Origin of the sequence: Vibrio xiamenensis, assembly GCF_900100015.1 — a bacterium.
Taxonomy (GTDB): Bacteria; Pseudomonadota; Gammaproteobacteria; order Enterobacterales; family Vibrionaceae; genus Vibrio; species Vibrio xiamenensis.
Map to the genome: position 1 here is coordinate 57672 of NZ_FNDD01000020.1, position 40492 is coordinate 98163.

The 40492-nt window shown below is 49.2% G+C and carries 42 protein-coding genes (1 of these 42 running past the window's edge); 29 read left to right on the plus strand and 13 right to left on the minus strand.

The genetic code is table 11. The features are described 5' to 3' along the window. The 6 genes from BLS03_RS15810 to BLS03_RS15835 form a co-directional block, all read left to right on the plus strand. A protein-coding gene (locus tag BLS03_RS15810; RefSeq protein ID WP_093276044.1) for an alpha/beta fold hydrolase crosses the window boundary here: on the plus strand, positions 1–776 show its 3' portion. 43 nt of this gene lie to the left of the window's left edge; the window shows 776 of its 819 coding nt (coding positions 44–819); its start codon lies beyond the left edge, outside the window; its stop codon occupies positions 774–776. A gap of 20 nt (positions 777–796) precedes the next feature. Next, the gene (locus tag BLS03_RS15815) at positions 797–1549 is read left to right on the plus strand and encodes a maleate cis-trans isomerase family protein (RefSeq protein WP_281241239.1); all 753 of its coding nucleotides are present in this window, start codon (positions 797–799) and stop codon (positions 1547–1549) included. A 33-nt stretch (positions 1550–1582) separates the two neighbouring features. Next, positions 1583–2212 carry an N-carbamoylsarcosine amidohydrolase gene (locus BLS03_RS15820; protein ID WP_093276048.1) on the plus strand — a complete coding sequence of 210 codons (630 nt, stop codon included), beginning with the start codon at positions 1583–1585 and terminating at the stop codon, positions 2210–2212. A 343-nt stretch (positions 2213–2555) separates the two neighbouring features. Then, the gene (locus BLS03_RS15825) at positions 2556–4022 is read left to right on the plus strand and encodes a leucyl aminopeptidase (RefSeq protein ID WP_093276050.1); all 1467 of its coding nucleotides are present in this window, start codon (positions 2556–2558) and stop codon (positions 4020–4022) included. Between the two features lie 126 nt (positions 4023–4148). Further along, a complete protein-coding gene (locus BLS03_RS15830; RefSeq protein ID WP_093276053.1) occupies positions 4149–5231 on the plus strand; it encodes a DmpA family aminopeptidase in 1083 nt (360 codons plus the stop codon). A 111-nt stretch (positions 5232–5342) separates the two neighbouring features. Then, complete coding sequence (locus BLS03_RS15835; protein ID WP_093276055.1) at positions 5343–6164, plus strand: M55 family metallopeptidase; 822 nt, start codon at positions 5343–5345, stop codon at positions 6162–6164. A gap of 128 nt (positions 6165–6292) precedes the next feature. Here the strand turns inward: BLS03_RS15835 and BLS03_RS15840 are convergent, their stop codons facing one another. The 6 genes from BLS03_RS15840 to BLS03_RS15865 form a co-directional block, all read right to left on the minus strand. Continuing rightward, positions 6293–7006, minus strand: coding sequence for an LTA synthase family protein (locus BLS03_RS15840; protein ID WP_093276056.1), 714 nt, complete (start codon positions 7004–7006; stop codon positions 6293–6295). A 47-nt stretch (positions 7007–7053) separates the two neighbouring features. Continuing rightward, positions 7054–8697: a phosphoethanolamine transferase gene (locus tag BLS03_RS15845; protein WP_218122016.1), complete on the minus strand. Its 1644-nt coding sequence runs from the start codon at positions 8695–8697 to the stop codon at positions 7054–7056. 71 nt (positions 8698–8768) lie between these two features. Further along, positions 8769–9197 (minus strand): PaaI family thioesterase, encoded by a 429-nt coding sequence (locus BLS03_RS15850; protein WP_093276059.1) that lies wholly within the window; start codon positions 9195–9197, stop codon positions 8769–8771. 4 nt (positions 9198–9201) lie between these two features. Further along, complete coding sequence (nqrM, locus tag BLS03_RS15855; RefSeq protein ID WP_093276061.1) at positions 9202–9423, minus strand: (Na+)-NQR maturation NqrM; 222 nt, start codon at positions 9421–9423, stop codon at positions 9202–9204. Positions 9424–9514: 91 nt separating this feature from the next. Next, positions 9515–10105, minus strand: coding sequence for a NifB/NifX family molybdenum-iron cluster-binding protein (locus tag BLS03_RS15860; protein WP_176765615.1), 591 nt, complete (start codon positions 10103–10105; stop codon positions 9515–9517). A 289-nt stretch (positions 10106–10394) separates the two neighbouring features. Beyond that, positions 10395–10676 (minus strand): DUF134 domain-containing protein, encoded by a 282-nt coding sequence (locus tag BLS03_RS15865; protein WP_093276066.1) that lies wholly within the window; start codon positions 10674–10676, stop codon positions 10395–10397. 232 nt (positions 10677–10908) lie between these two features. On the opposite strand from BLS03_RS15865, the gene BLS03_RS15870 reads away from it, so the two are divergent. The 4 genes from BLS03_RS15870 (at position 10909) to BLS03_RS15885 (ending at position 14098) form a co-directional block, all read left to right on the plus strand. Continuing rightward, the gene (locus BLS03_RS15870) at positions 10909–12015 is read left to right on the plus strand and encodes an adenosylhomocysteinase (RefSeq protein WP_093276069.1); all 1107 of its coding nucleotides are present in this window, start codon (positions 10909–10911) and stop codon (positions 12013–12015) included. A 221-nt stretch (positions 12016–12236) separates the two neighbouring features. Then, positions 12237–12950: an ion transporter gene (locus BLS03_RS15875; protein ID WP_245696718.1), complete on the plus strand. Its 714-nt coding sequence runs from the start codon at positions 12237–12239 to the stop codon at positions 12948–12950. Between the two features lie 69 nt (positions 12951–13019). Then, a complete protein-coding gene (locus tag BLS03_RS15880) occupies positions 13020–13613 on the plus strand; it encodes a hypothetical protein (RefSeq protein ID WP_093276073.1) in 594 nt (197 codons plus the stop codon). Beyond that, positions 13610–14098, plus strand: coding sequence for a GNAT family N-acetyltransferase (locus BLS03_RS15885; protein WP_093276075.1), 489 nt, complete (start codon positions 13610–13612; stop codon positions 14096–14098). The genes BLS03_RS15880 and BLS03_RS15885 overlap by 4 nt, the downstream gene beginning before the upstream one ends. A gap of 12 nt (positions 14099–14110) precedes the next feature. On the opposite strand, the gene BLS03_RS15890 is transcribed toward BLS03_RS15885, so the two are convergent. Next, positions 14111–14902, minus strand: coding sequence for a class II glutamine amidotransferase (locus tag BLS03_RS15890; protein ID WP_093276078.1), 792 nt, complete (start codon positions 14900–14902; stop codon positions 14111–14113). Between the two features lie 233 nt (positions 14903–15135). Here BLS03_RS15890 and BLS03_RS15895 point away from each other — a divergent pair, with 233 nt between their 5' ends. The 7 genes from BLS03_RS15895 (at position 15136) to BLS03_RS15925 (ending at position 22640) form a co-directional block, all read left to right on the plus strand. Further along, complete coding sequence (locus BLS03_RS15895; protein WP_093276081.1) at positions 15136–16659, plus strand: ABC transporter substrate-binding protein; 1524 nt, start codon at positions 15136–15138, stop codon at positions 16657–16659. Positions 16660–16664: 5 nt separating this feature from the next. Further along, positions 16665–17609 carry an ABC transporter permease gene (locus BLS03_RS15900; RefSeq protein ID WP_093276084.1) on the plus strand — a complete coding sequence of 315 codons (945 nt, stop codon included), beginning with the start codon at positions 16665–16667 and terminating at the stop codon, positions 17607–17609. Beyond that, positions 17602–18450 (plus strand): ABC transporter permease, encoded by an 849-nt coding sequence (locus tag BLS03_RS15905; RefSeq protein ID WP_093276087.1) that lies wholly within the window; start codon positions 17602–17604, stop codon positions 18448–18450. Before BLS03_RS15900 ends, BLS03_RS15905 begins: the two co-directional genes overlap by 8 nt. Beyond that, positions 18447–19859, plus strand: coding sequence for an ABC transporter ATP-binding protein (locus tag BLS03_RS15910; RefSeq protein ID WP_093276090.1), 1413 nt, complete (start codon positions 18447–18449; stop codon positions 19857–19859). The genes BLS03_RS15905 and BLS03_RS15910 overlap by 4 nt, the downstream gene beginning before the upstream one ends. Positions 19860–20043: 184 nt before the next feature. Then, on the plus strand, positions 20044–20499 hold the full coding sequence (locus BLS03_RS15915) for a MarR family transcriptional regulator (protein ID WP_093276092.1): 456 nt from the start codon (positions 20044–20046) through the stop codon (positions 20497–20499). Positions 20500–20531: 32 nt separating this feature from the next. Further along, positions 20532–21593 carry an HlyD family secretion protein gene (locus BLS03_RS15920; RefSeq protein ID WP_093276094.1) on the plus strand — a complete coding sequence of 354 codons (1062 nt, stop codon included), beginning with the start codon at positions 20532–20534 and terminating at the stop codon, positions 21591–21593. 12 nt (positions 21594–21605) lie between these two features. Next, entirely contained in the window at positions 21606–22640 is a 1035-nt protein-coding gene (locus tag BLS03_RS15925; protein ID WP_093276097.1) for a DUF2955 domain-containing protein, read from the plus strand. Positions 22641–22810: 170 nt separating this feature from the next. Here the strand turns inward: BLS03_RS15925 and BLS03_RS15930 are convergent, their stop codons facing one another. After that, on the minus strand, positions 22811–24187 hold the full coding sequence (locus BLS03_RS15930) for a nucleobase:cation symporter-2 family protein (RefSeq protein ID WP_093276099.1): 1377 nt from the start codon (positions 24185–24187) through the stop codon (positions 22811–22813). Positions 24188–24655: 468 nt separating this feature from the next. Here BLS03_RS15930 and BLS03_RS15935 point away from each other — a divergent pair, with 468 nt between their 5' ends. After that, entirely contained in the window at positions 24656–25207 is a 552-nt protein-coding gene (locus BLS03_RS15935) for a flavodoxin family protein (RefSeq protein WP_093276102.1), read from the plus strand. 134 nt (positions 25208–25341) lie between these two features. Here BLS03_RS15935 and puuE read toward each other — a convergent pair whose 3' ends face one another. The 4 genes from puuE to BLS03_RS25680 form a co-directional block, all read right to left on the minus strand. After that, positions 25342–26265 (minus strand): allantoinase PuuE, encoded by a 924-nt coding sequence (gene puuE, locus BLS03_RS15940; RefSeq protein WP_093276104.1) that lies wholly within the window; start codon positions 26263–26265, stop codon positions 25342–25344. Between the two features lie 107 nt (positions 26266–26372). After that, positions 26373–27104 carry an aspartate/glutamate racemase family protein gene (locus BLS03_RS15945; RefSeq protein WP_093276106.1) on the minus strand — a complete coding sequence of 244 codons (732 nt, stop codon included), beginning with the start codon at positions 27102–27104 and terminating at the stop codon, positions 26373–26375. A gap of 5 nt (positions 27105–27109) precedes the next feature. Beyond that, positions 27110–27775: a GntR family transcriptional regulator gene (locus BLS03_RS15950; RefSeq protein WP_093276108.1), complete on the minus strand. Its 666-nt coding sequence runs from the start codon at positions 27773–27775 to the stop codon at positions 27110–27112. 68 nt (positions 27776–27843) lie between these two features. Beyond that, positions 27844–27996 carry a hypothetical protein gene (locus BLS03_RS25680; protein WP_176765616.1) on the minus strand — a complete coding sequence of 51 codons (153 nt, stop codon included), beginning with the start codon at positions 27994–27996 and terminating at the stop codon, positions 27844–27846. A 58-nt stretch (positions 27997–28054) separates the two neighbouring features. Between BLS03_RS25680 and BLS03_RS15955 the strand changes: the two genes are divergently transcribed. The 11 genes from BLS03_RS15955 to BLS03_RS16005 all read left to right on the plus strand — a co-directional run bounded on the left by BLS03_RS15955 (position 28055) and on the right by BLS03_RS16005 (position 39880). Continuing rightward, entirely contained in the window at positions 28055–29497 is a 1443-nt protein-coding gene (locus BLS03_RS15955) for an NCS1 family nucleobase:cation symporter-1 (protein ID WP_093276110.1), read from the plus strand. Positions 29498–29761: 264 nt separating this feature from the next. Next, positions 29762–30547, plus strand: a complete 786-nt coding sequence (locus tag BLS03_RS15960) for a transporter substrate-binding domain-containing protein (RefSeq protein WP_093276146.1) — start codon at positions 29762–29764, stop codon at positions 30545–30547. Between the two features lie 15 nt (positions 30548–30562). Next, positions 30563–31231, plus strand: a complete 669-nt coding sequence (locus BLS03_RS15965; protein ID WP_093276112.1) for an amino acid ABC transporter permease — start codon at positions 30563–30565, stop codon at positions 31229–31231. Positions 31232–31242: 11 nt separating this feature from the next. Further along, a complete protein-coding gene (locus tag BLS03_RS15970) occupies positions 31243–31893 on the plus strand; it encodes an amino acid ABC transporter permease (RefSeq protein ID WP_093276114.1) in 651 nt (216 codons plus the stop codon). Then, positions 31880–32608 (plus strand): amino acid ABC transporter ATP-binding protein, encoded by a 729-nt coding sequence (locus BLS03_RS15975; protein WP_093276116.1) that lies wholly within the window; start codon positions 31880–31882, stop codon positions 32606–32608. Before BLS03_RS15970 ends, BLS03_RS15975 begins: the two co-directional genes overlap by 14 nt. 30 nt (positions 32609–32638) lie before the next feature. Then, positions 32639–33457 (plus strand): MurR/RpiR family transcriptional regulator, encoded by an 819-nt coding sequence (locus BLS03_RS15980; protein ID WP_093276118.1) that lies wholly within the window; start codon positions 32639–32641, stop codon positions 33455–33457. A gap of 61 nt (positions 33458–33518) precedes the next feature. Next, positions 33519–34514 (plus strand): bile acid:sodium symporter family protein, encoded by a 996-nt coding sequence (locus tag BLS03_RS15985; protein WP_093276120.1) that lies wholly within the window; start codon positions 33519–33521, stop codon positions 34512–34514. A 26-nt stretch (positions 34515–34540) separates the two neighbouring features. After that, complete coding sequence (locus BLS03_RS15990; RefSeq protein WP_093276123.1) at positions 34541–35755, plus strand: amidase; 1215 nt, start codon at positions 34541–34543, stop codon at positions 35753–35755. A 13-nt stretch (positions 35756–35768) separates the two neighbouring features. Continuing rightward, positions 35769–37391, plus strand: coding sequence for a gamma-glutamyltransferase family protein (locus BLS03_RS15995; protein ID WP_093276125.1), 1623 nt, complete (start codon positions 35769–35771; stop codon positions 37389–37391). Beyond that, positions 37384–38616: a pyridoxal-phosphate-dependent aminotransferase family protein gene (locus BLS03_RS16000; RefSeq protein WP_093276128.1), complete on the plus strand. Its 1233-nt coding sequence runs from the start codon at positions 37384–37386 to the stop codon at positions 38614–38616. The genes BLS03_RS15995 and BLS03_RS16000 overlap by 8 nt, the downstream gene beginning before the upstream one ends. Positions 38617–38635: 19 nt before the next feature. Beyond that, the gene (locus BLS03_RS16005) at positions 38636–39880 is read left to right on the plus strand and encodes an allantoate amidohydrolase (protein WP_176765617.1); all 1245 of its coding nucleotides are present in this window, start codon (positions 38636–38638) and stop codon (positions 39878–39880) included. Between the two features lie 92 nt (positions 39881–39972). Here BLS03_RS16005 and BLS03_RS16010 read toward each other — a convergent pair whose 3' ends face one another. Continuing rightward, positions 39973–40248: an EF-hand domain-containing protein gene (locus BLS03_RS16010; protein WP_093276133.1), complete on the minus strand. Its 276-nt coding sequence runs from the start codon at positions 40246–40248 to the stop codon at positions 39973–39975. Between the last annotated feature and the right edge of the window lie 244 nt (positions 40249–40492).

The following is a 40492-nucleotide window of genomic DNA, read 5'->3' on the forward strand; positions in this document are numbered from 1 at the left end:
TCCGCCAGCACTATTTGCGCTACGCCAAGCCACAAACGGGAAACAATCAGCAGCAGTTGCTGCTGATCCCTGGTATTACAAGCCCTGCGGTCACTTGGGGTTTTGTTGCCGAGCGCTTAGCTGAGCATTTTGATACCTATGTATTGGATGTGCGCGGGCGCGGTCTATCGCAAACCGGCCCAGAGCTTAACTACGATGCTGACAGCTGCGCCGATGACATTGTCGAACTTGCCAAAGCGCTCGAGCTTGAGGATTTTGTGATCCTTGGTCACTCAATGGGCGCACGCTTTATCACTCGCGCTTTGGCGCGCGGCTTAACCGGAGTGAGTCAAGCGGTATTGGTCGACCCGCCAGTGTCCGGGCCAAATCGCCGCGCTTATCCCAGCAAATTACCGTGGTATGTGGACTCGATTCGTCAATCGAATATCGGTATGAGCGCGGAAGATATGTTGGCGTTTTGTCCGACTTGGACGCTTGAGCAGCGCCAACTGAGAGCGCAGTGGCTACATACCTGTTACGAACCGGCAATTGTCAAAGCGTTTAATGATTTTCATGATGATGATTTCCATCAAGATTTGCCGAAAGTCACCGTACCGAGCGTGTTGATGGTGGCGGGCAAGGGCGGCGTGATTGAGCCAAGCGATGAAAGTGAAATTGCAGAGCTGATGCCAAACGTCACCTTATGCCATGTGGAAAACGCCGGGCATATGATCCCTTGGGATGACTTTGATGGCTTTTTTGCAGCGCTTAATGAAACGCAAGTGATTCCTCAATAATCGGTGAAGACGAGGACATTATGACCATTTATCGAATCGGCCAAATTGTGCCAAGTTCGAACACCACCATGGAAACCGAAATTCCAGCGATGTTGATGGCAAGACAAGCCCGGTATCCAAACGAACAATTTACCTTTCATTCCAGCCGCATGCGGATGAAAAAAGTGGTCAAAGAGGAGCTCGCGGCGATGGATGCCGAGTCCGATCGCTGTGCGCTAGAACTGAGTGATGCGCGAGTGGATGTGCTGGGTTACGCCTGTTTGGTGGCCATCATGGCGATGGGCACTGGTTATCATCGTCAATCTGAACAGCGGTTAACTGCGCACACTCAGCAAAACGGTGCGAATGCACCGGTATTAACCAGCGCCGGCGCGTTGGTGGACGCACTGAGTATCATGAAAGCCAAACGCATTGCGCTGGTGGCCCCTTACATGAAGCCACTGACGAATTTGGTGGTGGATTATATTGCCAGCGAAGGGTTTGACGTGATTGATCATATCGCGCTGGAAATTCCCGATAACCTTGAAGTTGGGCGCCATGATGTGAACAAATTGCCGGATATTGTCGCCGGGCTTAATTATCAAGATGCGGATGTGATTGTACTGTCGGCGTGTGTACAGATGCCATCACTTGGGGCGATTGCCAAGGTCGAAGCGCTAACAGGCAAACCCGTAGTGACCGCAGCAGTTGCCACTACTTATGCCATGCTCAAGGCGCTGGGCCTTGAGCCTGTTGTGCCTGGCGCTGGCGCTCTGCTATCGGGTGCCTATTAGTTTGCCCCGAGCGACTTGTAAAAGGAAAAAATCATGAGCGAAAATTTGCACGCTAACTACCAAGGAGTGTGGGATTCACGTATCGGTTTTGGCGACAAAGCGGCGCTAATTAGCATCGATTTTATGCAAGGCTACACCGATAAAGCCTCGTCGCTGTTTGCTCAAGGCGTGGTTGATGCGGTTGAAGCCTCGCCGCAACTACTTAAAGCTGCGCGTGAAACTGGCATTCCGGTGATTCATACCAATATTTTGTACCACGAGAGCTTCATCGATGGTGGCGTATGGCTTAAAAAAGCGCCGGTGATGAAAGCCATGGTGGCGGGTAATCCGTTTGCTGAGTTTTGCCCACAAGTGGCGCCGCAAAAGGGCGAATTGGTATTAACCAAGCAATACGCCAGTGCGTTTTTTGGTACTAGCCTTGCGAGCACACTACACACCCTCGGGGTGGATACGGTGATTATTATTGGCTGTTCAACCAGCGGCTGCATTCGCGCCTCGGCAGTTGACGCCATGCAACACGGCTTTCGCAGCATAGTGGTCCGCGAGTGCGTCGGCGATCGCCATCCCGAGCCGCACGAAGCCAACTTGTTTGATATCGACAGCAAGTATGGCGATGTGGTGAGTAAAGCGCAGGTCATCGATTACCTGCAAAGCCAAAACTGATGTATTTCTAGTTCTTTCCTGTGTTTTAGATTCCTTTGCTTAAGGGGCTCGCTAAATTCTAACCAATTTAGTGAGCTTTTTTTTATCTGCTATTCCCCAAGTCTAGCGACCTGTTCCGATACGGCATATGGCGAACTCATTGCACCTGAGGAGCGAGTGCATTATTCTCAACTTTCGGTGCATGACGAATTTCATTGCACATATTAATGTGCAGTTGGTCAAATAAGGTGGATGCATCAAGGAGACGGGGAGCACGGCGAATATCACGTCTTAGCCCTTGAATCCCAATTTTTCATTGACGCCTCAGCGCGTTAACTTTTCGAATGTTTAAGGATAACTAATCATGAAAGTCAGCTTTTCCGAACTCTCTCTTCCCCAAACCGGCAGCCTCGCTTTATGTGTCGGTGGGGACGGCTCGCTGTGCGCACTTGGCGCTCAACTTGATGCGCTCACTCAAGGTGCATTAACGCGTGCAATGAAAGTTGAGAAGTTCAGTGGTGAGGCACAAAGCTGGCTGAGCATCGTTGCACCAGCACACACTGACCTTGATCGTGTGATTTTGCTTGGTACCGGCGAAGCTTCAATTCTGGACATCGAAAATGCCGGTGGTGTACTGGCGCAGAAAGCAGAGAGCCTTGCACTCAGAGAGGTTTTTGTTGCACTTGCGGATAGCGAGCAGGCTGCCCATTTCGCATACGGCGCGCAGCTTGGTGGTTACCGCTTTGATAAATATCGAACGCTTGAAGCGCTTAAGGCTCGCTGCGTACTGGAAACCATGACCGTTGCAACTACTGATGCTGAAAAAGCGCTGCAAGCTTATATGCCGCTTGATGCTTCTGCTGTTGGGATTGCTCTGACTCGCGATTTGGTATGGGAGCCAGCCAATGTGTTGACCACCGAAGCGTTTGCCGAGCTTTGCCAAACTCTCACGCCATACGGCCTAGAAGTGGAAGTGATTGATAGCAAGCAGATGGCCGCGCTTGGTATGGGCGCAATGCTTGGTGTTGGCCAAGGCTCGATGTACGAAACCCTGATGGTGGTTATCAAGCACAATGGCGGCGCACAAGGACAATCTCCGATTGCATTCTTGGGTAAAGGTGTGGTGTTTGACAGTGGCGGTTTGTCACTCAAACCAAACTCCTCAATGAACACCATGAAAGAGGATATGGGCGGTGCCGGTACAGTGGCGGGACTGATGGTGACACTGGCTAAACGCCAAGCCAAAGTCAATGCGATTGGTGTGTTGGGTCTGGTTGAAAACATGCCAAGCGATAAAGCTCAGCGCCCAAGTGATGTGGTAACCACCATGTCTGGACAAACGGTTGAAGTGATGAACACCGATGCCGAAGGTCGTTTAGTGCTGTGTGACCTGCTGACCTACACGCAACGCACCTTTAAGCCGCGCGCAATGTTTGATTTAGCGACTTTAACCGGCGCGATCATTACCGCACTTGGTGACGAGATGTCGGGGATTTTCTCTAACCATGACGAACTCGCTGCGCAAGTGACTCGCGCGGGTGAGTTGGAAGGCGAGTTAGTGTGGAAGATGCCACTCGGTGATAGCTTTAAGCGTCTGCTTAAGAGCGAGATAGCAGATATGCGTAACAACGGCACCAAGCTAGGTGTGGGTGGCTCAAGTGTTGCCGCGCAGTTTTTGCACAACTTCATTGAAAACGACACGCCTTGGGTTCACCTTGATATTGCAGGTACCGCGTGGCGTTCAGACAATTTACCAACCAAGCCAAAAGGGGCCACCGGTTTTGGCCTGCGCTTACTTGACCGCTTAGTGAAAGAGCAGTTTGAAGACTGATTTAAGCTATGGTTTTTCAAGTTAAGGCTTTTTAAGCTTTAAGCTTTAAGCTAGGTTTTGCGAGCGCCTCTCGGCGCTCGCTTTGATTGTGTTAAGCCAAGTCATTAAGGATCGAACCCTTTCAGCATGGACTATTTTTACTCTCGACTTGAACCGCTGCTTCGCCGCTGGCGCGATGAAAAACGCATTGGGTTTCGTCATTTTTCCAGCGGGCCGAATAACCGCATTAGCGATGTAGCTGGCGTGACCGTTGGTCACTCGACCCTTAATAATCGCGACTGTCAGACAGGCGTAACCGCTATTCTCCCAACTCAAAATAATCTCTATCAGCAGCCACTGCCGTGCGGTGTGGCGGTTCTCAACGGTTTTGCCAAGCCAATCGGTTTAGTGCAAATCGAAGAACTGGGCGTGATTGAAACGCCGATCGTACTCACCAATACGCTGTGTGTCGGGCGTGGATTTAGCGGCGCGGCGCAATACATGATTGAGCAAAACCCAGAGATTGGCCGCGCGCTACCAACCGTAAATCCTGTGGTGCTGGAGTGTAACGACGGTTACCTCAATGACATTCAAGCCATGGCGGTGAGCGAAGACTTGGTGGTACAAACGTTAAAAAATACGCACGCAGAATTTAAGCGTGGCAGCGTTGGTGCCGGACGCGGTATGAGCTGCTTTGCCATGAAAGGTGGCATTGGCACCAGTTCGTGTTATGTGCCTGAATTGGACGCGACGCTTGGCGTGCTGGTATTGGCCAATTTCGGGGCTCTGCCGGCGCTGCTTTTAGAAGGCATTGCGCTTGGCGAGGAGATCGAACGGGCGATGCGCGAGCCAATGTCGCAAGAGGATAAAGGCTCGATCATTATCATTATGGCGACCGATGCGCCGCTGTCTGCTCGTCAGCTAAAGCGAATTGCAAAACGGGCAGGCGCAGGTCTTGGCCGACTTGGCAGCTATTGGGGGCACGGCTCTGGTGATATCGCATTGGCATTTTCAACCGCGCCACAATCAGCAGAGGAACAATCAACAGAGGCAAAATCAGCCGAGCTTTCAGACCAGCAACTCGACCCACTGCTGCATGCAGCCGCTGAAGGCACCGAACAGGCGGTTATCGATGCGTTGCTGCAAGCCACAAGTGTCAGAGGTTTTGGCGGGAATTTTCGAACTTCGCTCAGTGAAGTGCTCGACATTCTGTGTCGAAAATATTTGTAAACTCAAATTCAACAACAAAACATCGTTAACTAAACTATTGTTTAAAAATGAATAGTTTAAAGTTGTTCATAAACAGAACTATTAAAATAACAGGCTCAACAAAGGAACGTGATGAAAATATTTATCTCCGCAGATATTGAAGGCATTGCTGGCGTGTGCGCGCCAGAGCAGTGCCGCGCGGGTAACATCGAGTATGAAAAAGCGCGCGCGTTGATGGAGCAAGAAGTCAATGCGGCTATCGCCGGCGCTTTTGAAGCAGGTGCGACGCATGTTGTGGTGGCGGATAGCCACGGTTCAATGACCAACTTACGCTCGGCGTATCTGGATCCGCGTGCTGAGCTGATTCAAAGCAAACCGCGACCTTTTTCTATGGTGGAAGGGATTGACCATCAACATTTCGATGGCCTTTTTCTTATCGGCTATCACAGCGCAGCGGGCGAGCAGGGCGTGCTCGCTCATACGATTAATGGCGCGGCTTTCTACCGAGTGACTGTCAATGGTTTAGCCATGGCCGAAGCAGACCTTTACAGCGCCAGTGCATTAGAACATGGCACGCCGCTGCTTCTGGTGTCTGGCGATGACAAACTGCAAAGCTGGATAGAAAAACGCTATCCGGGCGTGAGTTACTGCTGCGTGAAACGCGCTATCACCACAACATCAGCGCAATCGCTTAGCCCGCAATCGGCGCAGCAGCAAATTCATGCGGCGGCGTTTGAGGCGGTCAATCGGCTGACCACCACGGCAAATACTTTGCTTAAGCCCCCGTATCATTTACAACTTGAGGCAACCAAACCGGTGATGGCGGATGTGTTTGCGCTCATCCCAGGTGTTGAGCAGCTTGATGCCCGCACTGTGAGTTACACCGCGTCGGAGATGAAAACCTTAATCAGTTTACTTGGCGCCTTCTCTTATCTCGCGAGCACTCAAAGCTAAACGGCGCAATAAAATGCAAGAAGCCCCGTTATTTCATCGCGATAACGGGGCTCTTGTCATTGGATATAAGTTTCCAAGACTGGGTGTTTCTAACACCAACAGCTTGTCATTAAAATTAAAACTCGTGGCTAGTGAAACCACGGTTCACCTAATGAGTATGCCGAATTGAGGCTCAACTGATTAAGCATAGGGTCACTGGAAAACGCTACACTGCTTGGGTCGATTGGCTCGTGAACCAGCGACCCTCGAGCGCCAAGCACCGCAAGCGCGAGCAAAAATAATGCAAAGCCGAAATGGCTGTGATTGCTGCCTTCAAATTTAAGCTGCCAGGTGAAATCAAACAAACTGCTCAGCACGCGAGCGAGCAAAAACAGCGTTACCACATCCACCACCAGTTCAAGTACATGCCCTTGCAGTAAGCTGCTGAATAAAGCGCGACCAGTATTGGTCGCAAAGCTTGGCCTGATGGCGTGATAGTCAAAAAATAACGGGGTAATCAGCTCAAGTAGCGTCACCAATAGGCTGATAGCAAGCAAATAATATTTGCTGACTATTTTTATATTGAGATGCGAAGGTTTGATGGCATAGACAAATTGCAGCGCGAGAGCTGGAAACATCGCGTAGCAGATCGTCGAAATATCAATTCTAAGGCCACCCAGTAATACCTGGCTCAGATCGCCGGAGGCGGCAAAATGCTCCGCCTGCCAAGTAGATAGGAGCAGACGAGACAAGCTCAGCACTGCCAAGTTAACCACCGCAAAGGTGAAGATGGTGAACAGGTGGCTAAGTTCAATGTGTGCAATGGCGAACTTTCTAAAATGGCCTTTGAGCGCAAAATCCATGCTGTTGCTCCTTACTGTGAATGATTCACTTTAGCTATTAATTCACTTTAACTATTAACTGTTAGGCGACAATTTTGCGTTACATCCATAGCGTTATCTTTAACGCTGGTTTCAACACCATAAAAGCCGATTAAGCTGTGGAATAAATTGTCATGGGAATACTGGTTGCGGCTGGCTTCTTGGCCAATACACTGAGTGTCGAGGCCTTTTTGCTGCGCGTATTGATTCGGCAACCACATAAGCCACGGCACATGGGTTTGTTCCGTTGGTGCAATCGCATAAGGTGTACCGTGTAAATACAAGCCTTTCTCTCCCAGTGATTCGCCGTGATCCGAGATATACATCATTGCCACATTGTATTGGTCGGAATAGCTTTTTAGCTCGTCAACCACTTTGGCAAGCACGTAATCTGTGTACACGAGTGTGTTGTCATACACATTGGTGATCTCTTTATCTGAGCACTTTTCGATGTCAGCGCGATTACACGCGGGTGTAAACAGACCGTCTTGATTAGGGTAGCGCTGCCAATAGGTTGGACCGTGGCTGCCAATGGTATGCAAAACCAAAAGCTTGCTGTTATTGTCTTTGGCGATGAACTGTTTAGCTTGGTTTAGCATGACCGCATCAAAGCAAGTTGTGCCGTTACATTGTTGGTCTCTCAATTTTCCGTCGATGGCAACATACGGCAGTTTTTTCGCCACCCCTTTATCGCCGCCATCGTTATCAACCCACAAAATGTCGACGCCGGCGTGCTGAATAATATTCAGTGCGTTGTCTTGCGCCTGAGCGCGGCGCGCATTGTAGTTATCTCGATTTAGGTTAGAGAACATACACGGCACCGAGAGTGCGGTGTAAGTGCCGCATGATGAGACGTGCTGGAACGAAATCAACCCCAAATCTTTGGTGTAAGGGTTGGTGTCGCGTTCGTAGCCGTTATAAGCAAAGTTCATGGCTCGCGCCGTTTCACCGAGCACCACCACCATCAAAGTTGGCTTGCCGTTTTGGGTCGGCAGCAACTTGGCGTCAGTACCTTGTGGCTTGTAGGCCAACTGCGGTGTGAAATAGGTTTTATCTAAATAACGCACCGCGTAATAAAGGTGTGCTGGAGTAATCATTTTATTGAGGTATTTGTTGTTACGACCCACCGATGCGTAATCTTTGTAGCTGGTGGCCGCAATCATCAAAATGCCCGCCACACCGACTAACACCAGCGCAGCGCGCGTGATGACAGCACGTGCCCACGATTTTTGTGGTACCACTTTGACCCAAAAAATGAACAGGGTCGGGATCACGCCAAACAGCAGCAGATACAGCACGGAGGTGACGCTTAAATATGAAGAAGCCTCGCTGGCATTGGTTTCAAACACATTTTCCATCATCGCACTGTCAAACAGAGTATGGAAATTCACCGCAGCGTAGAGCGCGCTGGCCGAGGTCAGCACGATGAAGGCGATCAATGGTTTGAATAGATACGGAATCGCCAAGATTGCAAAAATGATGAGAAAGCAGAAAAACAGCAGCGCAGGGGCGGTGTAAGGAAACCAAATGTGGGGCACGCTTTGACTGAGCTGAAAAATTTTGGCGATCACTGGATAATTCATCACAGTGGCGAAATACACGGCAACGATAATCGCCAAGCTTGGCAGAGAAAGTTTTAGACGCGGGATGCGTGATAGTAGAGTGCTGAGCATATTCAAAACGGTGGTTGTTTATCTTATGCCAACATACTGTGCTCATTAACTTAAGATTCGCTTAAGAGTGGTTAAGTTTTTGGCCGCGCGGAAATAAATTTGCCACAGGCGCTCGAGCAGATAACGCCGTTTACGCGAATTTCACTTTCTAAGTAGTGAACGTTTTTTCGCAGCTTAACGCGCCGAGCGCTCACGGTTAGCTCGGTATTGAGTGGCACTGGTTTGATAAACCGGACGGTGAGTTCCGCGGTCATTGCACTGACCTCAAGGGCAAACAAACTGTGCGCCATGGCGCTGTCGTGCAGAGTACTGACTACGCCGCCATGCATTACCCCGTCAAAGCCTTGGGTTTTATCACTGGCGATCAATAACGCTTGTACTTCGCCGGGCGTCAAGTGTTGGTATTCCAGTGTGGAATCATCGTTGAAAAAGCGCCGATGACAGACGGCGCTGTGCTGGTAATTTTTAGGTCTTACAACGGTTGAAATGACAGCAGACATAAGGCTAGCTCCGCGACTTTGCGGTCGGTTCGCTGATTTGATACAAATCTTTGGTGCTGGGATCGTTGCCATCGGAGCAGCGAGTTTGGCAATCACACTTATGATCAATACCTATGTCGTTTAGGCCGCCGCAACTGCCTTTTATTGGTGATTGACCAAAAATGACGCCGACCGCCATCAGCGCGATGATCGCGACAACAACCGTGAAGGTGAGTAAATACAGCATTGAATCTCCTTAATCGCTATCAAAGCGCGCGATGAAAAAGCGTCATTCAGAATAAACCGTGGCCGGCAATCCAATATGGCAGTTTGATGAATTAATCGTGGCAACAGCCTTTGCCTTGACCGTGGTGGTGTCCATCCTGATGGTGGCTAGCACTGCCGCAGCAGTTCCCATCTTGATGTCGACTTTCAGGCTGGTTATGACGCTGGCAGCTATGCTCGCCATCACCTTGGTGATGTCCGCATCCGCAGCCACTAGACTTATGTTCGTGGGAATGAGAGTGTCCATGAGGATGTGGGTCGCCATCCTCGCCTTGCTGAGTATGTTTGTGAGCAAAGTTTGCCGAAGGGCGACCTTGCGATGGGCTGGTTAAACTCTGGCATTGATGTGGGTTGCGCAATATTGACGTGATAGGCTGACGGCTGCTTTGAGTTTGCAGCACCGCAAATTGGTTATCGAGCAGTTTGGCTAAAATTCGCTCGCCGATTTGGCGTACCATGACTTGGGTCGTGCCTTGTTGTTTGAGTAAATCAATCAGGGCATCTTTACCCTGGCAATTGGCATTCAGTGCTGGGTTGGCGATTGTGGCTTTACAGTGGCCATCAGGGTCGAAAAAGGCGAATTGGCGCGCTTTAGTAAAGTGGTTGGCAATTCGGTCGTCATTGATTGGAATAGCAATAATCATCAGTGAACTCCTAAGCATAGTAAGTTGATTATGCCGTTTTATTTTTGGCATATGCTATTTATATGCTTGGTTATTCGCATATGCAAATAAATAATTGGCATATAGTTAAGAGAAAATCAGGCAAAAAGGAATTAAGCTGTTTAGGGCGCGAAGTGCAGTAAATTAAGGCAGAGCAAAGAAAGCGACCAAGATAAAAGCGTGCGGAAAGGGAGCAAGGTTTGTCGAATGTTAGGGCGAAATCTCGCCCCAACTGACAAAGACAATGGATAACGGTGATGACAAGGAAAGGTTAGTCAAGGCGGTGCATCAACAGCGCTTTGCCCTCAGCAAGGCAACCGACCACTTTATAGCGCGCTGATTTCACTAAATTGGCGAGAGTTTGCCGTGACACACCCATTTCAGCGGCGGCTTCTTGCTGCTGCATACCTTTAAGGTCAACCAGTCTTAGCGCTTCAAACTCGTCTGGCGCCAGTTCGACTTTATCGAGTTCGCTCATAGGAATACCGTTAGGTTTGAAACAGCTGTCTGCAGGTGTTCCGCAAATATTACGCGGAATTTTTGGGCGCCCCATATTCTCTCCTAAGCAATTGAACGATTTGGCTGAAGAATAGTAAACCAGTGCGCAAAGCAAAAACAGTGTTATCCGTTTAAGGCCAACTAAGCTGTGAACCTAAGCACTGGATTGAGTGGTGAGCAAATTGACAAGCATGGTTAAAATTTTCGCCAACTGTTTGCTGTATCTGTGTTTTTTATATGATTTAATGATGCAATTAATGGATATCGCGGCCACAAGGAGCCCTTTTATGTACCAAAATTTTCGCGCTGAACTGGACTGGGCGACTCGCCATATGACTCGAACTCAGGCGGCGCTTGAGGCTCTGCCATCACTCAACGGTGTCAAACTTGCCTGCAATATGCACCTTGATTTGAAAATGGCGCCATTTGTGGCGGGCGTATTAGCCAAAGGGGCACAAGTTTTTCTCACTACCTGTAACCCAACTACAGTGCAGAACGAAGTGGTGGAATATTTGCAGCAAAAGGGCGCGAAAGCTCATGCGTGGCGCGATATGAGTGACTCAGATTGGTCGGATTCATTTGATCTCGCATTGGATTGGGCACCAACGCATTTGTGTGAAATGGGCGCCGATCTCACCACACGTTTGCATCAATCAGGGCGCAGCAATCAAATCAAAGCGGGCCTTGAAGCGACAGGGTCTGGAATTAGCCGTTTAGGCGGTGTCACACCGAATTATCCGATCTTTAACTGGGATGATCTGCCTGTCAAAGAGGGGCTGCACAATCGTCATATGGTCGGTTTAACCGCTTGGCACACTTTCTTTCAAACCACGCACTTAACTCTGCATGAAAAAGTGGTGGTGGTGATCGGTTATGGCTTGGTTGGCCAAGGGGTCGCTGCCGCAGCGAAAGCCTATGGCGCTCAAGTGCAAATTGCCGAGCTTGACCGCGCTCGCGCTCTGCAAGCCAAATATGACGGTTGGCCTGTCGTCGCGCTTGATGATGCGGCGCCACATGCCGATGTGATTGCAACGGCAACCGGTGGTCATGATGTGGTTAATGCAGGACATTTAGCCAGTTTAAAAGAGGGCGCGTTTGTGCTTAACGTTGGCCATGTCGCCAAAGAAATCGATGTTGCTTACCTTAAAGCCAATGGCGAGCATAGCCAACCGATGCCGTATGTTGATGCCTATAATGTGGCAGGTAAAACCGTGTACTTGCTGGCAGATGGGTCAATGTTTAACTTAACCGCAGGTTATGGTGACAGCTTGAATGCCTTTGATGTGACGCTTGCGGTAATGACGGCTGGCATCGGCCATATTGTCGGTAGCGGTGAAACCCAGCCCGCTGGGTTGTATTTACTTCCAGAATCAGCCTGGATGCCAGTGTTGTAATTTCAACTTTTAAACGGTTTTTTGGCTTAAATATAAATTGTTAGCCGCTGGGTTTAATTTTAGGATTGTTTAGCGGCTAACCTTCTAATTTTCATAAAATTCCTACTTAAAACTCGCCATCGGTCACCTTGTTTAAATGACACTTCGTGCTACTTTCTAAAGCCTAAATTAACAACGGTTGTGATTGGTTAAATCGGCTAGTGAGGAGTGGTATTTTGATTGTGGCGATAAAGCAGAGCATTGAGCAAAACCCAAAGTTAGAGCGTGGTGTTAGCCTGTTTATTCAGGCGCTAATATTCCTCTCCTTGGTGGCGTTTTCGATTGATACTTTGCCAAACCTTGAGCCACAAACCAAACTTGCTCTCAAGACCTTTGAGCATGTCACGATGGCTATCTTTACAGTCGAATATCTGGTTCGCCTGCTGATTGCGCCTCGCAAACTTAAGTTTGTGTTCTCGTTTTTTGGTTTGGTCGATTTGATTACGATTTTGCCTTTCTATCTTGCCCTAGGGATGGATTTACGGTCACTTCGCGCTTTCAGGCTACTTAGCTTGGTGCGTATTTTTAAGTTGGCACGTTATAACGCGGCGCTTCGTCATTTTCATACCGCGTTTAACATTGCTAAAGAGGAATTGGCATTATTTTTAGCTGCGTCCGTTATCATTTTATATTTGGCAGGTGTGGGGATTTATCACTTCGAATATGCAGCCCAACCCGAAGCATTTAGTTCCGTGTTCCACAGCTTGTGGTGGGCGGTAGCAACACTGACAACGGTGGGATATGGCGACATTTATCCAATCACGGCCGGCGGTAAAATTTTTACTTTCTTTATTCTGATTATTGGCCTTGGTGTTGTAGCGATTCCTGCCGGAATGGTGGCATCAGCGCTGTCTAAAGCGCGGGAACTTGAAGCGAGTGACAAAGAGCAGCCTTAATTGCTTGAATTTTAGCGAATTAAACGAGAAGCTTGGTTGATGTTTTGCAACTCAATAAGCGATTAAAGAATGTCACAATCTCAACTGTTATCTGAACTGGCTCATTTGCCACGTCAACGCGCGCTGATTGACGATATGATGTCGGCGTTCGCCGATAATCCCCATGTGTTGGCTGGCGTATTGGTCGGGTCGCTTGCTGGTGGGCGCGGTGACAGAGTCTCTGATGCCGACGTCCTGTTTTTCACTCAGCCTGATTGCCATCTCACCGAGTGTGACGTCAGCTATACACAATTTGAAGCGGGCAAACATCTTATCTATCAATTGGCGGGGGAGCATTCGGCGCATGCGCGGTTTAAGAAATATATTTTCGATGATTTTACCAGCGCCGAAATTCACTGCTTAGATATCCATGAGCCGTTCGAGTTGTTTCAGCCGTTTACGGTGTTGTTTGATAAAGCCAACGTGATTGCTCCGCGTATGAGTGATAAACCCGCGCCAACCCACGACCAATTTGAACCTTTTATCTATGGTGACCAAGGCTTAACTTGGGAGCTGTTTGATTGCATCAAGTGGCTAAGCCGCGGTAAACATCAATTGGCAAAAGCCTATTTGCAAAGGCTTGGTGATAAATTGGCGCAAGCTAAAGCGAGTGAAGAACAGTGATTGATGTGCCCAAGCTCTCTTTGGTCGCGGTTGAGCAATGCGAGTTTGAGCGGGTGTTTTCCCATTATAAACACGCGCTGTACCACTATATCGATGCAGTGTTTGGCTGGGATGAACATTTCCAGCGTAAAAGGCTTCAAGAGAGTGCTCTGCAAGGTTTTTACTGGGTTGAGAATGGTGACAACCCAGTGGGTTTAGTGTGGTTTAACGTTAATAAAAGCGAACAACATAATGCGCTTCATCTGCATTTGCTGCTGGTATTTTCGAAGTGGCAAAACCAAGGCTTTGGGCAAGAGATTATCAACTTGCTTACAAGCAGCGCCGATCAGCAAGATTTAAAATACCTTACGCTATCGAGTTTTATCGCCAATCAGCGTGCCATCCGTTTTTATCAGCGCCAAGGCTTTGCGGTGGTCGAGCAAGAGACGCATTTTGTCAGCATGCGGCGCTTGCTCTATAAATCGCTCGACAAAGAAAAGGCTTGAGGTTGAGTCTAATCAGTGTGCCTGTGCAACCGCTGGCGATGCATGAATATCGTACGACACCAAATGTGTGCTGTGGACATGCGTAATGGTTTGCGGTTTTACCACTTGCCAAGTTGGACAGCTGTCTAACGGTTCTGACGCCAAAATAATATCGTGACCATGCGATTTGCTAAAAACGGTCGGTGGATGACCGTCGGTGCTGTAGCGCACTAACCAAAACTGCTCGCCATCAGAAATACACATCGATGCTTTGAATGGCAATTCGCCCGCGTGTTTTTCGTCAATAACCGCTTCAATTTCGGCAATCGTATGGCGGATCGCTTCAATAGGATTTTGCCGCAGCCCATTCTTTATCATCAAAAGAAAGATCAATTCACTGTCCGTGGTACCCCGTTTTTGCACATACAGACGCTCGGGTAGGGCGCGTTCCAGCGTGTATTTGACTTTGTTGAAGTCGCCGATTTGCCCGTTATGCAAAAACATCCAGTTATCAAGGATAAACGGATGGCAGTTACTGCGCGCGACTTGGGTACCGGTCGAGGAGCGAATATGTGCCATAAAGCGATGCGAGCGAATATGATGGGTCAACGAGCGTAAGTTTTCATCGCCCCACGCTGGCAGTACCTCATGAAATTGTCCCGGAGTGTCGCGCTCCGTATACCAACCAAGTCCAAACCCATCGGCATTCACTCTGGTGATGGCCTTTCGTGCTTCCAAGCTTTGGTGGACAAGAGAATGTTCCGGTTCATATACGAGCTGATCAAGGTAGATGGGAGATCCCTGATAGGCAAGCCAACGACACATAATACGCTTCCTAAAATAATGGCTGATGCTTCAATAAATCACTTTTATGTGATCTGTGCAATATCCTTTAAATAAATGGTGCTTTTGGCTTTTATTCACAGCCTCAATGCGTAACAAGCGTGTTCGGGAACACATTTCTGGTGAATTATATTGTACAAAGTGAATTCAAAGATTGAGCTGTAATTAATTGTTATGTTATAACATCCACAATTTTGGAGAGTAGAGTTATAACAATGCAATTTTTTATTACTTTTTTACTTATGATCAGTGCGGCGTTTCCCGCGCTTGCCGAGACCGAACCCACTAAAACGAATACTTTGTTATTAAGCGGCAGTTTGGAATTCACCAACATCGATCCCTCATCAAACGGCTATATTTTCACTCGCATGCAAGTGATTGAAACTCTGTTTGATGTCGATGAAAAAGGCACGATTTTACCAAGTTTAGCCACGGGCTATCAGGTCAGTGATGACCTCAAAACATGGACGATACAATTACGTTCTGGGGTTAAATTTCATGATGGTTCAACGCTGGATGCACAAGCAGCAGCTTATAGCCTCAATGTCGCATTGAACAAATATGGTTCGCTGGGCAAAGCCCATGTTGAGTCTATAAAAGCACAGGGTAGCAACACGCTCATTATTACTCTTAATCAACCTTTTGTGAGTTTGCCTGCTGTCCTTGCCAACTATGCTAACGCGATTCTAAGCCGTCATTCTTACGGTACTGACGACAAAGTTGTCAACCTTTATGGCAGTGGCCCTTACACCGTTTATGAGTTGGCGCCACCACACAAACTGACCGTGCAGCGTTTTGGCGACTACTGGGGCAAAAAGGCCAGTATTGAATTCGCAACTTACTTGACTGGGCATCGCGCAGAGAGCCGTGTTTTGCAAGCCAGCAGTGGTCAAGCGGATATCGCCCTTGAACTGCCGCCGGCGAGTTTAATGCGCCTTAAAATGAACCCGCAATTGGCGCTGCATTCGGTATCACTGCCGCGTACTCTTATTCTGAAACTGAATAACGGTCATCCGTTTTTAGATGATGTGAACGCTCGTAAAGCACTTAGCCTTGCGATTGACCGTAAAGGCTTGGCTCGCGCTGTACTGCGTACTCCGGGTTCAGAAAGCGACCAGTTGCTGCCTAAGTCGATGGGTAACTGGCATTTAGATTCGCACCAAGCGCCAGAATATAACCTTGAAAAAGCCCAGCAACTGCTCAAGCAACTGGGTTGGACGCGAAACAGTGACGGCATGCTTGAAAAACAAGGTCAGCCGTTTTACTTAACACTGATTACTTATGCTGACCGCCCAGAGCTCACCAATATTGCGACCGCCTTGCAAGCGCAATGGAAAAAACTCGGCGTGAACCTTCGCGTTGATATTACCAACTCAAGCGCGATTCCTGCAGGTCACCAAGATGGCTCTTTAGATGTCGCTCTGATTGCGCGTAACTACGGTGTCATTCCAGATCCTCTTGCGGTACTTAGCAGTGACTTTGGTCCACAAGGTGGCGATTGGGGGGCGATGAATTGGTCGAATCCGGAACTAAACGAGCTATTTGCGCAGCTAAGCCAGACAACGGATGCGAATGCCTATCGTGAAAAAGCCCAGCGCGCAGCAAAAATCATCGCTGATGAGCTGCCGATTATCGCGATTTCCTCGTATACCAACCAAGTTGCGGTCAATAAACGCGTCAAAGGTTTCCGCTTCGACCCGTTTGGACGCAGTTATTACCTCAATGAGATGGAGTTTTAAGCTCGGTGCTGTCACTCATTTATCATCGTATTTTACAGCTGGTTGCCGTGGTGTTTGGGGTCGGAACGCTGACGTTTATTCTGATGCGTTCTCTGCCAGGTGATATGGCTTATCGCATTGCTGCGAGCCGTTATGGGCAAGATAACGTCAGTGCGGAGGCTGCGGAATTTGTTCGGGCGGAGCTCAACCTCGACCAGTCACCACTCGCCGCATTTGCCAATTGGTTGATGGATTTAGCGCAATTTCGCCTCGGTCACTCACTGGTGAGTGGCGAACCGGTCATCGATACTATCAGCCATCAACTTGGGCATTCACTGCTATTAGCCGTGTGCGGTATTGCGCTGTCGATATTGATTGCGTTTCCGCTTGGTTTACTCAGTGCCAAATGGCCGCGCGGATTTGCGCCGATTGCGGTCATACTTTCGGTACTGTTTCGTTCGTTGCCGGTGTTCGTCATTGGCCTGGTGTTGATTTTATTGTTTGCCCTCAAATGGCAGTGGCTACCGGTTGCAGGCTTTGGTACCCCCATGCACATGATTTTGCCAACGGTAACATTGGCGTTAGCGCTGGCGGCGACGTCAAATCGCATTGTCGCGAAGAGCACGCGCCAAGTGCTCAAAGCGCCGTTTTATCAGTTTTCAATGATGAAAGGCTTGTCGCCGCTGCGTACCTTTAGCCGTCATGGCATGCGCAATATTTTGCTGCCTGTGGTGGCTTATATCGGCGTGCAGTTTATTACCGTGATTGAAGGCATAGTGATGATTGAATCTTTGTTCTCATGGCCAGGGGTTGGGCAGGGATTGGCACACTCAATCTTCGCGCGCGATATCCCAGTAATTCAAGGCACGGCGTTGTGTCTGGGGCTGTTATTCGTGTTGCTTAATACTTGCGTTGATGTGCTGTGTTATTGGATTGATCCACGTGTTAAAGAGGCGAACAACAATGCTTAACTCTCAATCTTTATCACCTGCTAAAGCGCAAAATCCAATCGTTACCTTCCTGGCGTCGACACTGTTTGCCCATCGCTCAAGAGCACTGGGCACTGGGCTGCTTTTATGCTTGGTGACACTGTCACTTGTTGGCTGGTGGCTAGGAGGCGATCCCGCTAATCAAGACCTTGCGTCAGCGCTGATGCCGCCAAGTGCTGAGCACTGGCTTGGCCTTGACCATTACGGACGTAGCATGTTGGCGCGAGTGAGCGAAGCGCTGCGTTTATCGCTCAGTTTGGCGCTATTGTGTGTGATAAGTTCAAGCGTATTTGGCTGCTTACTTGGCGTGCTAGCTGGCTGGTATGGACGCTGGGTAGACAGTGTGATGAGCGTTATCGTCAACATTTTGCTCGCTCTGCCGGGGCTGGTATTTGTGCTTTTGTTTGCTGCCATGCTACCAGGGTCGTTCGCTACCATTTACATTGCGATTTCCTTGGTGCAATGGGTGGAGTATTTTCGTGTCAGTCGTTCGTTGACTCAGTCTTTGGTGGCGAGCCCGGAGATTCAAAATGCGCAGTTACTCGGTTTTGGACGTGGCTATATCTTTATCCATCATATTTGGCCGACGTTACGTGCGCCGATGTTAACAATGGCAGCGTTTGGCGCGGCCAATGCCGTGCTTTACATGGCATCGCTTGGCTTTGTTTATGTCGGTATTCAGCCGCCAGATAGCGAACTCGGACAGATGATTGTTGAACTGTTTCCTTATTACAGTGAAGCGCCTTGGCTACTGGCCCAACCCTTGGTTGTTTTAGCGCTGATGGTGTTGGCATTTCATTTAATGGCAGGAGAGAAACGATGAGTACCTTACTTAGAGTGAATCATCTGACCATTCAGTTTGAAGAGAGAATCTTGCTCGATGATGTCAGCTTAACGCTTAAAAAAGGCGAGCCGCTGGTTATCTTAGGACAAACTGGGTCGGGTAAGAGTCTACTGCTTAAATGGATTATGGCCAGTATCGATGTCAAGCTTCAATCGCGCGGTGAGTGCTTGATTGAAGAGCAGTTGCTTGACGCCAGTCAACGCCGTCTGTTGTGGGGCAGGGAAATGGCAATGCTGGCTCAAGAGCCGATGATGACCTTAGATCCATTGATGAAATCCGGTGAGCAAATTGCTGAAGTGCCGCGTTTTGTTCTTGGTATCAAAGCCAAATTAGCGCGGTTAAAAGCGCGTCAAGAGCTTACCCGTTATGGCTTGGCAAACGCCTACAGTAAACGCGTCGGCGAGCTATCTGGTGGTATGGCCCAGCGCTTAGCCATTTGCGTTTCGACCGCTGCCAATGCGTCGATCATTTTGGCTGATGAGCCGACCAAAGGCTTAGATGTTAAGCGGCGTGATGATGTGGTTGACATGCTTAAAAGCAAAGCCGAGCAAAGTGGTTTGATTGTCGTGACTCATGATGTTGAAGTGGCTGAGCGTTTAGGCGGGCAGATACTGGTACTTCACTATGGAAAAACCATCGAGCAGGGCGATGTTCATCAGGTGCTGAAACATCCGCAGCAAGCGTATACCCAAAGCCTAATTGCGGCGGCGCCAAAGCATTGGTCAAATCAGCGCGCTGAAGTCAGTCATTCAACCCCTATTCTAAAGGTCAACAATGTCGCTATCGAACGGGGTTCGCAGCGTTTATTTGAACAGCTCAGTTTTTCACTCAATAGTGGCGAAATCGTGGGTATTGTTGGTGATAGTGGCTGCGGGAAAAGTAGCCTTGGTGATGCAATATTAGGTCATCTTAAGCTCACCAGCGGCCATATTTGGCGCGCACCAAGCATAAGTAAAACCAAGTGGCTCAAGCTCTATCAAGACCCGTTTAGCTCTTTAGCAAAACATTTAACCCTTGGCAAGATGCTCGATGATTTAGTCACGCTTCATGGCCTAGATACAAGTCGTGTTAAGCCGTTGATGGATAAATTGTCGCTGCGCCAAGCGGTATTAAATGGCACAAGCAGTGAAGTTTCTGGAGGAGAATTGCAGCGCTTTTCGATTCTACGCGCGTTGATGATGGAGCCAACCTTGTTGTTTGCCGATGAACCTACATCAAGGCTTGACCCGATTATCGCCAAAGAAGTGACTTTGCAACTGGCCGAGCTTGCTCGCGAGCAAGGCTGTGGGCTGCTAATTGTTAGCCATGATCCCGATTTGATCGAAAAAATCTCCGATCGGGTGATAAATATCAGCGACTATGCACCAACGCCAAGCGCAGTAAGTTGATGACAACCTTAAGCTGACTCGCGTTTTCATTCGCTTTAGTTACCAGGCCCGCCATTTTGGCGGGCTTTCTATTTTCAATAAACTAACCAATTTTCCGCATTTTTGTGTTTTTGATCACACAAGACTTTACTTAGCCTGCTAAGTAAATTATATTGCTTAGCCTGCTAAGTATTTGAGTGCCTTTATGACGCCTGATTGCCAAAACATCAAAGAATTATCGCTTGTCGAGCAGATGAGTCGTGTGACTCGTTTGTGGAAACATGTTGCTGATCAGGAGCTTGCTCCGCTTGGGTTGACACACTCACGCTGGACAGCGCTTTGGAAGCTAAAACGCCTCGGCGATAAGGTCAGTCAGAAAACCTTGGCTGATGGGCTGGAAATTGAATTGGCGTCATTGATGAGAACATTAAAACAGCTCGAAGAGCAACAATTCATCACTAGGCACTCTTGTGAGCAAGATAAGCGTGTACGCATCGTGTGTTTGACGGAGCAAGGGGAAGAGCTGCTTGAGCAGTTAGAAGAGCGAATTACTCAAGTTCGCCGCAAGCTTTTGCAAAATGTCAGCGACCAAGAGTTTCAAATGATGCGCTCGATTCTAGAAAGAGTCGCTCACAATGCCTCAGATGTACTTAGCCAGTAAGCCACCCAGCATTTAAAGAGAAGTTAAAGTTTATGACCCCAGATCAGAAGTTTGCGCGCTGGATTAAATACTCCTGCGCCATTTTCGTTATTGTATTTGCGTATTTCTTAATTGCCGATTTGGCAATGCCTGTGACACCGCAAGCGATGGCGACTCGCGTAGTCACCAAAATAGCGCCGCGTGTGAGTGGCCAAATTACTCAGATTTATGTTCATAACAACCAAGCGGTCAAAAAAGGCCAAGTGTTGTTTGAAATCGATCCTAAGCAGTACCAACTTGCGGTGCAAAAGGCCAAGCTGAATCTTGAAACTGTTAAGCAAAATAACGCGCAGCTTGATGCATCGATTGCCGCAGCGCGCGCTGATGTGACGGCATCCGAAACCAATTTGGTGCAAAAGCAGCGTGAAGCCAAGCGTTTAGATACGCTATTTGCACGCAAGGGTACATCACAACAACTTCGTGATGATGCGGTCAGTGTTGCTACTTCAGCAAAAGCGAACTTACTGGCGAGCAAAGCACGCTTGCAGCAACTTATCGTCAGCCGCGGCGATACCGGTGAGGACAACATCAATATTCGCGTGGCCCAAAACGAGCTTGATCAAGCCAAATTGAATCTGTCTTACACTAAAGTTGTGGCAGAAAATGATGGCTTTGTGACCAATTTGCAGCTTGAGTCAGGTACGTATACTGCAGCGGGTAACCCTTTGATTGCATTGGTTTCTGACAAAGTCGATGTGATTGCCGATTTTCGTGAAAAGAGCTTGCGTCACTTTGGCGCGCAAAGCAAAGCGCTGATTGCATTCGATAGCAAACCTGGACAAGTGTTTGAAGCTGAAGTCAGCAGCGTTGATGCTGGTGTCAGTGATGGTCAATTTGATGCCAATGGTCGTTTGGCAGCGCCAACCACTTCAAACCGTTGGGTTCGTGATGCGCAGCGTATGCGTATGCACGTGAATCTTGAGCAAAGTGATATCTCCCAAGCGATGCCGGCTGGCTCTCGCGCGAGTGTTCAATTGCTGCCAGACAGTGCGCTGTTTGCTTGGATGGCGCGCATTCAAATCCGTTTGCTGAGCTACCTGCACTACATCTATTAATACGGAGGCAGGATGAAACTTTGGGATCACCCGATGTCTGAGAACGATCTCAGGCAGTGTTTTCGTATTGCTACTGGTGCCACGCTGGGTTTTACCATCAGTAAAATCTTTGGCTGGGATAACGGAGTTTTCTTTACTGTTACACCGATGTTGCTGCTCGGTATGGTACCCGTAATGAGCGCCCACGCCGCGCGCCAATTGATTGCGGCGGCGGTAGTTTGTGCCTTGGAAGTTGGGCTTTTGGGCGGCTATTTTGGTAGCCACCCATTTATGATGACCATGGTGGTGTTTGTGCTGTTTCTTGGCAAGTTTGCCGCCATGTCCAAGGGCAGCTTGTATCTGTTTGGTGCCAACAGTGTCATCAGCTTGAGCATCATGCTGCACTTTGCCAGCTATGACAGTACCGATTTGAACGACCTGATCATGAGCAATTTTATTGCAAACGTCTTGTCGGTGATTATTGCGTATTTGATGATGTTTTTGATTCCAGATGTCGAGCCTCGTCAGCCGCCACCTAGGCCAACAGAGCCGAAAAAATCGCACCGTATGCGACACGAAGCGCTAATGGGTTCAATCATCGCCACACTATCATTTTTAGTGTTTCAGATTTTCGATTTACAAGATTCGATGTCAGCGCAGGCGACCACTTTGCTATTGCTGTTTCCGATGCATTGGAGCGGGGCACTTGGCTACGCTCGCAAACGTGCGATGGGCACGTTAATGGGCGTGAGCTTTGGGATTGTAGCGCAGCTGATTATGTACAACTGGTCTGATTTACTGCTGTTTGTGGTACCGCTGCTGTGGATTGGTTCGATGATCTTTAGCTATATGCACGTCAAAGAGTCGAGCGGTTCAGGTGCGGGTTTTGGCGGACTGACCACAGTGGGCATTTTGTTTGGCCAATACCTAACGCCTGATGGCGATTTAGTTTTCAGTGCTTTGTATCGTGTCAGCAGTGTGCTGTTTGCGATAGTGGTGACGCTGCTGATTACTTACATGGTGCACCTACTGCTGAATCGTTTTGAATCGACGCGTTTTAGCCAGTAACGTTTGGCCTGCCATTTTTATAGCGCATCATACGCACACCCCCTTAAAGGCGGCACTTGTTTTTTGTGCCTATTCTTCAAGTGCTGCCTTTACCCTAAGGGGTATAATCGATAGCAAAACGCCAAGCATGTGCTTGGCGTTTTTCGTATTAATCATTTATTCGTGCATGATTATTCTTGGCTTAGCGCATTGTCGCTAAGTTCTTCATTGTTTAGCTTGCGATCATCAAGTAATAGTGTCATCACAATGGCAGCGATACCGCTAGTGGTGACTGGCGAGCCAAGTACGCTTTGCATCAGTTTCGGCATCTCTTTAACAATGTCCGGTACCAGCATCACGCCCAAACCAACGCCAAATGATACCGCGAGAATCATCAAGTTACGGCGATCAAGCTCTTCGCGGGCGATGATTTTAATTCCTGCTGCGGCCACGGTGCCGAACATGACAAGCGTTGCACCGCCTATCACAGGTTTTGGAATGGTGGTGAGAATGCCGCCAATCACGGGAAACAATCCCAGCACGCATAAAATCAGTGCGACAAAGTAGCCGACATAACGGCTGGCAATACCGGTTAACTGAATCACGCTGTTGTTTTGGCTAAAAGTGGTGTTGGGAAAGGTGTTGAAAATCGCCGCCAGCATAGAATTCACGCCATCGCCCAAAATCCCAGCTTTGATTCGGCTTAAGTATTTCGGGCCCGAAACCGGCTGCTTGGTAAACAGGCAGTTTGCGGTGATGTCGCCCGTCGACTCAATCGCGGTAATCGCGTAAATCACAGCAACGGGCACAAAGGCATACCAGTCGAAATCAAATCCGTACTTAAATGGTACTGGCACGCTGAAAAGTGGTTGATCAAATGCGCCTTGCAAATTCACCATACCCATCAAGGCAGCAATCAAATAACCTACGACCATTCCAACCAGAATGGATGATAAGCGCACCATTAAATTTGCCGAGCGGTTCATCAAAATGATGGTCACAAGGACGACAGCGCCCAGTGCCAGGTTATGCCATTGACCAAAATCCGGGGCTTTCATACCGCCAGCCAGATCGGTCATACCCACTTTGATAAGAGAAATGCCGATGGTGGTCACCACCACACCGGTCACCACTGGAGTGATGATTTTGCGCAGCTTGCCAATAAATTGCGACAGCACGATTTCGATAAACGCGCCGATAAAACACACGCCAAAAATCAGCGCCAGAATCTCATCCGGGCCGCCACCTTTCGATTTAGCAATAAAACCTGCGGCGAGCACCGAGCCGAGAAACGCAAAGCTGGTGCCTTGCACGCAGATCATCCCTGCGCCAATTGGACCAATGCGTCTTGCTTGAATAAAGGTGCCGACCCCAGACACAATCAGCGCCATACTGATGAGGTAAGGAACGTTGGCGCCAAGGCCAAGTACGCCGCCAATTACTAAGGTCGGAGTAATAATGCCGACAAAACTGGCTAATACGTGTTGCAGCCCGGCGTAGAGCGCCGGGATCGTTTCTGGCTTGTCATCCAGCTCGTAAATGAGGTCTTGACTTCCTTGTGCAGACATAAATTTTTCCTGTATACAATATTGTTGACATTGTTGTACCTAATAATAAGCAAGCTGTGTGCCAGCGGTTACAAAATGTTAAATTCCATATTAATTAATAGGTTATTAAAGAAAACTCATTGCCTAATCAACGCTTTTGCACTCTATTAGGGCAGAGTTGCTTCATCGGTGCAGTACGGCGCACAGAGCAAGCTTTGTATACACGAGAGATTTATATACACGCGAAGAGTAAAATCTTGCTGGTCGTTGCGAGGCGATAGATCGCCGCTCGCTGGCATCATATATTCGGCGCTTAAGTACGCTCAGTGGCACATTGGTCTGGAACGCTAATCACGGCTTAGTGTGATTGAGCGTTTAAAGACTATGGCTCTCGCGCCAATTTAAGTCTATAACCTAGTACTGAGCTCAACGATTTTGAGCAAGTTGTAAGTTTAAGAAATGCCTCAATAAACAAACGGAGAACAAAGAATGAGTAACACAGTTGTGATTTATTTTTCCGGTTATGGACATACCAAAAAAGTGGCGGAATCTGTGGCTGAAGGGGCGAGCGCAACGTTAATTGCGATTGATGAAAACGGCGATATTCAAGAGTCAGATTGGCAAGCGCTCGACAGCGCGGATGCGATTATCTTTGGCGCACCAACCTATATGGGTTCTTACCCTTGGCAGTTTAAAAAATTCGCCGATGCGACGTCAAAAGTGTGGTTTACCGGTGGCTGGAAAGACAAAGTATTTGGCGGTTTCAGCAACAGTGCAAGTTTAAACGGCGATAAACAAGTGACGCTTATCAGCATGCAAACTCTTGCGTCTCAACACGGCGGCATCTGGGTGAGTTTGGGTCTGCCACCGGCCAATACGCTTGCTGCAACCCGCAATGATGTTAATAACCTTGGCGCATCGGTTGGGGTGTTAGTGCAATCGCCATCGGATGCAGATGCCAGCGCCATTCCTGCCGGTGATTTAGAAACCGCACGTCTGTATGGCGAGCGTGTTGCTGCCATCGCTGACCGTTTAGGGTAAGTTGCAGCGTTTAATCTCACTTTAAACTTGAAGTGAATTGAACGTTTAAAGTGCATAAAAAAGCCATGCTCACTATCAAGTGCAAGCATGGCTTTTTGCTATTTTAGATCGCTATTGCTTGTTATTTGAGAATGTTATTTCGGTGGGTGGTGCTCAATCCAGTGATGGGCGATCTGTTCACGGGTGGTAATCCACACGTTTTCATGGGACTGAACGTAGTCCAAGAATTTTTTCAGCGCCATAAAGCGGCTCGGCTTACCGATAATTCGACAGTGCAGACCAATATTCATCATCTTAGGTTTACTATCACCTTCTTGATATAGGCAATCAAAGTTCTCTTTTAAATATTGAAAGAACTCTTCGCCGTGGCTAAAGCCGTAAGGCGAGGCGAAGCGCATATCGTTGGTATCCAAAGTGTATGGAATCACTAAGTGCGGGCGAGTTTGCCCTGCAGTGCTTTGCACTTGGGTCCAAAATGGTAGGTCGTCGCCGTAATAATCGGAGTCGTAAAGTAGCCCAGTTTGCTCGGCGACCAATTGACGGGTATTGGGCGAGTCACGCCCGGTGTACCAGCCGATTGGGCGCTTTCCGGTTAAGCGTTCAATGATGTCCAGCGCTTGGCGCATCTGCTCGCGCTCTTGCTCAATGGGCATGTTTTGATAGTGAATCCATTTAAGGCCATGACAGGCAATTTCATGACCATCTTCAACGATGGCTTTCAGCACTTCAGGATTGCGCTCAAGCGCGGTCGCGATACCAAAAATGGTCAACGGTAATTCGCGGCGTTTGAATTCGTTAAGCACGCGCCATACGCCAGCCCGGGAACCGTATTCATACAGCGATTCCATGCTCATATGACGGCCAGGGTAGGGTTCTGCACCGGCAATTTCTGATAGAAATGTTTCTGCGTGCGGGTCACCATGCAGCACACAGTTTTCACCCCCTTCTTCGTAGTTAAGCACAAATTGCAGCGCGATTTTGGCGTTGTTCGGCCAATTGGCATCCGGTACGTTATCGCGGCCATAGCCGATGTAATCGCGAGGGTTGGTTACGTCCATGCTAATCTTCCTTATTTGGTTTGGCTGTGCACGCAAAGAGGCGTGAATCATTCGTTGTTATTGGTTGTCTGTTTTTACGTAAGACTTTAGGTCAATTACGCTTGGCGTTAACGGCTAAAGTGCGCGTAACGGCCGATAAATTTTTTGCTCAGCGGCGAGGCGTACTGGCCACTTTTCGATGTGGTCAAATTGAGATGATTCAATGACTCCGCTAGTTTCACAGCGGCGGTGACACCATCAATCACTGGCACGTTAAGCTCGATGCTGAGTTCGGTGGCGAGGTCCGACATTCCGGCGCAGCCAAGTACAATCGCTTCTGCGCCATCTTGCTCGATAGCAGCGTGGCACTCACGCAGCAGCTGTTGATAGACACTGTGTTCAATGTGCTCAAGGCTTAGCACCGCAATATCGGTGGCGCGCACACCCGAACACAAGTGGGCATAACCGTAGCGCTCAAGAAGATGGTGGGCAGCAGGTAGGGTGCGGCTCATGGTAGTGACCACGCCAAAGCGGTGGGAAATCAAGCTCGCCATTTGAAACGCCGCGCCGGCAATACCAATCACCGGGGCATTGGCCAGTTCGCGCGCCGCATCTATCGATGGGTCGCCAAAGCACGCGATAATGTGCGCATCGACGCCTTGCGCTTCACCTTCTGCAATCACATCTAAAAGCGCGGTGGCGGCAATCGCTTCGTCGAATGCGCATTCAATACTTTCAGGGCCATGCGCGGGGGAGCGTGCGATGATTTCGCTATCAGGTAACGCAACCGCTACCGCGCTGCTGGCAATTTTGTCTGTCATGCCTTGGCAGGTATTGGGGTTTATCAGTTGAATACGCATAGTAACTACTCCGAAAACAGCTTTTGAAAATCGATGTGCCCGTCGCGCTCACCGCGCAGTGATATAGAGGCTTTGATTTGCTTAAGGTGATGGGTCATCCAATGTTTGGCTTGTTCCACGTCGCCTTGGTTAATCAGTTCAATCAAAGCTTGGTGATCCCCGCAATCACAACTGACACTTTCACGAGTGCCGTAAGCGGCGATAACCAGCGACGAGCGATAGCAAAGCTGCTCGATAAACTCCGCCAGTACGGTGTTGTTGCTGTTTTTGGCCAGCTCATAATGAAATTTGGCGGTGAGATGAATGGACTTTGCCAGATCGCCATCGCGGTCGGCCTGCTTTTCATCATGCACCATGGTAATAAAGTGATCAGATAGGCTCGGTGTCCAGTTATCGATGACTTCGGGCAGCAGCAGTGGCTCAAGTAGAATGCGACTGTCGAGCACTTCTTCCGCTTCTTGGCGGCTTGGCCGATTAACGTGAGCGCCTTTATTGGGCTGAATCACCACAAATCGTTCAATGGCAAGGCGTTGTAGCACTTTACGGATACCGGTTCGGCTCACACCAAAGGCTTCAGAAAGCTTATCTTCAGGAAGACGTTCACCTGGCGGCAGTTGATGCTCGACAATTGCTTTAAGCATCTTACGATAAATTCTTTCGTCGTTAGACATGGGGCTCTCTACTTATTGTTGTATACAAACTACCTAAGCAATATGTATACCATTTTGCTTAGTGATTTTTACCCTACTATTTCCAGTAACCACGGTACGAAACGCAAAAACCGCGAAATGCCTTGCACTACCGAGTTGCATTCTTGAACTAATATAGTGCGAATTGCCACCAATGTGGTAGCGATTTCAGCGCTGAATCCTTGCTGTACGGCGATTGCCATGATTGGCACGCTCCTTGTATTTAAGATTGTATACAATGTGCGATAAGGAAATAAACAAATGGAAAAGGAACTCACTCCCAGTGCTCGTTTGAGTAACGCCGATCTGGTTCCCGATAAGGAACAGAAGTGGGGTTGGTACAGCATTTTTGCGTTTTGGATGTCGGATGTGCATAGCGTGGGTGGCTATGTATTTGCGGCAAGCTTGTTTGCGTTAGGGTTAAACGGCATTCAAGTGTTCATCAGCTTATTAGTCGGCATCATGGTGGTGATGCTATTTGCCAACTTAATGGGCAAACCGGGTCAGCAAGCAGGGGTGCCGTTCCCAGTGGTGGCGCGAATGTCGTTTGGTGTGTTTGGCGCTAACATTCCCGCCGTGATTCGCGGTTTGATTGCAGTGGTGTGGTATGGCATTCAAACTTTCTTGGCGTCCAGTTCATTCATCATTTTACTGCTGTACTTTTTTCCGAATATGGCGAGCCTCTCAGAACCAAGCTTTCTCGGTTTGTCTTACCTCGGTTGGATTGGCTTTATTGCCATGTGGGTGCTGCAAGGCATCGTGTTCATGTTTGGTATGGATGCGATTCGCAAAGTGATTGATTGGTCAGGACCAGCGATTTATATCGCGATGTTTGCGCTGTGCATTTATATGATCAATCGCGCCGGTTGGGACAACATCAGCTTTAACCTCAGCTCTGAAAAGCTGGAAGGTTGGGATGCGTTTGTGCAGATGTTTATCGCCTCAGCGCTCGTGGCAGGCTATTTTGCTGGGCCAACGCTTAACTTCAGTGACTTTTCCCGCTACTGCGGCAGTTACCAAAAGCTCAAGTTAGGTAACTGGCTTGGCTTGCCACTTAACTTCTTACTGTTTTCCGTGTTCAGCGTGGTGATTGTGTCGGCATCTATGCCGGTGTTTGGTGAGATGATCACCGATCCTGTCGAAACCGTAAAACGCCTCGATTCCGGTTTTATTACCGTACTTGGCGCGTTAACGTTTATTTTTGCCACTGTAGGCATCAATATCGTCGCCAACTTTGTCGCGCCAGCGTTTGATTTCTCAAACGTGTCGCCGCAAAAAATCAGTTTCAAAGCCGGTGGTTTCATCGCTGCATTTGGCTCGGTACTACTTACGCCATGGAATCTGTTTAACAACCCGGAAGTGATTCATTACACCGTTGATATCCTCGCGGCGATGATTGGCCCACTTTACGGCATCATTTTGGTCGACTATTACGCGGTGAAGAAAGGTGAAATCCATGTGCCTTCTCTCTACACCGAATCGCCGCAAGGCAAATATTGGTATCAAGGCGGAATTAACATCAAGAGTGTCTACGCTTTGGTGTTTGCCGGCATTGTCGCGCTCTTCTCGACGTTTGTTTTCAGTCAGTTAGCCAATTACTCACTGTTTATTGGCGGAATCGTCGCTGCGGTCAGTTATCGCTATCTGATGCAGAGCGAGCCAACTTGGCGACCAGAGATGAGCGTATCGAAACCAAAAGTGTAGTTAATGAGATCTAGGCCTACTTTACGGTGGGCCGTTTTGCCGTGAAAGAGAAAATCGTTGATAATGTTACGATTGCACCATTTATGTTCATGGCTGCACCATAAGTTTCATTTTATGGTTTCTCTTTTGATTTATAAATCCGCACTGACTGTTAAGTTACTAGATTCATTGCGGTTTTTATTTTGCTTTAACTTGGCGCGAACGTTGCTAATGAGATAGTCGTTGTTTCAAACGTTTCATGTCAAAAGGAGATTTAGAGTGAACATGATGAAAACAATCTCAGGGGTTTTTCTGACGCTTGGGTTACTGGTGGGTGCTAGCACCGCGCACGCGGACAAGTTAGACACAGTGCAAAGCAAAGGTGTATTGAAAGTGGCGGTGCCCCAAGATTTTCCACCATTTGGTTCTGTGGGTACCGATCTTCAGCCGCACGGTTACGACATCGACATGGCAGGCTATTTGGCCAAGCAGTTGAATGTGAAATTGGAGTTGGTGCCAGTCACCAGTGCCAACCGCATTCCTTACTTGCAAACCGGTAAAGTGGATTTGGTGATTTCTAGCATGGGTAAAAACCCAGAACGTGAAAAAGCCATCGATTTTACCAAAGCGTACGCACCGTTCTATTTAGGCGTGTTTGGTCAAAGCTCGGAAAAAGTGTCGTCACCAAAAGATTTGGCGGGCAAAACCATCGGCGTTACACGCGGCTCGGTTGAAGATTTGGAGCTGAGCAAATTGGCGCCAAGCGATGCGGTTATTAAGCGCTTTGAAGACAATAACGCGACGCTGTCTTCTTATTTGTCAGGTCAAGTGAGCTTGATTGCGACGGGTAACTTAGTTGTGACGGAAATTGCGACACGTTTCCCGGCTAAAGCGCCAGAAACCAAGTTCTTAATTAAGAACTCACCATGTTACGTGGGCGTGGCGAAAGGCGAAACTGCGCTACTGGATAAAGTCAATACGCTGATCGACAAAGCAAAACAAGATGGCGTGCTAGAAGGCTTCTCTCAGAAGTGGCTTAAAGCGCCGTTTCCTAAAGACTTAGGTGCATAAGGCGTAAGGGCTGTTATGAGTTACCAACTGGACTTTAGTGGTTTAACTCCCTACCTGCCACAGTTTGTGGCAGGGTTGGGCACCACAGTAGAGCTCACGGTGCTATCGACGGTTTCGGGTTTGCTGCTCGGCACTTTGTGCGCGGCAGCAAAAACCAGCCAGGCAACGTGGCTACGAGTGCTGTGTAGCGGTTACATCGAAGTGATTCGCAACACACCGTTTATTGTGCAATTGTTCTTTATCTTTTTTGGTTTGCCAGCTCTTGGCGTAAAACTGTCGGCTTGGGAAGCGGGCTTTATTGCGTTGGTGGTTAACTTGGGTGCTTATTCGGCGGAAATCATTCGCGCTGGGATTGAAGCGACGCCAAAAGGGCAGTGGGAAGCGGGTAAAACGCTCGGCTTAACCCGTCGCCAAATTTTTGTCCGTATCGTGCTACCGCCTGCGTATCAGCGCGTTTATCCGGCGGTGGTCAGTCAGTGCATTATTGTCATGCTCGGTTCATCGGTGGTATCGCAAATTTCGGTCGAAGATCTGACCTTTGCCGCCAACTTTGTGCAATCGCGCAGCTTTTTAAGCTTTGAGTCTTACATGGTGACGGCGGCGATTTATCTGGTACTGGCGATTGTGATGCGCCAATGTTTTGCGCTGATTAAGCGTATGACGTTTAAGAACCCATCGCTGTAGGAGCCGCTATTATGATGCAATTTACTGATTGGGATATTTTACGCAGTTTGCTGCTGGCGGCGCGTTGGACGATTGTATTGTCGCTGATTGCGTTTGTGTGCGGTGGCTTGATTGGTTTGCTGCTCACTGTTCTGCGCAGCACCAAAAATCCGTTTTTTACTTGGCTAATTAAGCTGTATGTCGAGATTTTCCAGGGCACGCCGCTGCTAATGCAGCTGTTTTTGGCCTTTTTTGGCTTGTCGCTTATCGGCATCGAAGTCAGCGCCTGGACCGCTGCAATTTTGTCGCTCACGCTGTTTAGCAGCGCGTTTTTTCATGACATTTGGCGCGGTTGTATTGAATCGCTCCCCAAAGGTCAGTGGGAAGCATGTCGCACCATGGGATTGAGCTATTTACAAAGCATGCGCTACGTTATTGCGCCGCAAGCCGCGCGCCTTGCCATTGCGCCAACTGTGGGGTTTTCGGTGCAGATTGTCAAAGGCACTGCGCTGGCGTCGATCATTGGGTTTGTCGAGCTCACGAAAGCTGGCACCATGCTCAACAATGCGACCTTTCAACCGTTTAAAGTGTTCGCCTTGGTGGCACTACTGTATTTCGTTATTTGCTATCCGCTTTCTGCGCTAGCCCGTTATTTGGAGACACGCAATCATGTCGCTCGTTAGTGTTGAACAAGTCCATAAATATTATGGTGAAAACCACGTACTGAAAGGCGTGGATCTGAAAGTCAAACCGGGCGAAGTGGTGTCGATCATCGGTCGCAGTGGCTCGGGTAAAAGTACCTTGCTACGCTGCATGAATGGTTTGGAAACCTATCAGCAAGGCGTGATCATCGTCGATAACCAAGCGGTGGAAGACGACGAATACAAACTGCGATTACTAAGTCGTAGCGTTGGCATGGTTTTCCAAAGCTTTAACCTGTTTCCGCATATGACGGTTGGCGAGAACGTGATGCTCGCGCCGAAATTGGTGCTGAAAAAAGACGCCGCCGAGTGCGAAACGCTTGCTCGTGAATTGCTTGAAAAAGTAGGGCTTTCGGATAAATTCGACGCATACCCTGCCAATTTATCCGGCGGTCAGCAGCAACGTGTGGCGATTGCCCGTTCGCTGGCAATGAACCCCAAAGTGCTGCTGTGCGATGAAATTACCTCGGCGCTCGACCCGGAATTGGTGGGCGAGGTGCTCAAAGTGCTCGAACAGCTCAAAGCCGAAGGCATGACGCTGATTTTGGTCACGCATGAGATGAACTTTGCTCGCGATGTCGGCGATCGCGTCGTGTTTATGAACCAAGGTAAAGTGTGGGAAACCGGCCCAAGCGATGAGGTATTTGCCAATCCGCAAACCCCAGAGCTGCAAGGTTTTCTTTCTGCGGTGCGCTAAGCGCGCCGCTCATTAATTGATGGAGTTTGAATGACTAACAGTTCGCACTCTCTGAGTGAACGTATTCGCCAGCATTATCCACGTCTAACGCAGAGCAGTCAGCGTGTGGCGGATTATTTGCAGCTCAATCCGGAAAAGATTTTGATTCTGTCCACCGGCGAAATCGCTCAGGCGTGTAATGTGTCAAAAACCAGTGTCAGCCGCTTTATTCGCCAACTGGGCTATGACGATCATCTGGCCCTGCGCCAAGAGTTAATGAGTGAACGTGATAAAGGCGTGCCGGTATTAACCTCTAATGTCGAAGATCCGGATATTCAGCATGATATGCGCGCCCTTGAGCAGCTTTGGGCGCAGCTTACCACAATGGACTCAAGCGGTTTGATTCAGGCTATCGCCAGTGCGAAAACCGTTAAAATCATCGGCTATCGCAACAGTTATCCGCTGGCGATGCATTTTCGTCAGCAGCTGATGCAGTGCCGTTCAAACGTTGAATTGTTGCCCGTTCCGGGCCAAACATTGGCAGAAGATTTAATTAATGTCAGTGCCGATGACTTTGTGATTTTGGTTGGTATTCGCCGCCGCGTAAGTCAATTTGACCACATTGTTGAGCAGCTTAAATCTCAGCGTACGCTGTTGATTACCGACCAATCAGGGCAGAAATACGCAGACCGCGTTAGCCATGTGATGATCTGTCATATGAACAACCAATCGCCGCTCGACAGCTATGCGGTGCCAATGAGCCTGATTTCTTATTTAGTGAACAAAGTATACCGTTACCTCGGCCAAGATGCGGTTAAACTCAGCCAACGCATTAGCGAGCAGTATGCTTTGATGCATGAAATTGAATGATCACGCCACAAACCGTGATCTGAAACGTTAAATGAATCGACAATAAATAGTTACTAACAACATGAATGTATTAGCAAAATTAAAAAAAGAATGGTTTTTGGTTGGCATGGTGATTGCCATTGCGCTGGCAACCGTGACACCGAATATTGGCCGCTCTGGCGGCGTCATTCACCTTGAGCAACTGACTGGGCTTGGCGTTGCTATCGTGTTCTTCCTGCACGGCTTAGGCTTGTCGCCACAAGCGATCAAAGCGGGCCTGACTAACTGGCGGCTGCATATTTTTATTCAGCTTGCGACCTATGCTCTGTATCCGCTGTTGTGGGTGGTGTTTGACGGCGCTTTTCTTGCCTATATGCCGTCAGCGTTGGCGTTTGGTTTTTGCTACCTATTTGCATTGCCAAGTACCATTTCTTCCTCCGTGGCAATGACCAGTGTGGGCAAAGGGAATGTACCTGGCGCGATTTTTAACGCGTCACTCTCGAGCATTCTTGGCGTGTTCATCACGCCACTGCTGATCCAATTGTTTATGGGTTTTGAAGGTGTGGAGCTTGATTTGATGGCATCGGTGATGTCGATTTCCAAATTGCTGCTATTGCCGATGATCGTAGGTCAAGTGCTGCGCCCATACCTGATTGCATGGGTTGAAAAACACAAAGCGGTAACCAACAAAATCGACAAATACGTCATTTTAATGATTGTGTATAACGCGTTTTGCGATTCGGTCGCCAACGGCATTTGGCATGAATTCTCGGTTGGCTTATTAGCCAGTTCGATTGCGATCTGTTTTGTAGTGCTGCTGGTGATGGTGCACCTCATTCAAATGGCCGCCAAACTGGCCAAATTTAATTTGCCAGACGAAGTTGCTGCGGTGTTTTGTGGCACCAAGAAAACCCTAGCCGCTGGGGTGCCGATGGCGAAAGTGATTTTTGGCGCTGACCCAAATCTGGGCATGATTTTGTTGCCAATTATGCTTTATCACCCGATTCAGATTTTCTACTGTGCGATTCAAGCCAACCGCTACGCTCGTAAAAGTAAGTCCGCCGCTGCGCTGGGCTAAATAGTTGACTCAATAAGGAATACAGAATGAGTAAGGATGCTCGCGTTTATTGCGCTCAAGGACCGGAATTTATCAATCCGACCGCAGAGGGTACGCTTTCAAATACCTCCTTTGTCTTCAAGGACCTGTTTGATGTCGGTGGTTACGTCACTGGTGCTGGCAACCCGACATGGCTCGCCACCCATCAACCCGCCGAGAAAACCTCGCCGCTGATTGTGGCTCTGCTGGCTCAAGGCGCAAAATGTGTCGGCCGAGTCCAAACCGATGAGTTGGCGTATAGCCTCAATGGGCAAAATATTCACTACGGCACGCCGCAAAACCCGCTGGCGCCAGAGTGCATTCCCGGCGGTTCATCCAGTGGCAGCGCGGTTGCGGTGGCACGTGGCGACGCTGATTTTGCAATCGGCACCGACACTGGCGGCTCAGTACGAGTGCCTGCCAGTTACTGTGGGCTGTTTGGCCTGCGTCCCACACTGCACAAACTCGACCTAAGCCACTGCTTTGAATTAGCGGGCAGTTTTGACACCGCAGGCGTGTTTGCCAAAACTCTACCGATGCTTAACCAAGCGTTTGCGACGTTGTGCGCTGCGCCGCAGCCCGGCCAAATTCAAAGCCGATTATTTCTTGATGATGCGTTTAGCGCTTTGCTCGGTAAAGCGCGTTTAGAGCGTTTGCAAATCTGGTGTCAAACGGTCGGTGTGAGCCTAATCCGCGGTGACGTACTGGCAAAAAATGGCTGGCAACTTGATGCGCTGAGTGAGCTGTTTCGTACCATTCAAGGCTTTGAAATCATTCGCCTGCACGGTGAATGGCTAAGTCAGCATGGCGATAGCTTAGACCCTGCGATTGCCGCGCGCGTTGAATGGTCGCGCCAAATTACCCCCGAGCAATACCAAGCGGCGCAAGCCGAGCAGGCTAAGTTTGCTGAGCAAATTCACCGCGCTATCGCAAGCTTTGACGGTGTGTGGGTGCTACCCACCACGCCATCTGGCCCGCCAAGATTGGATATGCCCGCAGACGAACTTGCCATCTATCGCAGCCAATTGATGGGCATGACCAGTGTGGCTGGGTTAAGCGGATTGCCGCAATTGCACATTCCGATGACTGGGCTTGAAGAAGGGCCGTGCGGGATTTCGCTTATCGGCGCGGCGCAATCTGAAGGCGACTTAATTGCCAGTGCGATGGCGCTGACTCAGTCGCAATCGTCAAAGCAATCAAACGCTTGTGTATCAGAGCAATAACAGGAGCGAGACAATGAAACATCAAACCGCATTTACCGCTTCTCACCATCAAGCTGCAAAAGTGGGTCAGCAAATTCTGGATGCTGGCGGCACCGCCAGCGAAGCCATGGTGGCGGCGGCAGCGATGATCGCGGTGCAATACCCGCACATGAATAGCATTGGCGGCGACGGTTTTTGGTTGATCGCAAAAAAGGGTCATACACCGATTGCGGTGGATGCCTGCGGTGCGGCGGCCCGTCATATCAACGTCGATGAATATCGCGCGCAAGGTGATGAACTGCCTGATAGCGGCGGCATTGCGGCGATGACCATGGCTGGCACGGTATCAGGCTGGCACAAAGCGCTGAAAATCGATTCCAGCGACATGAGCCTACAAACCATACTTGGACCTGCGATTGAAGCGGCGCAAAGCGGCATTACCGTGACGCAAAGCTTGGTCAATGCCAGTGAGAAGACGTTTGCGCGCTTATCTAGCCTTGGTGCCTTTAGCGAGATTTTCCTGCCTGAGCAGCGCACGCTGCAAGTGGGCGACGTGGTGCGTAATCCAGCGCTTGCCAACGCGCTGCAAACTCTGGCAAATAATGGTCTCGATGATTTTTATCGCGGCGAGTTAGCCAAATCCATGGCTCGCGAACTTGCGGCGCAAGGCAGCCCACTGCGCCTTGAAGATTTTCACCAACACCATGCCAAAGTGATGACGCCGCTGAGCGTTAACACCTCAAAAGGCAAACTGTATAACTTTGATGCGCCGACTCAAGGTGTGGCGTCGCTGCTGATTTTAGCTATTTACGACAAGTTGGTGTCTGGCAAGTCGGTTTCGGACCAGTCGGTTTCGAAAAATAATCTTGGGGCGCAAGAGCTTAGCGAATTGGACCATATCCATTTGTTGGTTGAGGCGACCAAGCAAGCGTTTATTATTCGTGACCAAGTGGTGTGCGATGAAGAGTATTTAAAAGCGCCGCTGCGTGATTGGCTTAGCGATGAGGTGATTGAGCGCTGCGCCAGTGACATCTCAATTGAAACCGCCAAACCTTGGCCACATATCGCCGAGCCCGGCGATACTATTTGGATGGGCGCGAGCGATCAATACGGCACCATGGTGAGCTTTATTCAAAGCATCTACTGGGAATTTGGTTGCGGTGTGGTGCTGCCAGAAACTGGCGTATTATGGAATGTTCGCGGTAAGAGCTTTTCGCTCGATAGCGCTCACCACAACGTGTTGGCGCCAAACAAAAAGCCGTTTCATACCCTCAATCCAGCTTATGCTGAACTCAACGATGGCTCGCGCATGAGCTATGGCACCATGGGCGGTGAAGGCCAGCCACAAACGCAGGCTTGTCTGTTTAGCCGTTTCCATTACCAAGGCAAAGGCCTTGAAGAATCGGTTGCGATGCCGCGCTGGTTACTTGGCCGAACTTGGGGCGATAGCACCAATAATCTACGTTTAGAAAAATCCTTATACCAACAATTTGGTCAGGCGCTTGAAGCGCGTGGTCATGACGTCACTTACGTTGACGACAATAATGAACTGATGGGGCATGCCGGCGCCATTGTGCTTGATGCGCAAGGAAGTGCGAGTGCCACCAATGATCCTCGTAGCGATGGAACCTATTTACTTGGAGAACATAATGACTAACAAAGCATCACTATTTGAAACTCTTAATCCGCCTCAACGTCTTTTAATGGGGCCTGGGCCAATCAATGCGTATCCGCGTGTGCATCAAGCAATTTCTCAAGCGCTGATTGGTCAATACGATCCAGTGATGACCGGGTACATGAATCAGGTTCAGGCGCTCTATCGTGGCGTATTTGAAACTCAAAACCAGCAAACCATGTTGGTTGATGGTACCGCGCGCTCGGGGATTGAAGCGGTGTTGGTGTCGGTGCTGCAACCGGGCGACAAAGTGTTAGTACCTGTGATTGGCCGCTTTGGTCATTTATTGTGTGAGATCGCGCAGCGCGTGGGCGCAGTGGTTAAAACCATCGATATTGAATGGGGCGAAGTGTGCCCGGCAGAAAAAGTTGAACAAGCAATTAAGCAGTTCCAACCGAAACTTTTGGCGACGGTGCAGGGCGATACCTCGACCACAATGAATCAGCCGCTTAAAGAAATAGGCGAAATCTGTCAGCGCCATGGCGTGCTGTTTTACTGTGATGCGACCGCATCGATTGCCGGTAACGACCTTAAAGTCGATGAATGGCATCTGGATGCAGTGTCAGCGGGGTTGCAAAAATGTCTCGGCGGGCCTTCAGGTTCTGCGCCAATTACCTTAAGCGATCGCTGCGCTGAGGTGATCAATCGCCGTAAACATGTGGAAGCGGGTATTCGCGCTGATCACCATGAAACCGGTGAGGATGCGATGATTCAGTCAAACTATTTTGATTTGGCGATGATCATGGATTACTGGGGGCCAGAGCGTCTTAACCACCATACCGAAGCAACCAGCATGCTCTACGCTGCGCGTGAATGTGCGCGTATTTTCCTTGAAGAGGGCGGCGATAAAGTGATTGCGCGCCATAAACAAGCGGGTGATGCACTGGCCGCAGGGCTTCGCGCAATGGGGCTTGAGCTGTTTGGTAACCAAGCCTACAAGATGAATAACGTGGTTGGCGTGTATATTCCGGCCAACGTTGACGGCGATAAAATTCGCCTTGAGCTGCTGCACTGTTTTGGGATTGAAATTGGTACCTCGTTTGGCCCGCTACACGGCAAAATTTGGCGTATTGGCACCATGGGCTACAACGCGCGTCAAGAGTGCGTGCTCACCACATTAGCGGCGCTGGAGGCAATTTTGGTTAAACACAAAGCGGCCGTGACGCCGGGGCAAGCGGTAGCGGCCGCGATGGAATTTTACTGTTAAGTCATAACAAGGAGTGTGTATGAGCCACAAGGACAGTATGACTGAGACAGAAAGTCGCGCGGCAAAAGTGATGCAGCGCGCCGACCGCATGGCAAGTTTTAGTGAAACCCCAGAGCATCTCACCCGTGCTTATTTGACCCCAGAACATAAATTAGCTCATGCTCAATTGGCGAGCTGGATGCTTGAAGCTGGGCTTGAAACGTGGCAGGACAGTGTTGGCAATCAGTGGGGACGTAAAGTCTCAGCCAATCCAACCATGCCGACGCTGATTTTGGGCTCGCACAGCGACACGGTCGCTAACGCGGGTAGGTACGATGGTAACTTAGGCGTACTGCTGGCACTTGAAGCACTCGAAGCGCTTGGTGATGTCGAGCTGCCGTATCACGTTGACGTGGTGGCGTTTGCTGATGAAGAGGGCACCCGTTTTAACACCACGCTGATCGGCTCAAGCGGTGTCGCCGGATGCTTTCAGCCAAGTTGGCTTGAGGTCGAAGATGCCAATGGCGTTTCAATGGCCAGTGCCATGGACAGTTTTGGTCTAGAGCCGCAAGTTGCAGGTTCGGATTCGCGTGTCGATGAAGAGATTTTGGCCTACCTTGAAGTGCATATTGAGCAAGGGCCTGTGCTGGAAGCGCAGAACCTTCCTGTGGGTGTGGTGACTGGCATTGCGGGCGCCAAACGCTATGAAATGACAGTCAAAGGCATGGCAGGTCACGCCGGCACTGTGCCAATTGGTTTGCGCCAAGATGCGTTTTGCGGCGTGGCGCAGATGGTCACCGAGATTGAAAATTACGCTCTTGAGCATGACATTGTCGCCACCGTCGGTAAATGTGAAGTCTTACCCGGCGCAGTGAATGTGATTCCGGGCGAAGTACGTTTTACGCTCGATATTCGCAGCTTATCGCAGCACCAGCTTGAAACGTGCTGTGAAACGCTACTGGAAAAATTGGCCGCGATTGCCAAGCTTCGCAGTTTGAGCTTTGAAAGTCGTAATATCTATCAAGCCCAAGCGGTATTGTGCGATGAAGTATTGCAGCATAAATGGGCCAACGTGGTTGAAAAGCACACTCAGCAAACGGCGTGTTTCCTGCCAAGTGGTGCTGGTCACGATGCAATGGTCATGGCCCAAGTTGCCAATATTGGCATGTTGTTTGTGCGCTGCGATAAGGGCATCAGCCATCACCCGGCAGAAAGTGTCACCACGGAGGATGTCAGCGTCGCGCTCGATTGTTTTATCGATATGGTTCAATCATTTGCTCCGTAACTTTGATCAAAAAGCCCCGAAATCTCGGGGCTTTTTACTCTTCAGCTCTAAACCATTGCCTAGAGCAGTGGTGATGCTTTTCAATCCGTGACTTATTGGTCGCTTGGTGGCGGACCTGGTGGACGGTGATCGGCAAACTCTTGTTCGGTGATTTCACCGTCGCCGTTTGCGTCGATATCGTCGAAATGGTCGCGGATTGGGCCATCGACTTCATCAGAGGTTAGAACCCCGTCGCCGTTTTGGTCCATTTCACTAAAACTCGGTGGCTTACCGCCGCCTCCCGGTGGTGGGCTAGGACGATCATCGGCAAAAACGGCAGTTGAAAATAGGACTGCAGAAACCGCTAGCCAAGATTTAATATTGTTCATTTTTTTGATTCCTTATCATACGGTCTGTGTTGATACAGACCTGTAGTAGAACTCAAAACCGATAAACAGTTCGCCAGTTTACGAAACTTTACAATTTGACCGTCAATTTCGAAAATAATTGTATGATTTACAGTCGCTTGGTTATGTTGAGCGCACAAAAAAACGGGCCAATTGGCCCGTTTTCAATCATCAAGGTTACTGGTTACACTTGCCTTAAAGCCTTAAAGCCTTAAAGCCTTAAAGC

What these genes read in the sequence shown, in the direction of transcription:
- BLS03_RS15950 (WP_093276108.1), bottom strand. Translation starts at nt 27,775, where the DNA reads ATGTCTAACGACGAAAGAATTTATCGTAAGATGCTTAAAGCAATTGTC.
- BLS03_RS15895 (WP_093276081.1), top strand. Translation starts at nt 15,136, where the DNA reads ATGCAATTTTTTATTACTTTTTTACTTATGATCAGTGCGGCGTTTCCC.
- BLS03_RS15845 (WP_218122016.1), bottom strand. Translation starts at nt 8,697, where the DNA reads ATGCTCAGCACTCTACTATCACGCATCCCGCGTCTAAAACTTTCTCTG.
- BLS03_RS15865 (WP_093276066.1), bottom strand. Translation starts at nt 10,676, where the DNA reads ATGGGGCGCCCAAAAATTCCGCGTAATATTTGCGGAACACCTGCAGAC.
- BLS03_RS15850 (WP_093276059.1), bottom strand. Translation starts at nt 9,197, where the DNA reads ATGTCTGCTGTCATTTCAACCGTTGTAAGACCTAAAAATTACCAGCAC.
- BLS03_RS15965 (WP_093276112.1), top strand. Translation starts at nt 30,563, where the DNA reads ATGAGTTACCAACTGGACTTTAGTGGTTTAACTCCCTACCTGCCACAG.
- BLS03_RS15870 (WP_093276069.1), top strand. Translation starts at nt 10,909, where the DNA reads ATGTACCAAAATTTTCGCGCTGAACTGGACTGGGCGACTCGCCATATG.
- puuE (WP_093276104.1), bottom strand. Translation starts at nt 26,265, where the DNA reads ATGGACGTAACCAACCCTCGCGATTACATCGGCTATGGCCGCGATAAC.
- BLS03_RS15815 (WP_281241239.1), top strand. Translation starts at nt 797, where the DNA reads ATGACCATTTATCGAATCGGCCAAATTGTGCCAAGTTCGAACACCACC.
- BLS03_RS15955 (WP_093276110.1), top strand. Translation starts at nt 28,055, where the DNA reads ATGGAAAAGGAACTCACTCCCAGTGCTCGTTTGAGTAACGCCGATCTG.
- BLS03_RS15830 (WP_093276053.1), top strand. Translation starts at nt 4,149, where the DNA reads ATGGACTATTTTTACTCTCGACTTGAACCGCTGCTTCGCCGCTGGCGC.
- BLS03_RS15930 (WP_093276099.1), bottom strand. Translation starts at nt 24,187, where the DNA reads ATGTCTGCACAAGGAAGTCAAGACCTCATTTACGAGCTGGATGACAAG.
- BLS03_RS15835 (WP_093276055.1), top strand. Translation starts at nt 5,343, where the DNA reads ATGAAAATATTTATCTCCGCAGATATTGAAGGCATTGCTGGCGTGTGC.
- BLS03_RS15910 (WP_093276090.1), top strand. Translation starts at nt 18,447, where the DNA reads ATGAGTACCTTACTTAGAGTGAATCATCTGACCATTCAGTTTGAAGAG.
- BLS03_RS15960 (WP_093276146.1), top strand. Translation starts at nt 29,762, where the DNA reads ATGATGAAAACAATCTCAGGGGTTTTTCTGACGCTTGGGTTACTGGTG.
- BLS03_RS16000 (WP_093276128.1), top strand. Translation starts at nt 37,384, where the DNA reads ATGACTAACAAAGCATCACTATTTGAAACTCTTAATCCGCCTCAACGT.
- BLS03_RS15860 (WP_176765615.1), bottom strand. Translation starts at nt 10,105, where the DNA reads ATGATTATTGCTATTCCAATCAATGACGACCGAATTGCCAACCACTTT.
- BLS03_RS15890 (WP_093276078.1), bottom strand. Translation starts at nt 14,902, where the DNA reads ATGTGTCGTTGGCTTGCCTATCAGGGATCTCCCATCTACCTTGATCAG.
- BLS03_RS15925 (WP_093276097.1), top strand. Translation starts at nt 21,606, where the DNA reads ATGAAACTTTGGGATCACCCGATGTCTGAGAACGATCTCAGGCAGTGT.
- BLS03_RS15905 (WP_093276087.1), top strand. Translation starts at nt 17,602, where the DNA reads ATGCTTAACTCTCAATCTTTATCACCTGCTAAAGCGCAAAATCCAATC.
- BLS03_RS16005 (WP_176765617.1), top strand. Translation starts at nt 38,636, where the DNA reads ATGAGCCACAAGGACAGTATGACTGAGACAGAAAGTCGCGCGGCAAAA.
- BLS03_RS15985 (WP_093276120.1), top strand. Translation starts at nt 33,519, where the DNA reads ATGAATGTATTAGCAAAATTAAAAAAAGAATGGTTTTTGGTTGGCATG.
- BLS03_RS25680 (WP_176765616.1), bottom strand. Translation starts at nt 27,996, where the DNA reads ATGGCAATCGCCGTACAGCAAGGATTCAGCGCTGAAATCGCTACCACA.
- BLS03_RS15995 (WP_093276125.1), top strand. Translation starts at nt 35,769, where the DNA reads ATGAAACATCAAACCGCATTTACCGCTTCTCACCATCAAGCTGCAAAA.
- BLS03_RS15945 (WP_093276106.1), bottom strand. Translation starts at nt 27,104, where the DNA reads ATGCGTATTCAACTGATAAACCCCAATACCTGCCAAGGCATGACAGAC.
- BLS03_RS15920 (WP_093276094.1), top strand. Translation starts at nt 20,532, where the DNA reads ATGACCCCAGATCAGAAGTTTGCGCGCTGGATTAAATACTCCTGCGCC.
- nqrM (WP_093276061.1), bottom strand. Translation starts at nt 9,423, where the DNA reads ATGCTGTATTTACTCACCTTCACGGTTGTTGTCGCGATCATCGCGCTG.
- BLS03_RS15935 (WP_093276102.1), top strand. Translation starts at nt 24,656, where the DNA reads ATGAGTAACACAGTTGTGATTTATTTTTCCGGTTATGGACATACCAAA.
- BLS03_RS15825 (WP_093276050.1), top strand. Translation starts at nt 2,556, where the DNA reads ATGAAAGTCAGCTTTTCCGAACTCTCTCTTCCCCAAACCGGCAGCCTC.
- BLS03_RS15975 (WP_093276116.1), top strand. Translation starts at nt 31,880, where the DNA reads ATGTCGCTCGTTAGTGTTGAACAAGTCCATAAATATTATGGTGAAAAC.
- BLS03_RS15970 (WP_093276114.1), top strand. Translation starts at nt 31,243, where the DNA reads ATGATGCAATTTACTGATTGGGATATTTTACGCAGTTTGCTGCTGGCG.
- BLS03_RS15840 (WP_093276056.1), bottom strand. Translation starts at nt 7,006, where the DNA reads ATGGATTTTGCGCTCAAAGGCCATTTTAGAAAGTTCGCCATTGCACAC.
- BLS03_RS15820 (WP_093276048.1), top strand. Translation starts at nt 1,583, where the DNA reads ATGAGCGAAAATTTGCACGCTAACTACCAAGGAGTGTGGGATTCACGT.
- BLS03_RS15915 (WP_093276092.1), top strand. Translation starts at nt 20,044, where the DNA reads ATGACGCCTGATTGCCAAAACATCAAAGAATTATCGCTTGTCGAGCAG.
- BLS03_RS15990 (WP_093276123.1), top strand. Translation starts at nt 34,541, where the DNA reads ATGAGTAAGGATGCTCGCGTTTATTGCGCTCAAGGACCGGAATTTATC.
- BLS03_RS16010 (WP_093276133.1), bottom strand. Translation starts at nt 40,248, where the DNA reads ATGAACAATATTAAATCTTGGCTAGCGGTTTCTGCAGTCCTATTTTCA.
- BLS03_RS15880 (WP_093276073.1), top strand. Translation starts at nt 13,020, where the DNA reads ATGTCACAATCTCAACTGTTATCTGAACTGGCTCATTTGCCACGTCAA.
- BLS03_RS15980 (WP_093276118.1), top strand. Translation starts at nt 32,639, where the DNA reads ATGACTAACAGTTCGCACTCTCTGAGTGAACGTATTCGCCAGCATTAT.